The organism is Pseudomonas sp. Irchel s3a18 (assembly GCF_900187535.1).
Classification (GTDB): Bacteria; Pseudomonadota; Gammaproteobacteria; order Pseudomonadales; family Pseudomonadaceae; genus Aquipseudomonas.
The window spans coordinates 57,672-115,342 of record NZ_FYDV01000006.1 but is presented as its reverse complement, the minus strand read 5'-3'; the positions used below and the strand labels follow the sequence as shown (position 1 = coordinate 115,342).

General features: G+C 57.9%; 46 protein-coding genes, 2 tRNA genes and 1 other RNA gene (2 of these 49 cut by a window edge). 22 read left to right on the top strand and 27 right to left on the bottom strand.

The window, feature by feature from the left end:
* The 10 genes from nusA to rlmE form a co-directional block, all read right to left on the bottom strand.
* Nucleotides 1-1,173, bottom strand: the 5' portion of a protein-coding gene (gene nusA, locus CKW29_RS10980) for a transcription termination factor NusA (RefSeq protein ID WP_047537517.1). The gene continues 309 nt to the left of window position 1, outside the view; the window shows 1,173 of its 1,482 coding nt (coding positions 1-1,173); its start codon is at nucleotides 1,171-1,173; its stop codon lies off the left edge, out of view.
* 59 nt (nucleotides 1,174-1,232) lie between these two features.
* Complete coding sequence (gene rimP / locus CKW29_RS10975; protein WP_158248610.1) at nucleotides 1,233-1,691, bottom strand: ribosome maturation factor RimP; 459 nt, start codon at nucleotides 1,689-1,691, stop codon at nucleotides 1,233-1,235.
* Between the two features lie 139 nt (nucleotides 1,692-1,830).
* Nucleotides 1,831-1,907, bottom strand: a tRNA-Met gene (locus CKW29_RS10970).
* A 97-nt stretch (nucleotides 1,908-2,004) separates the two neighbouring features.
* A tRNA-Leu gene (locus CKW29_RS10965) sits at nucleotides 2,005-2,090 on the bottom strand.
* Nucleotides 2,091-2,112: 22 nt separating this feature from the next.
* Nucleotides 2,113-2,496: a preprotein translocase subunit SecG gene (secG, locus tag CKW29_RS10960; protein ID WP_095145057.1), complete on the bottom strand. Its 384-nt coding sequence runs from the start codon at nucleotides 2,494-2,496 to the stop codon at nucleotides 2,113-2,115.
* Nucleotides 2,497-2,500: 4 nt separating this feature from the next.
* A complete protein-coding gene (tpiA, locus tag CKW29_RS10955; protein WP_095148455.1) occupies nucleotides 2,501-3,256 on the bottom strand; it encodes a triose-phosphate isomerase in 756 nt (251 codons plus the stop codon).
* Between the two features lie 66 nt (nucleotides 3,257-3,322).
* Nucleotides 3,323-4,663, bottom strand: coding sequence for a phosphoglucosamine mutase (gene glmM / locus CKW29_RS10950; RefSeq protein ID WP_095145059.1), 1,341 nt, complete (start codon nucleotides 4,661-4,663; stop codon nucleotides 3,323-3,325).
* A gap of 16 nt (nucleotides 4,664-4,679) precedes the next feature.
* Nucleotides 4,680-5,531, bottom strand: a complete 852-nt coding sequence (folP, locus tag CKW29_RS10945) for a dihydropteroate synthase (RefSeq protein ID WP_095145060.1) — start codon at nucleotides 5,529-5,531, stop codon at nucleotides 4,680-4,682.
* Between the two features lie 8 nt (nucleotides 5,532-5,539).
* A complete protein-coding gene (ftsH, locus tag CKW29_RS10940; protein ID WP_095145061.1) occupies nucleotides 5,540-7,450 on the bottom strand; it encodes an ATP-dependent zinc metalloprotease FtsH in 1,911 nt (636 codons plus the stop codon).
* A gap of 202 nt (nucleotides 7,451-7,652) precedes the next feature.
* Nucleotides 7,653-8,282 (bottom strand): 23S rRNA (uridine(2552)-2'-O)-methyltransferase RlmE, encoded by a 630-nt coding sequence (rlmE, locus tag CKW29_RS10935; protein ID WP_095145062.1) that lies wholly within the window; start codon nucleotides 8,280-8,282, stop codon nucleotides 7,653-7,655.
* Between the two features lie 101 nt (nucleotides 8,283-8,383).
* Between rlmE and CKW29_RS10930 the strand changes: the two genes are divergently transcribed.
* Entirely contained in the window at nucleotides 8,384-8,692 is a 309-nt protein-coding gene (locus tag CKW29_RS10930; RefSeq protein ID WP_095145063.1) for a YhbY family RNA-binding protein, read from the top strand.
* A gap of 9 nt (nucleotides 8,693-8,701) precedes the next feature.
* Here the strand turns inward: CKW29_RS10930 and CKW29_RS10925 are convergent, their stop codons facing one another.
* From CKW29_RS10925 to grpE, 8 genes are all read right to left on the bottom strand, one after another.
* The gene (locus tag CKW29_RS10925; protein ID WP_095145132.1) at nucleotides 8,702-9,106 is read right to left on the bottom strand and encodes an MFS transporter; all 405 of its coding nucleotides are present in this window, start codon (nucleotides 9,104-9,106) and stop codon (nucleotides 8,702-8,704) included.
* Between the two features lie 28 nt (nucleotides 9,107-9,134).
* Nucleotides 9,135-9,611 carry a transcription elongation factor GreA gene (gene greA, locus CKW29_RS10920; RefSeq protein WP_095145131.1) on the bottom strand — a complete coding sequence of 159 codons (477 nt, stop codon included), beginning with the start codon at nucleotides 9,609-9,611 and terminating at the stop codon, nucleotides 9,135-9,137.
* A gap of 2 nt (nucleotides 9,612-9,613) precedes the next feature.
* Nucleotides 9,614-12,835: a carbamoyl-phosphate synthase large subunit gene (carB, locus tag CKW29_RS10915; protein ID WP_095148454.1), complete on the bottom strand. Its 3,222-nt coding sequence runs from the start codon at nucleotides 12,833-12,835 to the stop codon at nucleotides 9,614-9,616.
* Between the two features lie 115 nt (nucleotides 12,836-12,950).
* Nucleotides 12,951-14,087, bottom strand: coding sequence for a glutamine-hydrolyzing carbamoyl-phosphate synthase small subunit (gene carA, locus CKW29_RS10910; protein ID WP_095145065.1), 1,137 nt, complete (start codon nucleotides 14,085-14,087; stop codon nucleotides 12,951-12,953).
* A gap of 258 nt (nucleotides 14,088-14,345) precedes the next feature.
* Nucleotides 14,346-15,152 (bottom strand): 4-hydroxy-tetrahydrodipicolinate reductase, encoded by an 807-nt coding sequence (gene dapB, locus CKW29_RS10905; protein ID WP_095081661.1) that lies wholly within the window; start codon nucleotides 15,150-15,152, stop codon nucleotides 14,346-14,348.
* A 10-nt stretch (nucleotides 15,153-15,162) separates the two neighbouring features.
* Nucleotides 15,163-16,287 carry a molecular chaperone DnaJ gene (gene dnaJ, locus CKW29_RS10900; RefSeq protein ID WP_095148453.1) on the bottom strand — a complete coding sequence of 375 codons (1,125 nt, stop codon included), beginning with the start codon at nucleotides 16,285-16,287 and terminating at the stop codon, nucleotides 15,163-15,165.
* Between the two features lie 311 nt (nucleotides 16,288-16,598).
* Nucleotides 16,599-18,515, bottom strand: a complete 1,917-nt coding sequence (gene dnaK / locus CKW29_RS10895; RefSeq protein WP_095145068.1) for a molecular chaperone DnaK — start codon at nucleotides 18,513-18,515, stop codon at nucleotides 16,599-16,601.
* A 102-nt stretch (nucleotides 18,516-18,617) separates the two neighbouring features.
* Nucleotides 18,618-19,184 (bottom strand): nucleotide exchange factor GrpE, encoded by a 567-nt coding sequence (gene grpE / locus CKW29_RS10890; RefSeq protein ID WP_095081668.1) that lies wholly within the window; start codon nucleotides 19,182-19,184, stop codon nucleotides 18,618-18,620.
* A gap of 251 nt (nucleotides 19,185-19,435) precedes the next feature.
* Between grpE and recN the strand changes: the two genes are divergently transcribed.
* Nucleotides 19,436-21,109: a DNA repair protein RecN gene (gene recN, locus CKW29_RS10885; RefSeq protein WP_095145069.1), complete on the top strand. Its 1,674-nt coding sequence runs from the start codon at nucleotides 19,436-19,438 to the stop codon at nucleotides 21,107-21,109.
* Between the two features lie 74 nt (nucleotides 21,110-21,183).
* On the opposite strand, the gene fur is transcribed toward recN, so the two are convergent.
* On the bottom strand, nucleotides 21,184-21,588 hold the full coding sequence (gene fur, locus CKW29_RS10880; RefSeq protein WP_095081672.1) for a ferric iron uptake transcriptional regulator: 405 nt from the start codon (nucleotides 21,586-21,588) through the stop codon (nucleotides 21,184-21,186).
* Nucleotides 21,589-21,685: 97 nt separating this feature from the next.
* Between fur and CKW29_RS10875 the strand changes: the two genes are divergently transcribed.
* The gene (locus CKW29_RS10875; protein WP_095148452.1) at nucleotides 21,686-22,210 is read left to right on the top strand and encodes an outer membrane protein assembly factor BamE; all 525 of its coding nucleotides are present in this window, start codon (nucleotides 21,686-21,688) and stop codon (nucleotides 22,208-22,210) included.
* A 59-nt stretch (nucleotides 22,211-22,269) separates the two neighbouring features.
* Here CKW29_RS10875 and CKW29_RS10870 read toward each other — a convergent pair whose 3' ends face one another.
* The 3 genes from CKW29_RS10870 to CKW29_RS10860 are packed head-to-tail and all read right to left on the bottom strand — an operon-like array spanning nucleotide 22,270 to nucleotide 24,422.
* Complete coding sequence (locus CKW29_RS10870) at nucleotides 22,270-22,584, bottom strand: RnfH family protein (protein WP_095148451.1); 315 nt, start codon at nucleotides 22,582-22,584, stop codon at nucleotides 22,270-22,272.
* Nucleotides 22,577-23,011: a type II toxin-antitoxin system RatA family toxin gene (locus CKW29_RS10865; RefSeq protein ID WP_095148450.1), complete on the bottom strand. Its 435-nt coding sequence runs from the start codon at nucleotides 23,009-23,011 to the stop codon at nucleotides 22,577-22,579. The genes CKW29_RS10870 and CKW29_RS10865 overlap by 8 nt, the downstream gene beginning before the upstream one ends.
* A 7-nt stretch (nucleotides 23,012-23,018) precedes the next feature.
* Nucleotides 23,019-24,422 carry a sodium-dependent transporter gene (locus tag CKW29_RS10860; protein WP_095148449.1) on the bottom strand — a complete coding sequence of 468 codons (1,404 nt, stop codon included), beginning with the start codon at nucleotides 24,420-24,422 and terminating at the stop codon, nucleotides 23,019-23,021.
* 118 nt (nucleotides 24,423-24,540) lie between these two features.
* Here CKW29_RS10860 and smpB point away from each other — a divergent pair, with 118 nt between their 5' ends.
* A complete protein-coding gene (smpB, locus tag CKW29_RS10855; protein WP_095081682.1) occupies nucleotides 24,541-25,023 on the top strand; it encodes an SsrA-binding protein SmpB in 483 nt (160 codons plus the stop codon).
* 72 nt (nucleotides 25,024-25,095) lie between these two features.
* On the opposite strand, the gene CKW29_RS10850 is transcribed toward smpB, so the two are convergent.
* Nucleotides 25,096-25,863: an FCD domain-containing protein gene (locus tag CKW29_RS10850; RefSeq protein WP_095148448.1), complete on the bottom strand. Its 768-nt coding sequence runs from the start codon at nucleotides 25,861-25,863 to the stop codon at nucleotides 25,096-25,098.
* A gap of 261 nt (nucleotides 25,864-26,124) precedes the next feature.
* Here CKW29_RS10850 and CKW29_RS10845 point away from each other — a divergent pair, with 261 nt between their 5' ends.
* From CKW29_RS10845 to CKW29_RS10760, 18 genes are all read left to right on the top strand, one after another.
* Nucleotides 26,125-27,819, top strand: coding sequence for a lactate permease LctP family transporter (locus CKW29_RS10845; protein ID WP_095148447.1), 1,695 nt, complete (start codon nucleotides 26,125-26,127; stop codon nucleotides 27,817-27,819).
* A gap of 146 nt (nucleotides 27,820-27,965) precedes the next feature.
* Nucleotides 27,966-28,790 (top strand): (Fe-S)-binding protein, encoded by an 825-nt coding sequence (locus CKW29_RS10840; protein ID WP_095148446.1) that lies wholly within the window; start codon nucleotides 27,966-27,968, stop codon nucleotides 28,788-28,790.
* Complete coding sequence (locus tag CKW29_RS10835) at nucleotides 28,787-30,244, top strand: LutB/LldF family L-lactate oxidation iron-sulfur protein (protein WP_095148445.1); 1,458 nt, start codon at nucleotides 28,787-28,789, stop codon at nucleotides 30,242-30,244. Before CKW29_RS10840 ends, CKW29_RS10835 begins: the two co-directional genes overlap by 4 nt.
* The gene (locus CKW29_RS10830; RefSeq protein ID WP_095081690.1) at nucleotides 30,241-30,912 is read left to right on the top strand and encodes a lactate utilization protein C; all 672 of its coding nucleotides are present in this window, start codon (nucleotides 30,241-30,243) and stop codon (nucleotides 30,910-30,912) included. The genes CKW29_RS10835 and CKW29_RS10830 overlap by 4 nt, the downstream gene beginning before the upstream one ends.
* Nucleotides 30,909-33,719, top strand: coding sequence for an FAD-binding and (Fe-S)-binding domain-containing protein (locus CKW29_RS10825; protein WP_095148444.1), 2,811 nt, complete (start codon nucleotides 30,909-30,911; stop codon nucleotides 33,717-33,719). The genes CKW29_RS10830 and CKW29_RS10825 overlap by 4 nt, the downstream gene beginning before the upstream one ends.
* 388 nt (nucleotides 33,720-34,107) lie before the next feature.
* Entirely contained in the window at nucleotides 34,108-34,383 is a 276-nt protein-coding gene (locus tag CKW29_RS10820; RefSeq protein ID WP_095148443.1) for a hypothetical protein, read from the top strand.
* A gap of 97 nt (nucleotides 34,384-34,480) precedes the next feature.
* Nucleotides 34,481-34,874: a transfer-messenger RNA gene (ssrA, locus tag CKW29_RS10815) on the top strand.
* A 185-nt stretch (nucleotides 34,875-35,059) separates the two neighbouring features.
* Nucleotides 35,060-36,316 (top strand): integrase domain-containing protein, encoded by a 1,257-nt coding sequence (locus tag CKW29_RS10810; RefSeq protein ID WP_095148442.1) that lies wholly within the window; start codon nucleotides 35,060-35,062, stop codon nucleotides 36,314-36,316.
* A 370-nt stretch (nucleotides 36,317-36,686) separates the two neighbouring features.
* Complete coding sequence (locus tag CKW29_RS10805) at nucleotides 36,687-37,022, top strand: hypothetical protein (protein WP_095148441.1); 336 nt, start codon at nucleotides 36,687-36,689, stop codon at nucleotides 37,020-37,022.
* A 142-nt stretch (nucleotides 37,023-37,164) separates the two neighbouring features.
* Nucleotides 37,165-38,133 carry a DUF932 domain-containing protein gene (locus tag CKW29_RS10800; protein ID WP_095148440.1) on the top strand — a complete coding sequence of 323 codons (969 nt, stop codon included), beginning with the start codon at nucleotides 37,165-37,167 and terminating at the stop codon, nucleotides 38,131-38,133.
* Between the two features lie 133 nt (nucleotides 38,134-38,266).
* On the top strand, nucleotides 38,267-38,764 hold the full coding sequence (locus CKW29_RS10795) for a JAB domain-containing protein (RefSeq protein ID WP_095148439.1): 498 nt from the start codon (nucleotides 38,267-38,269) through the stop codon (nucleotides 38,762-38,764).
* Nucleotides 38,765-38,955: 191 nt separating this feature from the next.
* Nucleotides 38,956-39,864, top strand: a complete 909-nt coding sequence (locus CKW29_RS10790; protein ID WP_143496869.1) for a hypothetical protein — start codon at nucleotides 38,956-38,958, stop codon at nucleotides 39,862-39,864.
* Between the two features lie 994 nt (nucleotides 39,865-40,858).
* Entirely contained in the window at nucleotides 40,859-42,325 is a 1,467-nt protein-coding gene (locus tag CKW29_RS10780) for a DNA sulfur modification protein DndB (protein WP_095148437.1), read from the top strand.
* Between the two features lie 615 nt (nucleotides 42,326-42,940).
* Nucleotides 42,941-43,162 carry a CopG family transcriptional regulator gene (locus CKW29_RS25495; protein WP_371850791.1) on the top strand — a complete coding sequence of 74 codons (222 nt, stop codon included), beginning with the start codon at nucleotides 42,941-42,943 and terminating at the stop codon, nucleotides 43,160-43,162.
* The gene (locus tag CKW29_RS10775) at nucleotides 43,155-44,654 is read left to right on the top strand and encodes a DNA cytosine methyltransferase (RefSeq protein ID WP_095148436.1); all 1,500 of its coding nucleotides are present in this window, start codon (nucleotides 43,155-43,157) and stop codon (nucleotides 44,652-44,654) included. The genes CKW29_RS25495 and CKW29_RS10775 overlap by 8 nt, the downstream gene beginning before the upstream one ends.
* Nucleotides 44,620-46,326: an McrB family protein gene (locus CKW29_RS10770; protein WP_095148435.1), complete on the top strand. Its 1,707-nt coding sequence runs from the start codon at nucleotides 44,620-44,622 to the stop codon at nucleotides 46,324-46,326. The genes CKW29_RS10775 and CKW29_RS10770 overlap by 35 nt, the downstream gene beginning before the upstream one ends.
* An 86-nt stretch (nucleotides 46,327-46,412) precedes the next feature.
* Nucleotides 46,413-47,984 carry a DUF2357 domain-containing protein gene (locus CKW29_RS10765; protein ID WP_218192184.1) on the top strand — a complete coding sequence of 524 codons (1,572 nt, stop codon included), beginning with the start codon at nucleotides 46,413-46,415 and terminating at the stop codon, nucleotides 47,982-47,984.
* 11 nt (nucleotides 47,985-47,995) lie between these two features.
* Nucleotides 47,996-48,466: a very short patch repair endonuclease gene (locus tag CKW29_RS10760; protein WP_095148433.1), complete on the top strand. Its 471-nt coding sequence runs from the start codon at nucleotides 47,996-47,998 to the stop codon at nucleotides 48,464-48,466.
* Nucleotides 48,467-48,719: 253 nt separating this feature from the next.
* Here the strand turns inward: CKW29_RS10760 and drmB are convergent, their stop codons facing one another.
* The 4 genes in view from drmB to CKW29_RS10740 are tightly spaced (each overlapping or abutting the next) and all read right to left on the bottom strand, a layout consistent with a single transcriptional unit that may run on beyond the window.
* Complete coding sequence (drmB, locus tag CKW29_RS10755) at nucleotides 48,720-50,657, bottom strand: DUF1998 domain-containing protein (RefSeq protein ID WP_159950281.1); 1,938 nt, start codon at nucleotides 50,655-50,657, stop codon at nucleotides 48,720-48,722.
* Complete coding sequence (locus CKW29_RS10750; protein ID WP_095148431.1) at nucleotides 50,647-54,363, bottom strand: helicase-related protein; 3,717 nt, start codon at nucleotides 54,361-54,363, stop codon at nucleotides 50,647-50,649. The genes drmB and CKW29_RS10750 overlap by 11 nt, the downstream gene beginning before the upstream one ends.
* A complete protein-coding gene (locus CKW29_RS10745) occupies nucleotides 54,356-56,071 on the bottom strand; it encodes a nuclease-related domain-containing DEAD/DEAH box helicase (protein WP_095148430.1) in 1,716 nt (571 codons plus the stop codon). Before CKW29_RS10745 ends, CKW29_RS10750 begins: the two co-directional genes overlap by 8 nt.
* Nucleotides 56,068-57,671 carry the 3' portion of a hypothetical protein gene (locus CKW29_RS10740; RefSeq protein ID WP_095148429.1) on the bottom strand. The gene runs 4 nt beyond the window's last position, so the window shows 1,604 of its 1,608 coding nt (coding positions 5-1,608); the start codon falls outside the window, past its right edge; the stop codon is at nucleotides 56,068-56,070. The genes CKW29_RS10745 and CKW29_RS10740 overlap by 4 nt, the downstream gene beginning before the upstream one ends.

The window sequence follows — 57,671 nt, the reverse complement described above, 5'->3', positions numbered from 1 at the left end:
CAACGGTACGTAGGCAATCTCTTCCAGGCTGGTGAAGCCTTCATCTACCAGCACCTGCGCCAGTTCTTCGTCGACTTCCAGCTCGTCGATGAAGTTGCGCAGGATGTCGCCGGTTTCTGCTTGCTGCTTAGCCTGGATGTCCGATTCGGTCATCACGTTCAGGGTCCAGCCAGTCAACTGGCTAGCCAGACGCACGTTCTGACCACCGCGACCGATGGCCTGAGCCAGATTGTCTGCGCCAACGGCGATGTCCATTGCATGGGCATCTTCGTCAACGATAATTGCCGCAACCTCGGCCGGTGACATGGCGTTGATTACGAACTGCGCCGGGTTGTCGTCCCACAGGACGATATCCACACGCTCACCGCCCAGCTCACCGGACACCGCCTGGACACGCGAACCGCGCATACCAATGCAAGCGCCCTGCGGGTCGATACGTTTGTCCTTCGAGCGGACCGCGATCTTTGCACGCGAACCCGGATCACGGGAAGCGGCCATGACTTCGATCAGGCCTTCGGCGATTTCCGGCACTTCAATGCGGAACAACTCGATCAGCATTTCCGGCGCGGTACGCGACAGGATCAGCTGCGGGCCGCGGTTTTCAGTGCGGATTTCCTTGAGCAGTGCACGCAGGCGCACGCCGACACGGAAGGTTTCACGAGAAATGATGTCTTCACGAGCCAGCAACGCTTCAGCGTTGTTGCCCAGGTCGACGATCACGTTGTCGCGGGTGACTTTCTTCACGGTGCCGGAGATGATCTCTCCCAGGCGCTCGCGGTAAGCGTCAACAACCTGAGCGCGTTCGGCTTCGCGAACTTTCTGCACGATGACCTGCTTGGCAGTCTGTGCAGCGATGCGACCGAATTCGATGGACTCGATTTTCTCTTCGACAACGTCACCGACCTTGGCGCCAGGATGCGTTTCAGCAACCTTGCTTGGCCAGGTTTCGATGGCCGGATCGTCCAGGTCTGCTTCTTCGACGACCGTCCAGCGACGGAAAGTCTCATAAGCACCGGTGTGGCGATTGATTTCCACACGCAGATCGACTTCGTCCTCGAAACGCTTTTTGGTAGCCGTGGCCAGAGCCAGCTCCAGCGCTTCAAAAATTACGTTTGCCGGTACGCCCTTTTCATTGGATACCGACTCAACAACCAGCAGTACTTCTTTGCTCATCGTACGCCTCGCCTTTCGCAAGCCATTGGATCCGCGGGATCCGCAGTTTCTGGCACGTCTCAGTCAAAACTGGGAATAATGTTGGCCTTGTCGATCATATCGATCGGCAACAGGAACTCATGGTCATCAACCTGCACCACGACGTCCTGCTCTTCTACACCGCGCAGAAGGCCCTGAAAGTTGCGTCGACCTTCAAAAGGCGAGCGCAGCTTGATCTTCACTTGTTCACCGGCAAATTTTGCAAACTGCTCAATAGTGAACAGCGGGCGTTCCATGCCAGGCGAGGAAACTTCAAGGGTGTATTCAACGGCGATCGGATCTTCAACATCCAGCACACCGCTGATCTGACGGCTGACGATGGCACAATCGTCCACCAGCACGCCGCCCTCTTTATCGATATAAACGCGCAACATTGAGTGGCGACCTTGAGCCGAAAACTCAATACCCCAGCATTCATAGCCTAGGGCCACGACCACCGGGGCCAGCAAGGCCTGCAACTGTTCTAGCTTGCTCGACACCTGAACCCCCTCGTGCATGTATGTGCATGCTATGCAAAATAAAAAAATGGGCGAATCGCCCATCCCTGAAACGCCGTCGAATAACGGCGTTATAAAGTGTCCAGCTAACAAAAAGCCCCTGAAAAGGGGCTCCTGAAACTGGTTGCGGGGGCCGGATTTGAACCGACGACCTTCGGGTTATGAGCCCGACGAGCTACCAGACTGCTCCACCCCGCGACAAAGCTGGGGCGGAAGTATACGACCGATCCCTGACAGGGTCAATGTAACCTTCCACCTGCAAGAAAGCCCGCAACAGCGGGCTCTCCTGACTAATTGGTACCGAGAAGGGGACTCGAACCCCTACACCCTATGGGCACAACCACCTCAAGGTTGCGTGTCTACCAATTCCACCACCTCGGCAATACTACGTTTGAAACCCTTCTTACTTTTGCTCTTGAGCTGGAGGCACGTCAGTCGCATTGGTTGCCGACTTTTGCTCTTGAAGCACCGGGACATCATCAGAAGCCGGTTTTTGCACTGGAACTTCCAGAACCGCTGGGTTTGGCAAACCTACTTGAGTCAGCTGGTGAGCTTTCTCTTTAGCATAGTAACCTAACCCTAAGCTGGTTATGAAAAAACCTGCGGCAAGTATAGCAGTAAACTTACTAAGAAAGGTAGAGGAACCTTGGCTTCCGAACACAGTATTTGAAGCACCTGCTCCGAAAGACGCGCCAGCGTCCGCACCCTTACCCTGCTGCAGCAATACGAGAGCCACTACGCCCAATGCACCCAGCAGATGAAAAACGACTACGACTGTTTCCAGCATTTTTTCAGTTTCCCGCGGCGCGACAGATCGCACCGAACTCATCTGCATTCAGGGAAGCCCCACCAATGAGACCCCCATCGATATCCGGCATGCCGAACAGTTCGACCGCATTGGCCGCCTTCACGCTGCCGCCGTATAGAAGCCGCACACCTTGTGCGACTTCAGAATTCTCTGCCGCCAACTGGGCGCGAATGGCTGCGTGCACATCCTGCGCCTGTTGCGGCGTTGCAGTCAGCCCGGTGCCAATGGCCCAGACCGGCTCGTAAGCGATCACTGCCTTGGCAAAGGCACCGACACCCAGCTCCTCAATGATACTGCCCAGCTGACGCGAGACAACCTCAAGAGTTTTTCCGGCTTCACGCTGCTCCAGGGTCTCCCCTATGCACAACACCGGAATCAAGCCACATGCCTGTGCCGCTGCGAACTTGCGGATCAGCATTGCGTCCTGCTCGCCCATGATCTGGCGGCGCTCGGAATGCCCGACAAGTACCAGGGAACAACCTGCATCCACCAACTGACTCGGTGCAACTTCACCGGTCAACGCACCTTGTCCGGATTCCACCGCAGAATTCTGCGCGCCGACCAAAATCGACTTTCCTTCCAGGCCTTCAATCACTTGATTGATATGCAGGAAAGGCGGGAATACCGCGACATCAACACTGCTCGGCAAGGCCAAGTCACGAAGGCCGTTGATCAGCTCAGCGACGCTGGCGCGGGTACCGTGCATCTTCCAGTTACCAGCTACCATAGGGCGACGCATGCTGTACCTCGTCGGTCAAAGTGGGCGCAGATGTTACCCAACCGAATCATTGCTGGCAAGCCGAATTCAGGCAGAAACTTCAGCAACCAGTTTTGCCAGCTCTTCAGCGTATGCACGAACCTGGGTTTCGTCCTCGCCCTCGACCATTACGCGCACCAGCGGCTCAGTGCCGGACTTGCGCAACAAGACCCGACCGCGCCCCGCCATCGCCTTGGTAACCCGCTCGCTGGCCGCTTTGACAGCCGCATGCTCGACAGGATTTGCACCGCCGGCAAAACGCACATTGATCAGGACCTGAGGACACTTGCGCAGCGCCTGTCGAGTCTGGGCGAGCCCTTCCTGACGCGCCTTCATGGCCATCAGCACTTGCAGCGCAGCGATAATCGCATCGCCGGTAGTCGTGTGCTGGAAGCAGACGATATGCCCGGAGTTTTCACCCCCCACCGTCCACTTACGCTCCAGCAGCTCGGCAATGACGTAACGGTCACCGACATTGGCCCGCACGAACGGAATCTTCAGCTCGGCGCACGCCAGCTCCAGACCCAGGTTGCTCATCAACGTACCGACCACACCACCCTGCAGAGAGCCGCGCTCCTGCAGGTCACGAGCAATGATGAACAACAGCTCGTCACCGTCGACAACGGCCCCCGTGTGATCGACCATCAATACGCGATCACCGTCACCATCAAAGGCAATACCCAGGTCAGCCTGCTCGGCCAGGACAGCCGCCTGCAGCTGCCCCATATGGGTCGAGCCGCAGTTATCATTGATGTTCAGGCCATTGGGCTGCGCGGAGAGCACCACCACCTCGGCGCCCAACTCGCGAAAGACGCTTGGAGCAACCTTGTACACCGCACCGTGCGCACAATCGATAACGATCTTCAGGCCGGTAAAACTGGTACCGGTAGGCACACTGCTTTTGCAGAATTCGATGTAGCGACCCGACGCGTCGTTGATTCGCGACACCTTGCCGATCTTGCTCGACTCGACAACCGTCATCGTCGGCGCATCAAGCAATTCTTCGATCATCAATTCGACGTCATCCGGCAGCTTGGTGCCCTGCCCGGAGAAAAACTTGATGCCGTTGTCATCATGAGGGTTATGGGACGCACTGATCACGATGCCGGCCTCGGCATGAAAGGTACGGGTCAGATAGGCAATTGCCGGCGTAGGCATCGGCCCCAGCAGCATCACATCCGCACCCGCGGAGGTAAGCCCAGCTTCGAGCGCCGACTCGAACATATACCCGGAAATGCGCGTGTCCTTGCCAATCAGAACCTTGCAAACGCCCATTTTCCGGAACGCCATGCCAGCAGCCCAGCCGAGCTTAAGCATGAAGTCAGGAGTAATCGGGTAGGTGCCGACCCGACCACGAATACCGTCGGTGCCAAAATATTTCTTAGTCATAAGTGCTCCATCATTCTTATTCGGCTGATTCAACAGCAGTGATCATCCGTACCACATCCATCGTTTCGGCCACGTCATGCACCCGCAGGATGCGCGCACCCTTGGCCACCGCCAACGCCGCGAGAGCCAGACCGCCATGCAGCCGCTCCCCCACCGGGCGATTCAACGCCTGCCCGATCATACTCTTGCGAGACACCCCGACCAGAAGAGGCCGCCCCAGGTCATGCAAGGCTTCCAAATGCTTGAACAGACTCAAATTGTGCTGCAGGTTTTTCGCAAACCCAAAACCGGGATCGAGAATGATCCGCTCAGCCGGGATACCCACCGCAGCACACTGCGCCATGCGCTCCGCGAGAAACTCGCCAACCTCGAGCGTTACATCGGCATAGTGGGGATTGTCCTGCATATCACCCGGCTCGCCGAGCATATGCATCAGGCACACCGGCAACCCCGTTGCCGCAGCGGCATCCAGGGCACCATCGCGACGCAGAGATCGAACATCATTGATCATCCCAGCGCCCAGACGCGCAGTTTCACGCATGACGGCTGGCGTCGAGGTATCGACCGAGATAATCACGTCAAGTTCACGATGAATCCGCTCGACAATCGGCGCGACGCGCTCGAGCTCCTCAAGCGGCGAAACCGCCCGGGCACCGGGTCGAGTCGACTCGCCCCCCACATCAATCAAGGTGGCGCCAGCAGCAACCATCGCCTCAGCATGTTTCAGGGCAGCATCGAGCTGACTGAAACGACCGCCATCGGAGAAGGAATCGGGAGTGACATTAAGAATGCCCATGACATGCGCATGGGCCAAATCAAGAACCCGGCTGCCGCAAGGCAACCGGGTTGAGGACTGAACAAAAGTCATTTCAAACCTTAGACGTCGGCAGCCGGGCCGCCGATAGGGGTTTCCGGACGTTCGTCCTGGACAACAGGAGGCGTACCGGAAGTACCGGTACCACCAGACCAGTCACGCGGCTCGCGCGGAGGACGACCCGCCATGATGTCGTCGATCTGATCGGCATCGATGGTTTCGTACTTCATCAGCGCATCGGCCATCGCGTCGAGCTTGTCGCGATTGTCCGTCAGGATCTGCTTGGCCGTGCCATAGCACTGGTCAATGATGCTACGCACTTCAGAGTCGATCAGCTTGGCCGTCTCGCCCGAGAAGCTGGCGTGCTGACCACCACCGCCGCGACCCAGGAACACCTCGCCTTCTTCTTCGGCATACATCAAGGGGCCGAGTTTTTCGGAAAGCCCCCACTTGGTCACCATGTTCCGGGCGATCTGGCTGGCACGCATGATGTCGTTCGACGCGCCCGTGGTGACACCGTCAAAGCCAAGGGTCATCTCTTCGGCGATACGACCGCCGTAGAGCGAGCAGATCTGGCTGATCAAGGCACGCTTGGACAGGCTGTAGCGATCTTCTTCCGGCAGGAACATGGTCACGCCCAGTGCACGACCGCGCGGGATGATCGACACCTTGTAGACCGGGTCGTGCTCAGGCACTACTCGACCAACAATGGCATGACCGGCTTCGTGATAAGCGGTGTTCTGCTTCTCTTTTTCGGACATGACCATCGATTTGCGCTCGGCGCCCATCATGATCTTGTCCTTGGCCAGCTCGAATTCCTTCATCTCGACGATGCGCTTGCCGGCGCGAGCCGCGAACAGCGAGGCCTCGTTCACCAGGTTGGCCAGGTCAGCACCAGAGAAACCCGGAGTACCGCGCGCGATCACTGCCGGAGCGACGTCGTCGCCCATCGGTACTTTACGCATGTGAACCTTGAGGATCTGCTCACGACCACGGATGTCCGGCAAGCCGACGACAACCTGACGGTCGAATCGACCTGGACGCAGCAGCGCCGGGTCTAGCACATCAGGACGGTTGGTCGCGGCGATGACGATGATGCCGTCATTCATTTCGAAACCGTCCATCTCTACCAGCAACTGGTTGAGGGTCTGCTCACGCTCATCGTGACCACCGCCCATGCCAGCGCCACGGTGGCGACCGACGGCGTCGATTTCATCGATAAAAATGATGCATGGGGCGTGCTTCTTGGCCTGCTCGAACATGTCGCGAACACGGCTGGCGCCGACACCCACGAACATTTCGACGAAGTCGGAGCCGGAGATGGTAAAGAACGGCACCTTGGCCTCACCGGCAATCGCCTTGGCAATCAACGTTTTACCGGTACCCGGAGGGCCAACCATCAGCACACCGCGAGGAATACGACCGCCCAGGCGTTGGAACTTGCCCGGATCACGCAGGAACTCGACCAGTTCGCCGACTTCTTCCTTGGCTTCGTCGCAACCGGCAACGTCAGCCAGGGTGGTTTTCACCTGGTCTTCGGAGAGCAGGCGCGCCTTGCTCTTGCCGAAGCTCATCGGCCCGCCCTTGCCACCTGCACCGCCTTGCATCTGGCGCATGAAGAACATGAAGACGGCAATGATCACCAGGATAGGGAAGCTTGCAACCAGTAGCTGGGTCCAGATGCTTTGCTGCTCAGGCTGCTTGCCCTCGACAACGACGTGGTTGTCCACGAGATCACCGATCAGACCGTTGTCCTGAATAGCCGGACGAATGGTCTTGAAGCTGTCGCCATCCGTGCGCTTGCCGGTAATGACATAGCCGTCCACGGCTACGCGCTCGACCTTGCCATCCTTGACCTGCTGGATGAAGTCGGAATAGTTGAGGGTCTGTGGCTCGTTAGGGCTGGAGAAGTTGTTCATCACCGTCACGAGGACAGCCGCGATGATCAACCACAGGATAAGATTCTTTGCCATATCGTTCAATTAACTACCCTCTGAAGCAAGCTCCGCAACTGGCGCGCGCCTCGCATGATATTCACCGGCCTAACTTACTACATTACCTACAACTCTGGCAGGCGCCGTCTGTAACCCTTTGTGAAACATTGACTACACAATATTCGTTAATGCTTGTGGGGCGAAATACTAAAAACCTATCACCCCGCAAAAAATCCTCGTTTTACTCACTCCGGCCGCGGTAACCCCAAGCCAGCATGTATTGCTCGCGAGAGCTGCCACGGGAAGAGTCCGGCTTGATCATCTGGACCTTGTCGAATTTCTGACGAGCGTCCTTCACGTAAGCATCGAACCCTTCGCCCTGAAAAACCTTGATCACAAAATTACCGCCAGGCTTGAGTATCCGAGCCGCCAAATCAAGAGCCAGCTCGCAAAGAAACATGGCTTTTGGCATGTCCACTTCAGGCGTACCACTCATATTGGGGGCCATATCGGAAATCACAAGGTCCACCTGCGAATTACCCACGGCCTCAAGGATCTGAGCGAGCACCTGGTCCTGGGTGAAGTCACCCTGGATGAAAGTCACGTCCGGAATGCTGTCCATCTCCAGGATGTCCGAGGCAATCAGACGCCCCTGACCACCGATCAACCGACTAGTGACCTGCGACCAGCCACCGGGTGCTGCACCGAGGTCGACAACACTCATGCCCGGACGGATCAGCTTGTATTTCTCCTGGACCTCCAGAAGCTTGTAACTCGCACGCGAGCGGTAACCATCCTTCTGCGCCTGCTTCACATAGGGATCATTGACATGTCTTTTCAGCCAACCAAGGCTTGTCTTGGAACGCGCCATTGGGCACCTCGATGATAAGGGTCGTGATTAATTGGGCGGATCCACGCACCCTCGGGTAAAATGGCCGCCATTTTACAGAATCCAGACGAAAGGGTCAGATTATGCCGCTCACTCAAGAGCAGAAGAAACAGTACAAATCCATTGGCCACCATCTGAAACCAGTTTTGACTGTGGCTGACAACGGTTTGACGGAAGGTGTGTTAGCCGAACTGGAACGCGCATTGGGCGATCACGAGCTGATCAAGATCAAGCTCAGCATCCTCGATCGCGAATCGCGCCTGGCTGCCATTGCAGAACTGTGCAAGGTCGGCAAAGCGGATCTGGTACAGGTCATCGGCAAGATGGCGCTGATTTACCGCAAGAACTTCAGCGTAAACAAGCAGCTGTCGAACGTCCATCGCTTCAAGTGATGAAACGGGTCAAGGGTGTGCTTCGCGCACCCTGCCACCCCAACCTGGCACCGGCTGCATGACCAGCAGCAAACCGGAAAAACCCAGGACCAGGTAGCTGAACAGCAACCAATGCTCCGCCTCTGGCCATTCGATGCGCACCACGAAGTACATCGTGCTCGCGTACAGCGCCATCAACAGCAACTGTCCGCGCATATCGAGCCATAGACTGGCAAGGCCCTTGGTCTGAACCAGCACCAAAACCTGAAAAACCACGCACGCCGCTGAAAACCCGACCAGCAGCGCACTCAGCATGCCTGAAATCTCATGGATCAGCAGCGGCGCCAGGCCAATTTGGCCCAGCACCGGCAGCAGACCGACGTGCAACAACCACAGGCCGCCGACCCATAACACCTGGGTCAGCTGCCAAAGCATGGCGCCCGCGCGATGCAGGCGCCTGCCCTCAGACATGGCGGACTTCGACAATCTCGTACTCGATAACGCCACCAGGCGTTTTCACCGCCACCACGTCACCCTCTTCCTTGGCGATCAAGGCGCGGGCCAGTGGCGATCCGACCGAAATCTTGCCAAGTTTGAAGTCAGCCTCATCCTCACCCACGATGTGGTAAGTGACGCGCTCATCAGTCTCGACGTTGGCGATTTCAACGGTGGTGCCGAAAATCACTTTACCGGTGTGAGGAATGGACGTGACATCGATGATGACCTGATTCTGAATCCGGCCTTCAATGTCACGAATCCGCGCCTCGACCATACCCTGCTGCTCGCGAGCAGCATGGTATTCGGCATTTTCCTTCAAATCACCCAGCTCGCGAGCCGTACCGATGTCCTGGCTCAGCTTTGGACGTACGACCTTAGTCAGGTGAGCGTGCTCTTCTTCCAGGGCGCGAGCGCCCTGAACAGTCATGGGATACTTGGTTATGCTCATGCCTTCAATCCTGCGTGTAGATCCTGCAAGCGGCGCACAGTCTTCTCGGGACCGAACTTCAGCGCTTCACAGATAGCTTCGCCTGCAGCAATGGTGGTGGTGCAGTAAATCTTGTGCTGCAAGGCATTACGACGAATGGAGTAGGAGTCAGCGATCGACTGACGACCTTCGGTGGTGTTGATGATCAGCGTGACTTCGTCATTCTTGATCATGTCGACCACGTGCGGACGACCTTCGGTCACCTTGTTCACACGGCGCACTTTCAGGCCTGCAGCCTCGATCAGCTTGGCAGTACCGGCAGTGGCGACCACTTCGAAGCCCAAGTTGATCAGATCACGGGCTACGCCTGCAACCAGCGGCTTGTCATCGTCACGCACACTGATGAACGCAGTACCGCCGGTCGGCAGCACTTCGCTGGCACCCATCTGGGCCTTGGCGAAGGCTTCGCCGAAGGTGTCGCCCACACCCATCACTTCGCCCGTGGACTTCATCTCTGGGCCGAGGATCGGGTCAACACCAGGGAATTTGGCGAACGGGAACACCGCCTCTTTCACGCTGTAGAAGTTCGGAATGATTTCCTTGGTGAAGCCGATTTCCTTCAGGGTCTTACCGGCCATGACGCGAGCCGCGATCATTGCCAGGGAAACACCGATGCACTTGGAGACGAACGGTACGGTACGGGATGCACGCGGGTTGACTTCGATGACGTAGATGTCCTCGCCCTGCAGCGCCAACTGAACGTTCATCAGGCCGACTACGCCCAACTCCAGCGCCATCTTCTTGACCTGCTCGCGCATCTCGTCCTGGATGTGCAGCGGCAGCGAGTACGGCGGCAGCGAGCATGCGGAGTCACCGGAGTGAACGCCGGCCTGCTCGATGTGCTGCATGATTGCGCCGATCACCACGTCCTTGCCGTCGCAGACCGCATCCACGTCCATTTCGATGGCGCAGTTGAGGAAGTGGTCCAGCAGCACAGGGCTGTCGTTGGAAACCTGAACCGCTTCACGCAGGTAGCGCTTGAGTTCTTCTTCCTCGTAGACGATTTCCATCGCCCGGCCGCCCAACACGTAGGACGGACGCACCACCAGCGGGTAGCCGATCTTGCCAGCGGCACGAATGGCTTCGTCTTCGCTGCGCACGGTGGCGTTTGGCGGCTGACGCAGGTTCAGGCGCTGGACCATTTGCTGGAAACGCTCACGGTCTTCAGCACGGTCGATGGCGTCAGGGCTGGTGCCGATGATCGGCACGCCAGCCGCTTCCAGGGCGCGAGCCAGCTTCAACGGAGTCTGGCCGCCGTACTGGACGATCACGCCTTTCGGCTTCTCGACGCGCACGATTTCCAGCACGTCTTCCAGGGTCACTGGTTCGAAGTACAGGCGATCGGAGGTGTCGTAGTCGGTGGACACGGTTTCCGGGTTGCAGTTGACCATGATGGTCTCGTACCCGTCATCGCGCAGCGCCAGTGCCGCGTGAACGCAGCAGTAGTCGAACTCGATGCCTTGGCCGATACGGTTCGGACCGCCACCCAGGATCATGATCTTGTCGCGACCCGATGGCGCCGCTTCGCACTCTTCTTCGTACGTCGAGTAGAGGTAAGCGGTATCGGTAGCGAACTCGGCAGCGCAGGTGTCAACGCGCTTGTAGACCGGGAAAATTTCCAGCTTGTGGCGATGCGCACGCAAGCTCTTCTCGGTCACGCCCAGCAGCTTGGCCAGACGCTGATCGGAGAAGCCTTTGCGCTTGAGGCGGAACATCAGGTCTTTGTCGATCGCCGACAGACCCAGGGTCTTGACCTTCTCTTCTTCCTTGATCAGATCTTCGATCTGCACCAGGAACCAAGGGTCGATCATGTTCATGCCGAAGATTTCTTCGACCGTCATGCCTGCGCGGAAGGCGTCAGCCACGTACCAGATACGTTCGGCGCCCGGCACGGTCAGTTCGCGCTTGAGCACGCTCATGCTTTCCGGATTGCTCAGGTCGAGCTTCTCGTCCAGACCGCAAACGCCGACTTCCAGACCGCGCAGGGCTTTCTGCAGGGACTCCTGGAAGGTCCGGCCGATGGCCATGACTTCACCGACCGACTTCATTTGAGTGGTCAGGCGGGCGTCAGCCTTGGCGAACTTCTCGAAGGCGAAGCGTGGCAGCTTGGTCACGACGTAGTCGATGGACGGCTCGAAAGACGCCGGGGTCTTGCCACCGGTGATGTCGTTCGACAGCTCATCCAGGGTGTAGCCCACCGCCAGCTTGGCAGCGACCTTGGCGATCGGGAAGCCGGTAGCTTTCGAAGCCAGCGCCGAGGAACGGGATACACGCGGGTTCATCTCGATGACGACCATGCGACCGGTGTTCGGGCAGATACCGAACTGGACGTTGGAGCCGCCGGTTTCCACGCCGATCTCGCGCAGTACCGCCAGGGAGGCGTTACGCAGGATCTGGTATTCCTTGTCGGTCAGGGTCTGTGCCGGCGCCACGGTGATCGAGTCACCGGTGTGCACGCCCATCGGGTCGAAGTTTTCGATCGAGCACACGATGATGCAGTTGTCCTTCTTGTCGCGGACAACCTCCATTTCGTACTCTTTCCAGCCGATCAGGGATTCGTCGATCAGCAGCTCTTTGGTTGGCGACAGGTCCAGGCCGCGGGCACAGATTTCTTCGAATTCTTCACGGTTGTAGGCAATACCACCACCAGTGCCGCCCATGGTGAAGGACGGACGGATGATGCACGGGAAGCCGAGCTTCTCGAGGACCGCATTGGCCTCTTCCATGCTGTGGGCGATACCGGAACGCGGGCACGCCAGGCCGATGGATTTCATCGCCTTGTCGAAACGCGAACGGTCTTCAGCCTTGTCGATGGTGTCGGCATTGGCACCGATCATCTCTACGCCGAACTTCTCCAGAACGCCTTCGCGCTCCAGGTCCAGGGCGCAGTTCAGGGCGGTCTGGCCGCCCATGGTTGGTAGCAGCGCGTCCGGACGCTCTTTCTCGATGATCTTGGCAACGGTCTGCCACTTGATCGGCTCGATGTAGGTGGCGTCGGCCATGGCCGGGTCGGTCATGATGGTGGCCGGGTTGGAGTTCACCAGGATGACGCGGTAACCCTCTTCGCGCAGGGCCTTGCAGGCCTGGGCGCCGGAGTAGTCGAATTCGCAGGCCTGGCCGATAACGATCGGGCCAGCGCCGAGAATCAGGATGCTTTTAATGTCTGTACGTTTTGGCATGGGTTTGTCACTCAAATCCGCAGGTCAGTCGGCAAGCCGTCTTGTTCAATCTCTGACTTGAGGGGGCCGCCGGTGTCGGGACCACCCTCAAGCTTTGCTACATCAAGGCGAGCGATCAGCGTCGCTTGGCCATCTCGTTGATGAAGCGATCGAACAATGGCGCTACGTCGTTCGGGCCAGGGCTGGCTTCCGGGTGACCCTGGAAGCTGAAGGCGCTCTTGTCGGTACGCTCGATACCTTGCAGGGTGCCGTCGAACAGCGATTTGTGAATCGCGCGGACGTTGGCTGGCAGGGTCGCTTCGTCTACGGCAAAACCGTGGTTCTGGCTGGTGATCATCACCACACCGCTGTCCAGGTCCTGGACGGGGTGGTTGGCACCGTGGTGGCCGTGACCCATTTTCAGGGTCTTGGCGCCGGAGGCCAGGGCCAGCAACTGGTGACCCAGGCAGATGCCGAATACCGGAATCTCGGTCTCCAGCACGTCCTTGATCGCCTGGATCGCGTAGTCGCAAGGCTCCGGGTCACCCGGGCCGTTGGACAGGAACACGCCGTCCGGCTTGAGCGCCAGCACATCGGCGGCTGGCGTCTGGGCCGGCACCACGGTCACGCGGCAACCGCGCTCGACCAGCATGCGCAGGATGTTCACTTTGACGCCGTAGTCGTAGGCCACCACGTGGTACGGCAACTCGGAGGCTTCGATGGTCGCGTGGCTGTCGGTTTTCAGATCCCAGACAGTCGAACGCCACTCGTAGGTGTCCTTGGTGCTGACGACTTTCGCCAGGTCCATGCCTTTGAGGCCTGGGAAGCCTTGGGCAGCGGCGATGGCAGCTTCTTCGGAAATGTTGTCACCGGCCATGATGCAGCCGTTCTGCGCGCCTTTCTCACGCAGGATGCGCGTCAGGCGGCGGGTGTCGATACCGGCGATGGCCACAACGTTGTTGGCCTTCAGGTAGTCGGACAAGGACATCGTGTTACGCCAGTTGCTCGCCACCAGTGGCAGGTCACGGATGACCAGGCCAGCAGACCAGACGCGATTGGACTCGGCATCTTCCGGCGTGGTGCCGGTGTTGCCGATGTGCGGGTAAGTCAGGGTAACGATCTGTTGGGCGTAGGAAGGATCGGTAAGGATTTCCTGATAGCCGGTCATGGCGGTGTTAAACACCACCTCTCCAACGGTTTGACCGTCGGCTCCAATGGCTTCGCCGCGAAAAATGCTGCCATCAGCAAGGGCGAGTATGGCTGGCTTAGTCAAGAAGACCTCCCGTAAATAAAGCCTGAAGGGGCGATCGCAGGTTGCAAAAAAGCGGAGTGACGTATGGACACGTCACCCCGCTTCTTCACTGAATTATTCTGCGCGCTTTTAGTGGACACACTAAAGCTGTAGCTTACAGAAAAAGGCTTTTTTGGTCCACCGCTAATGAGCCTTAAAGGCAGGAGAATGCGACAGGACGTCGCGTAGCGGCTGAAACGGGGCCCGAAGCATGAGTTCGAACCCCGTCGGTGGCGCATCTTACCGCAAGTCGAGCACATCCTGCATGTCATAAAGACCCGGCTCGCGACCATCAAGCCACAACGCAGCACGCACCGCCCCCTTGGCAAAGGTCATGCGGCTGGACGCCTTGTGAGTGATCTCCAGTCGCTCACCCTCGCAAGCGAACAGCACCGTATGATCACCGACCACATCCCCACCACGAACCGTGGCGAAGCCTATGGTTTCACGCTCACGAACACCGGTATGACCTTCACGCCCATAGACCGCGACCTTCTGCAGGTCACGATCCAGCGCCTCGGCGATTACCTCGCCCATGCGCAGGGCCGTACCTGACGGCGCGTCGATCTTGTGCCGGTGATGGGCTTCGATGATTTCGATATCGGCATCATCGCCCAGCACCCGAGCCGCCATATCCAGCAACTTGAGCGACAGGTTCACACCGACACTGAAATTGGCCGCGAACACGATGGGAATGTCCTTGCCCGCCTCGGCCAGCAACTGCTTCTGAGCAGCGTCCAGCCCCGTCGTGCCGATGACCATGGCCTTGCCCGCCTTGCGGCAAAACGCCAGGTTTTTCAGCATGACTTCCGGGAGCGTGAAGTCGATCAACACATCGAACTCTTCAGCCACCGCTTCCAGATTGGCCGACAACGGCACACCGATTCGGCCCAGGGATGCCAGCTCGCCGGCGTCCACACCAATCAGCGTACTGCCCGGGCGCACGATTGCCGCCGTCAGGCCGGTGAGCGGCGCGCGCTGCTGCACCGCCTCCACCAGAATCTTGCCCATGCGCCCAGCAGCGCCCATCACAGCTATACGTCGCATACCGGATTCCTTACAGATCGCCGAAGAAACGCTTCACGCCTTCGAACCAACCCGTGGTCTTGGGTGAATGGCTGTTGTCATCCGCCAGGGAGCTGCGGAACTCGTCCAGCAGTTCACGCTGACGACGACTCAGGTTGACCGGTGTCTCGACGGCAACACGGCACATCAGGTCACCCGCACCACCACCACGAACCGGGGCAACGCCTTTGCCGCGCACGCGGAACTGCTTGCCGGTCTGCGTACCCTCAGGAATCTTCAGCTTGACCCGACCATCCAGGGTCGGAATTTCCAGCTCGCCACCCAGGGCCGCATCGACGAAGCTGATCGGCACTTCGCAGAACAGATGCTTGCCGTCGCGCTGGAAGATCGCGTGCTCGCGCACATTGATCACCACGTACAGGTCGCCTGTCGGCCCACCCTGAGTACCAGCCTCGCCTTCGCCCGAGAGACGGATGCGATCACCGGTATCCACGCCAGCCGGCACTTTCACCGACAGGGTCTTGTACTCTTCGACACGGCCTTCGCCGTTGCAAGAGTTGCACGGGTCGGCAATGATCTTGCCCTGCCCATGGCAGCGCGGGCAGGTCTGCTGCACCGAGAAGAAGCCTTGCTGCATACGCACCTGGCCGATACCGCCGCAGGTCGGGCAGGTCACGGGCGAGGAGCCCTTCTTGGCACCCGAACCGTCGCACGGCTTGCAGTTGACCAGTGTCGGCACACGGATATTCACGGTCGTGCCGCGTACAGCTTCTTCCAGGTTCAGCTCCAGGGTGTAGCGCAGGTCGCTGCCGCGCTGGGCACCGCCACGGGAACCGCCGCGACCACCGCCGAAGAAATCACTGAACACGTCACCGAAGATATCGGAGAAGTTCTGCCCGCCGAAGCCGGCACCGCCGCCACCCATGCTCGGGTCGACGCCAGCATGACCGTACTGGTCGTAGGCCGCGCGCTTGCTGGAGTCGGACAGCACCTCATAGGCCTCGTTGGCCTCTTTGAACATGTCTTCCGACGCTTTGTCGTCAGGATTACGGTCCGGGTGGTGCTTCATCGCCAAGCGGCGGTAGGCCTTTTTCAGGTCTGCCTCGCTCGTGCCACGCTCAACACCCAACACTTCGTAATAGTCACGCTTTGCCATAATTCTTTGCACTCTTAAGGACGTCCGGCAAACCCCTCCTGAGCCTTGCCAAACTCGTTGAGCCCCAATACAGGCCCGGACCCAACTCACGTCAATTCAACGATCCTGGTCTTTGATTGCCGCCGGAAATCCGGCTTGCAGATGCGGTATTCATGAGCCGGAAAGCAGGAGCATCCCCGGTCGCACCGCCGAACGCTGTCGCATGCTGTAAAAATTCGTCTACTCCAGACACGCCAACGCGGGAGCAAGCTCCCGCGCGGCGACATCCTACCAGTCACCGCACAAAGGCAGTCAACCGGCCGACCAACAACTTACTTGTGGTCTTTGACTTCTTCGAACTCAGCGTCGACAACGTCGTCAGCCTTTTCAGCCGATTCGCCCTGCTGTGCCGCGCCTTCAGCTGGCTGAGCCTGTTCGGCGTACATCTTCTGCGCCACTGGAGCGGAGACTTTCGACAGCTCTTCAACCTTGGCTTCGATAGCGGCCTTGTCGTCGCCTTTAACAGCGGCTTCCAGGGCAACCACTGCGGCTTCGATTGCAGTCTTCTCTTCAGCAGTCACTTTGTCGCCAGCGTCCGCAACCATTTTGCGCGTCGAGTGAACCAGCGCGTCGCCCTGGTTGCGAGCCGTTGCCAGCTCTTCGAACTTGCGGTCTTCGTCGGCGTTGGTTTCAGCATCACGAATCATCTGCTGAATTTCTTCCTCGGACAGACCGGAGTTAGCCTTGATCACGATCGACTGAGTCTTGCCGGTGGCCTTGTCCTTGGCGCCTACGTGCAGGATGCCGTTGGCGTCGATGTCGAAGGTCACTTCAATTTGTGGCACGCCACGTGGTGCTGGTGGAATCTCGGCCAGGTCGAACTTGCCCAGGGACTTGTTCTGAGCAGCTTGCTTACGCTCGCCTTGCAGCACGTGGATGGTTACAGCGCCCTGGTTGTCGTCGGCAGTCGAGAAGACTTGCGATTTCTTGGTAGGAATCGTGGTGTTTTTCTCGATCAGCGCAGTCATCACGCCACCCATGGTTTCGATACCCAGGGTCAGCGGGCTGACGTCGAGCAGCAGCACGTCTTTCACGTCACCGGCCAGTACCGCACCCTGGATGGCAGCACCCATGGCAACCGCTTCGTCCGGGTTCACGTCTTTACGGGCTTCTTTACCAAAGAAGTCGGTAACAGCCTTCTGAACCAGTGGCATACGGGTTTGACCGCCGACCAGGATCACGTCGTCGATCTTGCCAACGTCGATACCCGAGTCTTTCAGAGCGATGCGGCAAGGCTCGATGGTGCGTTGAACCAGGTCTTCCACCAGCGCTTCCAGCTTGGCGCGGGAGATTTTCACGTTCAAGTGCTTAGGACCGGTCGCGTCTGCAGTGATGTACGGCAGGTTGACGTCGGTCTGCAGGCTCGAAGACAGCTCGATCTTGGCTTTTTCAGCGGCTTCTTTCAGGCGCTGCATGGCCAGCGGGTCACCCTTGAGGTTCATGCCGCTTTCTTTCTTGAATTCGTCAACGAGGTAGTCGATCAGACGAATGTCGAAGTCTTCACCGCCCAGGAACGTGTCACCGTTGGTCGCCAACACTTCAAACTGGTGCTCGCCATCCACTTCGGCGATTTCGATAACCGAAACGTCGAAAGTACCGCCACCCAGGTCATAAACGATCACGGTGTGATCGCCCTTGGCCTTGTCCATGCCGTAAGCCAGCGCAGCGGCGGTTGGTTCGTTGATGATACGTTTTACGTCCAGGCCAGCAATACGGCCGGCGTCCTTGGTCGCCTGACGCTGGCTGTCGTTGAAGTAAGCCGGAACGGTAATGACCGCTTCAGTCACGGCTTCACCGAGGTAGTCTTCGGCGGTTTTCTTCATTTTCTTGAGGATTTCAGCCGAGATCTGTGGCGGCGACATTTTCTGGCCGTTCACTTCAACCCAGGCGTCGGCGTTGTCAGCCTTGACGATCTTGTAAGGGACCATCTGAATGTCTTTCTGTACCACTTCTTCGTCGAAGCGACGACCGATCAGACGCTTCACCGCGTACAGGGTGTTATGCGGATTGGTCACGGCTTGACGCTTGGCCGACTGGCCAACCAGGATTTCGCCATCGTTGGCGTACGCGATGATCGACGGCGTGGTACGCGCGCCTTCGGCGTTCTCGATAACTTTTACGTTGCCGTTTTCAAGAATGGAGACGCAGGAGTTGGTAGTCCCCAGGTCGATACCGATAATTTTGCCCATGTTCACTCTCCCGAAACTTTGGATTTGGTTGCCGCAGCAGTGGTGGCTAACTGCGGTAGCACTTAAACGCTTGACTTATAAATGGGGGCCTTGCGGCGGATTTCAAGCCTGCTCGTCAATCGACGGCGCAACCGGCGCCGGGGCCTTGCTGACCACGACCATGGCCGGGCGCAACAGGCGACCGTTGAGCACGTAACCCTTCTGGAACACCTTCAGCACGCTGTTGGGTTCCATGTCGGCGCTTTCCTGCATAGCCATCGCCTGGTGATGCTCGGCGTTGAACGGCTCACCCTCAGGATCGACCGCTTCCAGGTGATAACGCTTCAGGGTGTCCTGGAACATTTTCAGGGTCAGCTCGATCCCTTCGCGCATCGGACGAATGCTTTCGTCATCCGGGTTGGACAGTTCGAGGCCGCGCTCCAGGCTGTCGATGATCGGCAGCAGGTCGCCAGCGAACTTTTCCAGCGCGAACTTGTGAGCCTTCTCTACATCCTGCTCGGCGCGACGGCGGACGTTCTGCAGATCAGCCGCAACACGCAAAGCCTGATCCTGAGCGCCGGCCAGTTGCTCTTCGAGCACTTGCACACGAGCCACCAGGTCTTCACCCGATGTTTCGGGAGCCTGATTGGCGTCTAGATTTTGCGTATCCAGCGTCTGTTCGTCAGCCATAGATTTCTCCTTTCAAAATCGTGCGCGAACTCGACTCGCGCTTCTGCCCCGGTATATGGGGTCGCAATTTGCAGGTTCAAGGGCCTGCCTTGCACCAGGCAGCATTCCCCGCACAAAAACTGCCGACGGGTCATTACACCGGGTTTTAAAAAAAACCTGGTACCAAGCAAATCGAGCTAAACACGGGCATTGTCAGGCACAAATAAAACACTGTATAAATAACCAGACTTTTTAGCCTGGGAGCGGCCTCTATGCTGGTGCACCTGTCCGTACATAACTACGCCATCGTTGAACACCTCGACCTGGAACTGGATCGCGGGATGAGCGTGATCACCGGGGAAACCGGCGCCGGCAAGTCGATCATGCTCGACGCCCTGGGCCTGACCCTGGGTGATCGCGCCGACAGCGGCGTGGTTCGTCCCGGCGCGGACAAGGCAGACATCCTGGCCACCTTCGACCTGGCCGATATTCCGGAAGCCAGCGCCTGGCTGGCCGAGCGCGACCTCGACACCGACGGCCCGTGCATCCTGCGCCGGGTGATCACCGCTGAAGGTCGCTCGCGCGGCTACATCAACGGCAGCCCCTGCCCCCTTGGCGACCTCAAGGCCCTCGGCGAACTGCTGATCGACATTCACAGCCAGCACGAACACCAGTCGCTGCTGAAAACCGACACCCACCGCCGGCTGCTGGACGAGTACGCGGGGGCGACGGATCTTGCCCGCCAGGTGCAGCTTGCGGCCCAGCGCTGGCGCCAGACCCGCCAGGAACTGGAGCGCCTCTCCAACTCCGGCGACGAGCAACGCGCCCGCCACCAACTGCTCAGTTATCAACTCGAAGAGCTGGAAAACCTCGGCCTGGGCGAGAACGAACTGGAGCAGCTTGAGCAAGAGCATAAAAACCTGACCAACGCCGAAACCCTGCTCGGCATTTGCCGACAGGTGGTCGAACAGTGCAGCGAGAGTGATTCGGGCAACGTACTGAATGCCCTGACGGCCAGCCTCAATCGCCTGACCAGCGTGAACAACTCGGTGGGCGCATTGGGCGAAGCCACCAACCTGCTCACCAGCGCACAAATCCAGGTAGAAGAAGCGGTCGGCGAACTGAACCGCTTCCTCGACAACTTCGATGCCGACCCGGCGCGCCTCCAGCAACTCGAAGAGCGACTGGACACCATCTACACCCTGGCGCGCAAACATCGAATCCAGCCCACCGAAGTCGCCGAGCTTGCACAGCGACTGATGGACGAGATCGAGACCCTCAATGCCAACGACGAGTCCATCGAGCGCCTGAGCGAAGAGCTGGGGGCATACGCCCGGCACTATCATGAAAAGGCCCGGGAACTGAGCGATCTGCGCCACCAGGCCTCGAGTAGCCTGGCCCATGCCGTTGAACAGGAAATCCAGCGCCTGGGCATGCCGGGTGGCCGCTTCACCATCGAGCTACGGCCCAACACCAGCACCGAACTGCTGCCCAACGGCCTGGAACAGGTCGAACTGCTGGTCAGCGCCAACCCCGGGCAACCCCTCAAGGCCCTGGCCAAGGTAGCCTCGGGCGGTGAGCTATCGCGCATCAGCCTGGCCATCCAGGTGATCACGGCGCAAACATCACGCATACCGACCCTGGTGTTCGACGAAGTGGACGTGGGCATTGGCGGCCCTACCGCGGAAATTGTCGGCCAACTCCTGCGCCGCCTCGGGGACCGCGGGCAAGTCCTGACCGTCACCCACCTGCCGCAAGTAGCCTCGCAAGGGCATCAGCACCTGTTTGTCCACAAGGTTCGCGGCGACGAAGCCACGCACACCGCCGTGTCCAGGCTGAGCAAGAATGAGCGAATCGAAGAAGTGGCCCGGATGCTGGGCGGCATCGACCTGACCAAGGAATCCCTGGCCCACGCCAGGAAAATGGTCGTGACCGCCAAGAACTAACTCCGCCAGACAGCACGAAGGCGACCCTTGGGTCGCCTTCGTTCGTTTCGCAGGCCAGAACCTGCGCGACATGCTTACTTTTTAGTGCGTACGTACAACACCAAGTTGTGATCCACCAAATCAAAGCCGTGCTTCTCGACGATCGCCTTCTGAAGCTTTTCGATTTCTTCGTCGAAGAATTCGATCACTTCACCGGACTCCACGTTGACCATATGGTCGTGGTGGCCGCCATCCGCCAACTCGAAGACCGCGTGGCCGCCGTCGAAATTGTGACGGACCACAAGACCAGCGGCTTCGAATTGGGTCAGTACACGGTAAACCGTGGCCAAACCGACATCTTCACCAGCTTCCATCAGTGCCTTGTAGACATCTTCGGCACTCATGTGACGCTGCTCGGTGGAGTCAAGCATTTGCAGAATCTTGACCCGTGGCAGGGTCACTTTGAGGCCTGCTTTGCGTAGTTCGCTATTTTCAACCATGGTCAGCTTTCTCGCGATGCTGCTTCGCAGCTTCTCTTAATGCGGGTATGATCGGCGTTTACGTTGTCCCAGCCAAGATAGTGGAAGTCGCCCACCGATGCAAAACACCAAGCTCTTGCTAACCAGTTTCACCTTCGTGGGACTGCTCGCACTCGCCGGTTGTTCATTCCCCGGGGTTTACAAAATCGACATCCAGCAGGGCAATGTCGTCACGCAGGACATGATAGACCAGTTACGCCCGGGAATGACCCGTCGGCAAGTACGGTTTATCATGGGCAACCCTCTGCTGACCGACACGTTCCATGCCGATCGCTGGGATTACCTGTACAGCTTGCAGCCTGGCGGCGGTGAACGCCAACAGGAACGCGTCAGCGTTATCTTCAACTCGAACGATCAACTGGTCAGCCTGTCGGGCGACTTCATGCCGGGCGTAAGCCGTGACGAGGCCTTGATGGGTAAGGACAGCGGCACTACCGTGGCCGCCCCTGTTGAAAATGTCGAACAGCCCAAGCCTGAGAAACCGGTCAAGCCGGGATCGCTGCTGGATCAGATCCAGAAGGACGTCGACGGTGTAGAAACCGTTCCGGTCCCGACACCAGAACCCCTGGACACCACGCAGTAATTCAGCGCACAAGAAAAAGCCCGGCATGTCCGGGCTTTTTCTTGCCTGTCGCCAGGCGCCTACTTTTCCTGGGCCCGGGCCTGAGCTGCCTTCGCGGCACGCAGTCGACGCACCTCCTTGGGGTCAGCCAGCAACGGCCGGTAAATCTCGAGCCGGTCCCCCGCCCGAACCTGCTGGCTATCCGGATCCGCAACGACCTTGCCAAAGATCCCGACAGGACAGCTCGCCAGATCCAGCCCGGGGAATTGCTCGGCGATCCCCGACTGCAACAGGGTCGCCCGCACCGTTGTACCCGACGCAACCCGGGTGGTGAGCAGCACCTGGCGATCGACAGCGGCATACACCACTTCGACGCTGATCAAAGACTCAGCCATGCAATTGCTTGGCCCGCTGACAGAACGCATCGACCAAGGTGTTGGCCGCCTGATTGAACAACGGCCCCAAGGTGGCCCGAACAATCGGGCCGGCATAGTCGAAGGTCAGGTCCAGACTGATCTTGCACGCCTTGTCGCCCAGCGGCTTGAACACCCAGACGCCATGCAACTGGGTAAACGGCCCTTCTTCGAGATTCATCTCGATCGAATGCCCCGGCACCAGCGTATTGCGTGTCACGAAGTGCTGGCTCAACCCGCCCTTGGCCACCCCCACGCTGGCGCGCATGTGCTCGGCAGAGCTTTCGATGACCTTGGCCTCGGAACACCAGGGCAGGAACTCCGGATAACGCGCCACGTCGTTGACCAGGTCATACAGCGCTTGTGCCGGATACGGCAACAGGGCCGAACGTTGAATATGAGTCGTCATGTCAGCGTCACTTCCACAGCTGGGCGGCAAATACGATAAGAATGCCGATGGGCGCTACATAGCGCATCAAGAACAAGGTCAACGCGAACAAGGCTGGACTGCGGATCGACAGCTCGTCGCGTACCGCACCCCGCCCCATCACCCAACCGGCGAACACCACAAAGCACAAACCACCGAGCGGCAACATGATCCGCGAGGTGAAGAAATCGATGACACCAAAGAAGTCCAGGCCGCCTTGCGCCCCCCACTGGTAGAAGTGGAACCCGCCGCCTTCGCTCACGAAAAACTTGGCCTGTTTCCAGATATTGAAGGAAAACACAGTACCCAGGCCAACAAACCAGCAACTGAAGGCCAGCCAGAAGGTGACCCAGCCCCGACGGACCTTGGTCCGTTCAACCAGATAGGCCACCATCGGCTCCAGCAAGGAAATGGCCGAACTCCAGGCCGCAATGGCCACCAGCACGAAAAACACCACGCCCATGATCTGGCCGAACGCCACGTTGCCAAAGGCAAATGGCAGGCTGACGAACATCAGCCCTGGCCCTTCGCTCGGGTTCAAGCCGCCTGCAAACACAATCGGAAACAATGCCAGCCCCGCCAGCAGCGAGACAAAGGTATCCAGCAAGGCGACACCGACAACGGTGCCGGAAATCGACGAATGCTTGGGCATGTAGGCCCCATAGATCATGATCGACCCGACACCCACGCTCAGGGAAAAGAACGCATGCCCCATGGCGGGCAACAGGCCATCGAGCACCTTCGAGGCATCGAAGTCGAACATGAAATGCACGCCTTCCATGAAGTGCCCGGTGGTCATGCTGTAGCCCAGCAGCACCAGCAGCATCACGAACAGCAGCGGCATCATGATCCGCAAGCTGCGCTCAAGCCCCGCCACCACCCCCTTGGCGATGATCGCGGCCGATAGCAGCATGAACAGCGTGTGCCACAGCGTCAGGCGCCAGGGGTCGGAAATCACTCCGGCAAAGTAGGCGCCGACCTGATCGGCCGTCACCCCCTGGAAATCACCACGCCCCATGCTGATGATGTAGTCGAACGACCAACCACCCACCACACTGTAGAAAGACAGGATCAGCAACGCCGTGATCATCCCGGCGAACGCACCCCAGGACCACTTCGCCGAGTGCCCCGCCTCGAGCGCCAGCACTTTCAAGGCATTGGCCGGACTTTGGCGGGCGCGACGGCCGATCAGGGTTTCGGCCAGCATCACCGGTATGCCGATCAGCGCAATGCACGCCAGAAACACCAGCACGAACGCGCCGCCACCATAGACGCCGACCATGTAAGGGAATTTCCAGATACTACCCAGCCCCACGGCTGAACCGGTCGCAGCGAGTATGAAAACCCAACGGCTAGCCCAACTGCCGTGGACTGAAACCTTGTCTGACGACATTGTTGACACGCCCAACCGATCAAAAAAGAGGGCGCATTGTCCGGGATTCACTCAATGCGCTCAAGCATGCAGGTTCACCGTAGCCGACTCGCGTGCAACTCCCTATAATGCCGCCCCTATGGCTAAACAGAAGAAACACCCAACAGGGACCATCGCGCAGAATAAGAAAGCGCGACACGACTACTTCATCGAACAGCGGTTCGAGGCTGGCATGGTCCTGGCCGGCTGGGAAGTAAAGAGTCTGCGTGCAGGCAAGGCACAACTGGTCGACAGTTATGTGCTGCTCAAGGATGGCGAGGCCTGGCTGCTCGGCAGTCATATCACCCCGCTGACCACCGCCAGCACCCACGTCATTGCCGATCCGACACGTTCGCGCAAACTGCTACTCAACCAGCGCGAGCTGGAGAAGCTGTTTGCCGCCGTGCAGCAGAAGGGTTACGCCTGCGTCTGTACGTCGTTGTATTGGAGCAAGCACTTGATCAAGTGCGAGATCGCTCTGGGCAAGGGCAAGAAGGAGTACGACAAGCGTGATACCGAGCGCGAGCGCGACTCCAACCGCGAGTTGCAACGCGCGGTGCGCAACAAGGGCAAGGAAGACTAGCTCTCCTCCCCGGCGCGACTTTGTGGCGAGGGAGCTTGCTCCCGTCGCCACAATCGCTTCTGTCGACCCAATCTACATCCCCTTGCGCCGTTCGGCCCGGGCCACGCGCTGCACTTCCTGACGCACTTCTTCGAGCACTTCCTGCACATACAGAATGTGCCGGCTGGAGACTTCCCGCGCCTGTTCCGCCCGCCCCTCGATAATCGCCTGATACAGGTCCCGATGCTGGCCGATCAGCATGTCACGGGTTTCCGTGCGCTGCCTGTACATGCCGCCAATGTTCGTCACCACGTTACGCTTGAGCAGATCGAACAGCCCGCGAATGGTATGCAGCAACACCGCGTTATGGCTGGCCTCGGCAATCGCCAGGTGGAACTGCGCATCCGCCGCGCCCTCTTCCGCACGGCTCACCTCTTCATGGCGCGCATAACAGTCCTGCAACCGCTCAAATGCCGCCGTCAACCGCTCGCGATCGACCTCGGTCGCCCGTAGCGCCGCGTAGTAGGCGCATGACGCCTCCAGGGTATGACGAAATTCCAGCAAGTCGCGCTGGGCATCGGGGTTGCTCTCCAGCAGATGCAACAGCGGATCGCTGAAGGTCGAGCCAAGGGATTCAACCACGTAATTACCACCACCCTGGCGGCTGACCAGTAATCCCTTAGCCGTCAGCTTCTGGATGGCCTCGCGCAAAGAAGGGCGTGAAACACCGAATTGCTCGGCCAGGGCGCGCTCTGCCGGAAGCCGCTCACCGGACTTCAGCGTGCCCTCCAGGATCATTCCCTCAAGCTGCTCGACAATATCGTCAGACAAACGGCGCTGACGAATCTGATCAAACCCCATAACTCACTCTCCACGATCCCGACGGTTCGCCGGGCTCTCTATTCTGGCCTATTGACGCCGTGCCAGCACCTACCAGAACGCCCTTGATCGAGCAGATCAGATCAGCCCTGCCGCGCTTATTCGACAAAAGTTTTAGGGCGGCAAATTGACACACCGCCCACAAGGCTTTTAACCTAGCCCACAGCGATTGTAAATTGGTCTTACCAATTACCCAAGAACGCTGATCAGTGCCTGACCAACAACAATTAGGGGCCACCCCATATGCAAACCTGGCAACAGCTCTACAGCCCGCTCGGCAGCCTCGGCTTGTCCGCGCTCGCGGCCGTTATCCCCATCGTGTTTTTCTTCCTGGCTCTGGCCGTGTTCCGCCTCAAAGGACACGTGGCCGGGAGCATCACCCTGGCCTTGTCGATTCTGGTGGCGATCCTTGCCTTCCAGATGCCGGTCGACATGGCCTTCGCCGCGGCGGGCTATGGATTTGCCTACGGACTGTGGCCGATTGCCTGGATCATCGTGGCAGCGGTGTTCCTCTACAAACTGACGGTCAAGAGTGGCCAGTTCGAGGTGATCCGCAGCTCGGTGCTGTCGATTACTGACGACCAGCGCCTGCAAGTGCTGCTGATCGGCTTTTGTTTTGGTGCGTTCCTGGAAGGTGCCGCCGGCTTCGGCGCGCCGGTCGCCATCACCGCCGCCCTGCTGGTGGGCCTTGGGTTCAACCCGCTGTATGCGGCGGGCCTGTGCCTGATCGCCAACACTGCGCCAGTGGCCTTCGGCGCCCTGGGGATCCCGATCATCGTCGCCGGCCAGGTCACGGGCATCGACGCGTTCAAGATCGGCGCCATGACCGGCCGCCAGCTGCCGTTGCTGTCGCTGTTCGTGCCCTTCTGGCTGGTGTTCATGATGGACGGCCTGCGTGGCGTGCGTGAAACATGGCCTGCGGCGCTGGTCGCCGGCCTGAGCTTTGCCATCACTCAGTACTTCACCTCGAACTTCATCGGCCCGGAACTGCCGGACATCACCTCCGCCCTGGCCAGCCTGGTTTCCCTGACCCTGTTCCTCAAAGTCTGGCAGCCAAAACGTACGGCGGGCGCGCAGATCGCCGGTGCGACCTCGAGCGTAGCGGTCACTGCCAGCGTCGGCGGTTTTGGCCAGAAGCGCACCACCGTTGCGTCGCCGTACAGCCTGGGCGAAATCATCAAGGCCTGGTCGCCGTTCCTGATCCTCACCGTACTGGTCACCATCTGGACCCTGAAACCGTTCAAGGCGATGTTTGCCGCAGGCGGTTCGATGTACGGCTGGGTGTTCAACTTCGCCATCCCGCACCTGGATCAAATGGTGATCAAGGTCGCCCCTATCGTGATGGCTCCGACCGCCATTCCGGCCGTGTTCAAGCTGGACCCGATTTCGGCGACCGGCACAGCGATTTTCTTCTCCGCACTGATTTCGATGTGGGTCCTGAAGATCCACCTCAAAACTGGTCTGACCACTTTGAAGGAAACCTTCGTTGAACTGCGCTGGCCGATTCTGTCGATCGGCATGGTGCTGGCGTTCGCCTTCGTCACCAACTACTCGGGCATGTCGTCGACCATGGCCCTGGTATTGGCGGGCACCGGTGCGGCCTTCCCGTTCTTCTCGCCGTTCCTCGGCTGGCTGGGCGTGTTCCTGACAGGCTCGGACACGTCGTCCAACGCCCTGTTCAGTTCGCTGCAAGCCACCACCGCGCACCAGATCGGCGTCAACGACACCCTGCTGGTGGCGGCCAATACCAGCGGTGGCGTAACCGGTAAAATGATCTCGCCGCAATCGATCGCCGTGGCCTGCGCCGCGACCGGCCTGGTAGGCAAGGAGTCGGACCTGTTCCGCTTCACCCTCAAGCACAGCCTATTCTTTGCAACCATTGTCGGCCTGATCACCCTGGCCCAGGCCTACTGGTTCACTGGCATGTTGGTGCACTAAGCGCTACAGGTAACACGGAAAAAACCGACGCCGGGCCTTGAACCCGGCGTCTGCGACTCACAACCCGGTCTGCAAGGTTGCTGAAAGCTTTGCGCTTTACAGTCAGCAGCCTCAGCGGACGGATAACCGGCCGAGAGACACGCCTGATGAGCGAGCTTTTTTACAACGCTGTGCCGAACGCGACCCGTGTCGCCCCGCCACTGCCAGAACCGCGCCAGTACCCCAGCGTAAAACCGCAGCAGGTCTACCTGTTCGGCACCTGTGTGGTCGACCTGTTTTATCCCGAGGCCGGGATGGATGCGATTCACCTGCTCGAACGCGAAGGCATTCGAGTGGAGTACCCGCAAGGGCAAAGCTGCTGCGGACAGCCGGCCTACACCTCGGGTTACACCGAACAGGCCCGGACCGTGGCGCGCTCGCAACTGGCGCTGTTTGCCGGAGATTATCCGGTGGTGGTGCCGTCGGGCTCCTGCGCCGGCATGCTGCGCGAACATTACGCCGACTTGTTCAAGGACGAGCCGGACACCTTGAAGCAGGTCCAGGCCCTGGCGGCACGGACCTATGAGCTGGCCGAATTCCTGCTGTTCGTCTGCAAGGTGCAGCTCAAGGACAGCGGCGAACCGGTCAAGGTCGCCCTGCACACCTCGTGCTCGGCACGCCGCGAGATGAACACCCACCTGCACGGCCGCGCGTTGTTGGCGCAACTGGGCAATGTGGAACGGGTCGACCACAGCCATGAAAGCGAATGCTGTGGCTTTGGTGGGACTTTCAGCGTCCGTATGCCAGACATTTCTGGAGCGATGGTCGCTGACAAGACCCGCGCACTGAAGGAATCCGGTGCACACCAGGTGCTGAGCGCGGACTGTGGCTGTTTGATGAACATCAACGGTGCACTGGAAAAACAGCAGGAAGCGTTGCGCGGCCAACATCTGGCCAGCTTCCTCTGGCGGCGTACGGGAGGTGCTGCATGAGCACTTCCACACTGATTCCGACGGTTGCCGTCGAAGAAGATTTTCGCGCCCGGGCTCACAAGGCCCTGGGCGACCAGCAACTGCGTAACAACTTTCGCAGTGCGATGGATTCACTGATGGCCAAGCGGGCAACGTCCTTCAGCGATGCCCATGAAAGAGAACACCTGCGCGTCCTGGGCAATGCCGTCCGGGCCCGCGCGCTCTCCAAGTTGCCCGACCTGCTCGAGCAACTGGAACAGAACCTGACCCGCAACGGTGTGACAGTGCACTGGGCGGAAACGGTGGACGAGGCCAATGGCATCGTCCTCTCGATCATCCGCGCTCACGAGGCGCGGCAAGTGATCAAGGGCAAATCGATGGTCAGCGAAGAAATGGAGATGAACCATGTCCTCGCTGAACAGGGCATTGAATGCCTGGAATCGGACATGGGCGAGTTCATCGTCCAGCTCGACCACGAGAAGCCTTCACACATCATTATGCCGGCGATCCACAAGAATGCCGGTCAGGTCGCGTCCTTGTTCCACGACAAACTTGGCGTGGAGTACACCAAGGACGTTGACCAACTCATCCAGATCGGTCGCAAAGTCTTGCGGCAGAAATTCTTCGAGGCCGACATCGGCGTCTCCGGCGTCAACTTCGCCGTGGCCGAGACCGGCACCCTGCTGTTGGTGGAAAACGAAGGCAACGGTCGCATGTCGACCACCGTGCCGCCCGTGCATATCGCCGTCACCGGGATCGAGAAAGTCGTCGAAAACCTGCGCGATGTCGTGCCGTTGCTGTCGCTGCTGACCCGCTCGGCCCTCGGCCAGCCGATCACCACCTACGTCAACATGATCTCCGGCCCGCGCAAGGCCCATGAACTCGACGGCCCGCAAGAAGTGCACCTGGTGCTGCTGGACAACGGCCGCAGCCAGGCCTTTGCCGACAGCGAATTGCGCCAGACCCTGAACTGCATCCGCTGCGGCGCCTGCATGAACCATTGCCCGGTCTACACCCGCATCGGTGGCCACGCCTATGGCGAGGTCTATCCCGGCCCGATCGGCAAGATCATCACCCCGCACATGGTCGGCCTGGCGAAAGTCCCGGACCACCCGAGCGCATCGTCCTTGTGCGGCGCCTGCGGTGAAGTCTGTCCGGTCAAGATTCCGATCCCGGCCCTGCTGCGGCGCCTGCGCGAAGAAAACGTCAAGGCTCCCGACAGCCCGCATCAAGTCATGCGTGGCCAGGGCAGCAAGTACTCGCGCAAGGAGCGTTTCATCTGGAACGCCTGGGCCAGACTCAACAGCTCGCCGACCCTGTATCGCCTGTTCGGCTTCTTCGCCACGCGCCTGCGCGCCCTCACGCCCAATAACCTCGGCCCCTGGACGCAAAACCACAGTGCGCCAAAACCCGCCGCCCGCTCACTGCACGACATGGCCCGCGAGCATCTGGGCAAACAGGGAGATCGCCGATGAGCGCCAAGCAGAACATCCTCGCCAAGCTGCGCAACAGCCTGACCGGCACCACACCGGTGGCGGACAACTTCGACGAAGCGCTGGTGACCGAGCCCTACACCTACACCGCCGAACAACGCATCCCGCAGCTGCGCAAGCTGATGGAAGCGGTGCACACCGAAATCCACCTGACGTCTGGCGAAGGCTGGCCCGAGTTGCTCGCGCACTTGTTGCGCGAGCGCCAATTGCCGAGCCTGTTGATCGCCCCAACCACCCCCCATGGGCAACGAATCACGCAACATTGGGCGAACCATCCCGACCTGCCGACGCTAAAAGCCTACGACCGTCCGGTGGACGAGTGGAAAGCCGAGCTGTTCAACGACACCCCGGCCAGCCTGACCACCACCCTCGGTGCCATCGCTGCTACCGGCAGCCTGATCCTCTGGCCGACCCGCGAAGAACCACGTCTGATGAGCCTGGTGCCACCGGTGCATTTCGCCCTGCTCAAGGCCAGTGAAATTCGCGACAATTTCTATCAGGTACAGTGCGAGTTCAACTGGGCCCAAGGCATGCCGACCAACGCCCTGCTGGTGTCCGGCCCATCGAAAACCGCGGACATCGAACAAGTCCTGGCCTATGGCGCCCACGGCCCGAAAGACCTGGTGGTGCTGATCCTGGAGGACCAATGACCCTACCGGCGGCTTTCCTGCGCGATGCGCAGCAACTGATCCCCCGGGAGCGGCGCTTCGATGACCCGCTCTCGACCCTGGCCTTTGGCACCGACGCCAGCTTCTATCGGCTGATCCCGAAGCTGGTGATCCGCGTCGAGTCCGAAGACGAAGTGGTTGCCCTGCTGAAACTGGCCCAGCGCGATCAGGTCCCGGTGACGTTCCGCGCGGCCGGCACCAGCCTCTCCGGGCAAGCCATCAGCGACTCGGTGTTGATCGTTCTCGGCGATAACTGGAACGGTCGGGAAATCCGTGGCCAGGGCACGCAGATCCGTCTGCAACCTGGGGTCATCGGCGCCCAGGCCAACGCCTGGCTGGCACCGTTCGGACGCAAGATCGGCCCGGACCCGGCCTCGATCAACGCCTGCAAAATCGGCGGTATCGTCGCCAACAACGCCAGCGGCATGTGCTGCGGCACCGCGCAAAACACCTACCACACCCTGGCCGGTATTCGCCTGGTGTTGGCCGATGGCAGCCGCCTGGACACTGAAGATGCCGCCAGCGTCGCGGCCTTTCGCGACAGCCACGCCGAACTGCTGGAGCGTCTGGCCACCCTGGGCCGCGAGACCCGGGCCAATGCCACACTCGCCGCGAAGATCCGCCACAAATACCGCCTGAAAAACACCACCGGCCTGTCGCTCAATGCCCTGGTGGATTACGACGAGCCTGTGGATATCTTGAGCCACCTGCTGGTGGGTTCCGAAGGCACCCTGGGCTTTATCAGCGCGGTGACCTACGACACGGTGATCGACCACCCGAACAAAGCCTCGGCGCTGATTGTCTTCCCCGATGTGGAAACCTGCTGCAACGCGGTGACCGTGCTGAAACACCAGCCGGTGTCGGCAGTGGAGCTTCTGGATCGCCGCAGCCTGCGCTCGGTGCAGGACAAACCCGGCATGCCGGCCTTCGTCCAGCAACTGTCGGCCAACGCCTGCGCGCTGTTGATCGAGTCTCGCGCCGCGTCCTCCTCACTGCTGCAGGAGCAACTGGCGCAGATCATGTCTTCACTGGCCACGTTCCCGGTGGAGAAACAGGTCGACTTCACCGAAGACCCCGCGGAAAATGCCAGGCTCTGGGCGATTCGCAAGGACACCTTCCCCGCCGTCGGCGCCGTGCGCAAGACCGGCACCACGGTGATCATCGAAGACGTCACCTTCCCCGTGGAGCAACTGGCGATCGGCGTGAACCGCTTGATCGCGCTATTCGACAAGCACCGCTACGACGAAGCGATCCTGTTCGGCCACGCCCTGGAAGGCAATCTGCACTTCGTCTTCACCCAAGGCTTCAACAGCCCGGAAGAAGTCGTACGTTATCAAGCGTTCATGGACGACGTGGCGCAATTGGTCGCGGTGGAGTTTGGCGGTTCGCTGAAAGCCGAACACGGCACCGGCCGCAACATGGCGCCCTTCGTCGAGCTGGAATGGGGCAGCGATGCCTATCAGCTGATGTGGCAACTCAAGCGTCTGCTCGACCCCAACGGCATCCTCAACCCGGACGTGGTCTTGAGCGAGGACCCGCAGATTCACCTCAAACACCTCAAGCCCTTGCCGGCTGCCGACGAGATTGTGGACAAGTGCATCGAGTGCGGCTTCTGCGAACCAGTCTGCCCGTCCAAGGGACTGACCCTGAGCCCGCGCCAACGTATCGTGATCTGGCGGGACATCCAGGCGAAGAAACGCGCCGGCATTGACACCTCGGAACTGGAAGCGGCCTATCAATACCAGGGCCTCGACACCTGTGCCGCCACAGGCCTGTGCGCCCAGCGCTGCCCCGTGGGCATCAACACCGGCGAACTGGTGAAAAAACTGCGCGGCCGCACCGCTACCCATCAGAAAACCGCGACCTTGCTCGAAGAAAACTTCGCCACGGCACTGCAAGGCGCCCGCCTGACCCTGCATGTGGCCAACGGTGCACGAAAGCTATTGGGCGCACCTCGACTGGCAAAGGTCTCGGCCGCGTTGAGCAAGCTGTCCAACGGCAACATCCCCCAGTGGACCAACGCCATGCCCCAACCGGAGCGGGCCATCCGCTTCAGTCCGGCGCTCGACGATGCGCGTCCGCGCGTGGTGTACCTGGCGGCCTGCGTGTCGCGGGTCATGGGCCCGGCAGCCGCCGACACCGAGCAAATGTCGCTGCACGACAAGACCCGTGGCCTGCTGGAAAAGGCCGGCTATCAGGTGGTATTTCCAGACAACCTGGACAACCTCTGCTGCGGCCAGCCATTCGCCTCCAAAGGCTACGCCGAACAGGCCGAACACAAGCGCCAGGAACTGATTGGCGCCTTGCTGCACGCCAGTCGCGGCGGGCTCGATCCGATCTATTGCGACACCAGCCCCTGCACCTTGCGCCTGGTGCAAGACTTGGGTGAGACACGCCTGGACCTCTACGACCCGGTGCGCTTCATTCGCACCCATTTGATGGATCGACTGGAGTTCACGCCCCAGGAAGCACCGATCGCCGTGCATGTGACGTGCAGCACCCAGCACCTGGGCGAAAGCCAGGCGTTGATCGACCTGGCCCGACGTTGCAGTAAAAACGTGGTGATCCCGGAAGGCATTCACTGCTGCGGATTTGCCGGTGACAAGGGCTTCACCACACCGGAGTTGAACGCTCACTCACTGCGCACCCTCAAGGACGCCGTGCAGTACTGCAGCGAAGGCATCTCCACCAGCCGCACCTGTGAAATCGGCCTCAGCCAGCATGGAGGGATCGACTATCACGGGCTGGTCTACCTGGTGGACCGCGTGACACAGGCGCGCTCGCGGTAAGCGATCCGCAATAAAAGAAAGGGCCGCTCGGCCCAATGCCAGTCAGTTAAGCGAGCGCCGACCTTTGTAGGAGCGAGCGTGCTCGCGATGGACGTTAACGATAGCGCGTGTTTTCTGATTAAACGCGCTGCTCTTGAGTTCATCGCGAGCACGCTCGCTCCTACACACTCGACCTCATCTCCTTAACTGATCGGCATTGGCCGCTCGGCCCTTTCTTCATTGTCCCTGGCGACATTCCCCACAAGCCGCATTCGCGTTGCAAAAAATTACCGATTTCCTGCGTGCGGCTATAGTCATTTAACTAAGTCCCCTGAACGGGCTTATAACCCCCTCGGCAAACCGCCACCTCGAGCGGTCGCACCGAGCCCTCATGCACAAGGAGATACCCATGAAGCACACTGCAATTGCTGGAATGTTCATCACCGCGGCACTGTTGGCGTCGCCGGTTTTTGCCGCGGATAAAGATCTTTGTGAAAGCAATATCAAACTGATTCAGCAGGCACTGGATTCTGATCCCGCAGTGTCAGAGAACGCCGTGGACAACGTAAAAGCATCTTTGGACAAAGCAAAAGCAGCCCAGACCGCCGGTGACCACAAGGAATGCATCGGAATCACTCAAGGTGTGCTGACAAAAATCCAGACCCGCAGCCCTGACAAGGGCTGACGTACGGCCAGGCCAACCTTCGGGTTGGCCTTATCGCCTGCGTTGGCGTACACTACACAGGCTTGCTGCTCACATTGATTCACAGAGCAGTGAGTTCGGGGCCGCTTTGGATTCGACGCCGGTTGCGAAACTTTAGGTGCATGCCGAGTTGGTAACAGAACTCGTAAATCCACTGTTGCAACTTCCTATAGTTGCCAATGACGAAACCTACGGGGAATACGCTCTCGCTGCGTAAGCAGCCTTAGCCCTTCCCTCCTGGTACCTTCGGGTCCAGCAATCATCAGGGGATGTCTGTAAACCCAAAGTGATTGTCATATAGAACAGAATCGCCGTGCAGTACGTTGTGGACGAATCGGCTAAAACTTACACAACTCGCCCAAAGCACCCTGCCCGTCGGGTCGCTGAGGGTTAACTTAATAGACACGGCTACGCATGTAGTACCGACAGCGGAGTACTGGCGGACGGGGGTTCAATTCCCCCCGGCTCCACCAACCTCACATCTAAAGACGTCCACGGACGTCTTTTTTTGTGCCTAAAATCCAGCAAAATCAAGGCTTTATGGTCCATTAGCGTCCATAGACGTCCGACACAATCCACGTTATCGGGTATTCCAGATGGTATTCCAAGCCCTTCAGTGGTAATTTTTGGAATACCAATTGATGTCATGGAACACCTCATGTGCGCCCAAGCCACCCGCCTCTCTGACCGCCAGCTCAAAGCGGTAAAGCCGAAAGACAAGGACTACGTCCTCAGCGATGGAGACGGCTTACAGCTGCGCGTGAGGGTCAATGGCTCTACGCTATGGAACTTCAACTACCGCCAGCCAATTACCAAAAACCGCATCAATATGGGCCTCGGTACCTATCCAGAGCTCTCACTTGCGCAAGCCAGGAAGAAGACGGTCGAAGCCAGAGAGCTTCTCGCCCAGGGCATCGACCCGAAAGAACAACGTAGCGAGTTGGAGCAGACAAAAAGGCAGGCAACCGAGCACACATTCGAGAACGTGGCATCTGCCTGGTTTGAACTGAAAAAGGATTCGGTCACTCAGGCTTATGCCGAGGACATCTGGCGCTCGCTCACACTGCATGTCTTCCCATCACTGGGAACAACACCTATCTCGCAGATCAATGCCCCTATGGTCATCGAGTTGCTGCGTCCTTTGGAAACGAAGGGCAGTCTGGAGACAGTGAAGCGACTGACCCAACGACTCAACGAGATCATGACCTACGGCGTGAACTCAGGAATGATCTTTGCCAATCCGCTCAGCGGCATCCGAGCGGTTTTCAAAAAACCGAAAAAGCAAAACATGGCCGCCCTCCGTCCTGAAGAGCTGCCAGAGCTGATGGTTGCCATCGCCAATGCGAGCATAAAAAGAACAACACGCTGCCTTATCGAATGGCAACTTCACACCATGACCCGACCTGCCGAAGCCGCTACGACTTCTTGGGCGGACATCGATCTCGACAAGAAAACCTGGACGATTCCAGCGGAGCGTATGAAGAAGCGTCGTGCTCACGTCATACCGCTGACCGAACACGCACTTGCCCTGCTAGAGACGATCAAACCCTACAGCGGCCACAGAGATTACGTGTTCCCTGCTGACAGAGACCCACGGACTCACTGCAACAGCCAGACAGCAAACATGGCCCTGAAACGAATGGGCTTTGAAGGTCGATTGGTGAGCCACGGCATGCGCTCCATGGCCAGTACCATCCTGAACGAACAGGGATGGGACGCCGAACTGATCGAGGTCGCACTTGCACACGTCGACAAGGACGAAGTGCGTAGCGCCTACAATCGTGCGGATTACATTGAGAGAAGACGCCCGATGATGATCTGGTGGAGTGAACACATCCAGCAAGCCGCTACCGGCAGCTTGTCGGTCTCAGCCGTTCAGGGAACCAGAGGTCTGAAAGTAGTATCGATGCGCTAAGCGGGTAATTGTACCGACTTGCCCACTGAACTTGCCCCCTATCAGACCAGACACCAACTCCCCGTTAAATTGATGCCGCCGCCAAGCGCCGAAACTCCCTCGGTGAGCGGTATGTCAACGCATTGTGCGGATGCTCCTCATTGTAATGCTCGAAGGCAATCGCCAGGTTTGCGACGCTTCCAGCCTATCAAGTGCATTCGACTCAATAAAATCTCAGTCATACATCACGATCCTGCATCCCTCCGCATTAAGCATCACACCCCCAGACTCGGCAGCTCACATCCAAGCAGATCGCATACGCGATCTGCTTGGATGTGAGCTATGCCCGTGTACTGACCTTATCCCGACCCTCTCGACAGGAACCCTGTACATGACCACTCAATGCCCACGCTGTCACTCCACCGCTGTCATCACCAAAGATGTCGCCAGGAAAATCGGCGCCCTTATCGGCACCGTCGGTGGCGCCGCACAAGGAGTCACCGGTGCTATGGCCGGTGCCGAGGTTGGCGCCGTTATCGGACTCATTGCCGGCCCCGCGGGTGTCGTGGCTGGCGGTATGGCCGGGGCCATTCTCGGCGGATTAGCCGGCGCGGCGACTGGCTGTATTGCGGGCGCCAAACTTGGCGAAGTCATTGATGAGCGGGTTTTGGACAATTACGGTTGTCTCGATTGCGGACTGTCGTTTAGCTGCCATCATTCCATTTGAACCGCTCCTCCCGCTTGACGCAACTGCTGCTCCGCATCTGACCCATCGCTCCTCCCCTCTCCGTCAATACCCCCCGCACGCCGACTGATCCCTGCTGAACACTCAGCGGCTTCGCCGTGCGCATATGAAAAGGAAGTTCCCCATGGCACATCTCATCGAACAAATGGCTTACGTTGGCGCTACGCCCTGGCATTGTCTGGGCAATCAGCTCTCGCCCAAGCAACCTCTGGAAGTCTGGCAACAAGAAGCCGGCATGAACTGGCAGATCCAAGAATCGCCAGTACGCTTCATGGCGGAGGCCGTCGGCCATCTCGGCACCATCCACTCCTTTCCGGAACAGAAGGTGCTCTACCGCTCCGACACCAAAGCTCCGTTGTCGGTGGTCTCCAATCGCTATCAAGTGGTGCAGCCCCGTGAGGTCCTGGAGTTTTACCGTGATCTTACGGAGCGCTCTGGCTATGAGCTGGAAACCGCCGGCGTCCTGAAGGGAGGTCGAAAACTCTGGGCACTGGCGAGGACCGGACAGTCGACTGCCATTAAAGGCAATGACGTGGTAAACGGCTATTTGCTACTGGCAACGTCCTGTGACGGCACACTAGCCACCACTGCAACTCCCACCACCGTTCGCGTGGTCTGCAACAACACACTGACCATATCCCTAAGCGGAGCCACTCGCGCAATCAAGGTTTCGCACAGCACACGCTTTGATCCGCGAACTGTCAAAAAGCAACTGGGTATCGCCATCTCGCAATGGGACGAATTCATGTACCAGATGCGCGCCCTCGCCGATCGCAAGGTTCATACGAAAGAGGCCCTTGGCTTTTTTATGGACGTGCTGTGCGACACCGGAGCCCATGACCCCATTCCCAATGTACTGCCCAACAAGCGAGCTATGGAGAAGGTGCAAAACCTTTACGAAGGTAGAGGCCAAGGAGCTAATTTGGAGTCTGCTCGCGGAACAGCATGGGGCTTGCTGAATGCCGTGACTGAATACGTGGATCATGAAAAGCGCGCCAGGAGCTCTGAATATCGAATGGATTCGGCGTGGTTTGGGCAAGGCGCAGTTATTAAACAGAAGGCACTCGATGCAGCCTTACAACTCGTTGCGTGAACCATCGAACTACAGCACTGCCGAGCGCTCTCGCCTAAAGGGACGTTCGGAATCATTTAATCCCAACACCCACATTCCAGCACTGCGCCACCCACCCGCCAGTGCATCCACGCGTTCGGATAGGAATATCAGCATGAAATATCCCAAGCTCAAAGCCGGTGAAACGCCCGACACCTATGTCATGGAATCACCAGTCACCGAGTCCGACATCCTGCAGATGGCTCAACAACTCGCGATGTATCGTCTGTCAAAAGGACGGGCGTTGACTGAGCGTAGACTCGTCATCAGTCACCTACAAACGCTGCTGCAATTCCATGATTACGAGGTCCTTGCTTTGTTACTGCTCGATACCGAGCACCGGGTTATTGGCTTCAGAGAACTATTCAGGGGCGAATTGGAAGTTGCCTGCGTGTCCTCTCGGGATGTGGTCAAGATCGCCCTAGAGCACAATGCAGCGGCCGTAATTCTGGTGCATAACCATCCTTCCGGTGACCCGGAGCTTGGGCAAGCAGATCGCGCACTGACCGCAACCCTCAAAAATGCCCTTAACCTGATTGGTGCCCGCATATTGGATCATGTCGTCGTGGGCTATAAGGGCTGCGTATCGTTGGCAGAACAGGGACAACAGTAGGAGCGTTTTGCCCTTGCTATGCACTAGGTAAGTCGATCAGGCTGGGGGCGGCCGCTACGTCCCCAGCCTGAACTAATATCGACTCAGCTCAAGGAAATGAGCGAGCACGATGATGCTGGCCTGCAGACTTTTCAAGCAATTTCACTATGAGTACGGCCAACTCAAAAGCTTCAATAAGACAAGAAGCCCGTATGAGCGGGCTTCTTGTGAGCGTGAAAAAACTCTTGCCATATAGGAACAATGTTCCCAACATGGCGACAAGCCGAACGGAGCGAAATCTAACAGTGAGAGTGCAGGACGATATGACCACCAAAAAGCAAGCCAAGCCTACTGAAACACTGCAGAGCTTCGAGGTTTTCTACAATGGCGAGCTGTTTCAAACGGTCGAGTTTTCGAGCCTTCGCAAGTGCAACAACTGGTGCAAAAAAAACCTAGAAACGCCGTTCCTTTATGTGGTCAAAACGCCTAACTGCAACCGTGAGAACTGCATCGAGCTATCCAAGCGCTTCTTCTTAACCAAACACCGCGTGTACCCGGATCTATTTGAGCGCCCTGATTGGGACGTCGTGACCGAGGCAGAACTGCAACAGCTTGCAGAGACTCGTATTGTGCGGGAAACCCGCGAGCGCACAGGGGTACCGCTTTCTGTCCAAGTCGAAGGCGGTAAATTCGACGTCACCATCGTTCACTTTGACAAACCAATGCGTGACCGCGTTGAGATCATCAAGGGAGACCTGAGCCGCGAAGAAGCTTACGAATTCATTCGCAACTACGGCACCGATGCCGTCACCAAAGAAGTGAAACCAGCGGAAGAGGAAGTGAAGTCAATGACCACGATGAATCAAGCCGATCGCCAGCAGCTGATCCTGACAACTTTGCTGAACACCATCAAACCAGAAAAAACCGGCTGGAGAGAAATTATCAAGGCCATTGAAGCGCTGAACATGGTCAAGCCAGACGGCTGGCTGGAAGTGCGCGACGTGCTTCAACACGCCTTGGATCAAGGCCTCATCGCTCGCCCTAAATTCGATCCGCATGCTGATGACGAATATTACTTTGCAATTACCCCGGCTACCGCAGCCTCAAAAGCAATGCAGTAAGTGGGACACCGCTCACGCAATTAGCGCACCACTGCTTCGCATGAAGAAATCCGAGGCGAAGGCGAAACCTTTCGCGGCCAGAGTAACACTGCAGCCGAAGTGCTCAGCGGGCATCCACTGTGATCTGACTAGAGATGAGAACAGGGGCATGGCGCTTGAGCATCGCACCGCTTTTGCGGATGAATCCGTAGGCGCATTACAGCCAGCGGCACAAATGGCTCCCTTCATTGGGGGAGGGGGCGATAATTACCACTCATCCGGATACAGGACTAAAGACGTGTACCCTCGAAAGCCAGACGCCTCGCTCCATGACCCCTCCCCGGCCTACCTGCGTGGTCTTCTGGAAACAGCAGGCATCACCCAAGAAGCAGCTGCGAGCGCACTCGGCATCACTGACCGGGTTATGCGCTACTACTTGAGTAGCCAAGAATCCGCCAGCTACCGACCAGCGCCCTATGCAATCCAATACGCACTTGAGCAGCTGGCGGTATACGCTACGAAGAAGCGAATCGTTAAACGCGCCTGAGCTTCTACGCGGACCACCGACCACTACTTACCCCCGCCAGAACTGGGCCGAGAAACTGGGCCTCAGAACATAAAGCCAGGACCGCTTCCCTCAATGCGGCTCCTACTCAGTATCTTTCAGACAGACAATTCTCGATCCAGGCATTAGTTTTCTCTGCCAGAGCCAGCATCATAATGGATCCTGATCGGCGAAGATTCCGCGTTTTTTTATCTGAATTTCGCGCATTCAAAGCCATATCACAAAGTCACAGCACGGATAATTGACCGTTCGCGCCACTCAGATGCCAATCCGCATTGGCACAAGGCTCAAGATTCAACAATTCGCCCCTAACCTAGCAGAAAGCATAATTCACCATGGGATAATATTTATTGACAATATATACACCCATGGTCAATTATTTTAAGGAACCTGGAGCGCTAAAAATTAAATAATCGCTAGCAGGAACACTCAAATACGTAAGGTGAAGCTATGTACCCAAAGGTTGGCGAACTACCTATTCCACTCGTTGGCTCGAACCCCCTGCAGAACCTCGACAGTCTCGACATACTGGCGGATGCTGGCGACGTCAACGAGACGCCTTTCAACGTTTTCATCGGTCACAACCTGGGGCATCGGGTGTTTACGATGTCCGTACCTTTCCGGAAATTCGCCGACATATCAGCTGTCGCAAACAATCGAGAAGCTGGCCCAGTCGCCCAGAGGGCGTTAGACGAGAATCACGCCAAAAAGCTCTCGGTTTACATGGTGAAGGGGCTCGTATCTGCAGCAAAGATACGACGCATCGCCACCGGGAAGCCTGTTCCGGAAACATTTGACGCGATCCTGCGCAAGCTCGGTGAGCAACCCTACTTCTCGCTCCAGCCTCTCGTTTGCAACATCCGCAATGTGCCGCCTGGCGGCAATGGAGCTGGTGGCATTCGCGGCTTTCGCCTTGAGACCAGCGCTGGCGAGACGGCGGCCTTTAAGGTTTTCCTTTCGGAGCGCCACATCCTCTGGGTCGTTGATGGACAGCATCGCCGTCATGCGGCCGACATGGTGATGACCTTCCTTGAACAGGTTCGACAGACAGGCAAGTATCCCGGCAAAGGGGCAGTCCTCTTCGTGGAGAAAGGCAAGCAGGTTTCGGAAGAGGAAATGCTCGTCTGGAATGAAGCGTATGAGGCTGCCCGCTCCTATGCAACGCTCACTGTCGAGGTGCATTTGGGACTTGATATTGATCAGGAGCGACAGCTGTTCCATGACCTAAACCGTCTGGGCAAGAAAGTTGATGCATCACTGGCTTTCCAGTTCGATGGCTCGAACCCGATCACCCACTTTATCAAGCACAAGCTGGCGGGCGAACTCGGGATCTCGATCACGGAAACCGAGGCGAAAGATTGGTCGGAAGACTCCGGGGCACTTGTTCTCAAGGATATGGTAGCGGTAAATGCTATCGCCTTTCTAAACAAAGGCAATGTTGCCGGAGCTACCCCCGCAGTCATAGAGCCGCGCGAAGAGGTTGCATTGAACCTGTGGAGCCGTATTGTGGAAATTCCGGAGTTCGGCAACCACCGAGCAAAGGAGAAAACTGTTGCCGCACAGCCGGTTATTTTGAAAGCACTGGCCAAGATCACCTACGACCTGAACTTTAGCAACCGCCGTCCGGAAGATGCGGACGTACAATTCGCGCAGCTCCTGGAGAAAATCCCGAGCATCGACTTCTCGCACCAAAACCCGATGTGGAACTTCTACTCGTTAACCGACGGGAAGCGTTTGGACGCAGGCCTGGGCACGCTAGCCGACTATCTCCCAGAAGACACGCAAGGGGTGAATCGAGACATCGGATCGATTCAGAGCGGTGGATTTATGCGCTTCGGGGCGAAACACAACGATATTTTTCCGATTCTCGCAGATATGATCCGTTGGGCTGCAGGGCTTCCAAGCCGCCGGGCATAAAGCTGAAAGGACGGGGGCTGGCGCAGGAGTGTCAGCCCCTTTTTGCTTACAGAAATGTCCAGCCGGAGATCATAGCCCTACAGCGCTTCGTACAAGACTTAAGATCACTCTCCAATCATTTTTCATGCCAGAGACTCCACATCGCAGAAGCTTCCCTCCAGGCAGTGATCACTTGTGGGCGAGCACTATGGGACTTCGACAGTCCCCCATTCATCGCGTTACGTTTTGAGTAGCAAGAGCTCCGGCCTGATCCCACCGACCAAAGCTCCCTCTTTAAACGATACGTTCATGAATTCGATTGACACTCAGCAGCGCACAAAACGCCACTCGTTACGCCCCCCACTTGCCAATAAGACTCCCCCCTAGAGCAGGGAAATGCTATCTTCATTACTGTATGAAAACACAGTGCAAGGCGAAACATTCACGGACAAGACTTACACCTGATCTCGTTCAGTCGTGCTGATAAAAATCTCAGACAGTTCTAGTAAGCCAACCAGCCGATTGATCGCAGTCAGCTCCCGCCCTCTAACGACCAAGCCAGAACACCTCTAATGATGTAAGAATATGCATAATGGTGCACAATCGCACCACACAATCAAACGATGAAAACCGTATATGGCACGTAGCCCCGCTACCACCGGCCGTAAGACCGTTAGGACTTCCGTCATGCTGCCTGAAGATGCCCACCTTCAGGTCCAGGCGCTGGCAGACGCTAACAACGTCTCATCCGCATGGGTCATCCGCATGGCCATCCAACGCTTTCTCAATGAATACCAAGGTCAGCTGGAACTGCCTCTGCGGCCGTCCACACGATCAGGATCTGACTCAAATGACTGAAGACGTCATTCTCCGCAAGCTAGCGCGCCTGAAAACCGGGGCAAAGCCACGTGTTTTGGACCTTTTTTCCGGTTGCGGAGGAATTTCCCTCGGATTCGAGGCCGCTGGCTTCGATATGCGTGCCGCTGTCGAATTTGAACCAAATGCAGCCAAATCTCATGGACTGAATTTCCATGATGGTGCCGAAGTTCATAGTCAGCCAATCGACATCACTCAGACTTCCCCTGCAGAACTTTGCTCCCGCCTTGGCGTTGGCGAGGTGGCAGAGGCTTTTGACGTTGTGGTTGGCGGACCTCCCTGCCAAGCATTTGCGCGGGTAGGTCGCTCTAAACTGCGAGAAATAGAAGCTCATCCCGAAGCATTCATCCATGACCCCAGGGCACAGCTTTACAAGAAGTACCTGGAGTTTGTTGACGCGTTTCAACCCCTTGCCGTTCTAATGGAAAACGTTCCCGACATCCTGAACCATGGCGGGCAGAACATCGCAGAAGAAACGTGTGAAGTGCTGGAAGCTAAAGGCTATGTCTGCGGCTATACGCTTCTGAATGCGGCCTTTTATGGGGTCCCCCAGATGCGTGAACGGATGTTCCTGATTGGTTATCGCCAGGAGCTAAAACAGCAGGTATCGTTTCCCTCACCAAGCCACTGGCTGGTGCTACCACCAGGATATGAGGGGTCACGCTCAGTGGCGCTGAAGTCGCTTCGTGGCCTCCTTGACGAAGCACACTCCTATATCGAGCCACCGGCCGCTTCCCCTGATCTGCCCCCGGCTATAACTGCCGAGGATGCATTGAGTGATCTACCAGCGATCTACGCCAGGGAGCTCCTGGCCGAAGGGAAAATTGCCCGAGGCGCGCGGCGCTTCGATACGCCAGCGGGCTACAACCGCAAGAACCCTTCTACTTACGCAACGCTTATGCGTACGTGGCCCGGTCACGAAGCTGCTAAAGAAGGCCCGAAGGATCACGTTATACGTTACCTGCCACGAGACTATGAGCTGTTTGCTCGCATGAACCCGGGCGACCAGTATCCCGAGGCGTACGCACATGCAGTAGCGATGTTCGAGGAGCATCTAGTTGCCGCGCGAGCGAAGGGCGAAATCCTCACAGAAGGCTCTGCTAAATACAAAGCTCTCTGGGCTTCGATTGTACCGCCGTACGACGCCAGTAAGTTTCCAAATAAGTGGCGCAAAATGTGGCGTAACCAGCCTGCCCGTACGTTGATGGCGCACCTTGGCAAGGACGGCTACAGCCATATCCACTATGACAGCAAACAGTCGCGGACGATCTCTGTACGCGAAGCTGCCCGACTGCAGTCCTTCCCAGATGGATTTTTATTCAGCGGCACAATGAATCCTGCGTTCAAGCAAATTGGCAATGCGGTTCCACCGCTGCTGGCGAAAGCTATCGCTACACAAATGATGACTGCGCTCACACAAAAGGAAAAGGAGACCAAGGATGAACCTAGAAGAGCGGCAGCGACAGTTTCTTGAGGCAGCGCACAAGTATTTTGGGGGCACCAAAACTACTCGCACTAGCAAACTTTTCGGAGTCTCTAACAGCGCGAAAATCGTAGAGGGCGGAGTGCAGATCGGCGTACCGAACCTCAAAGCCGTGCGTGAAAATACAGATGCAGATGCTTTCATCTTCGCTTGCGTGATGAAATTTCCACCAGAGGATGAAGTCTATTTCTCGGTGCTAGTCAAGAAGGATAAAGCGAGCTTCCTAAAGCGCCTCGCTGAAATGATGCGTCTGGGCGCAGCTGCGAAAAAGACCTCCGGCAAAAAATGCGACGAGGAGGTCGAGGAAGTCGAGGAAGTCGAGGAAGAAATCGATGACCCAGGAAAACCAAAAAAACCAGAGAAGCCATTTAAATACAGTGACTCCAACAACGTCGTATCAATCTATCTAGCAGAGGACGGCCGGCTGTGGATGCGTAACTCTGGCTTCTGGAACAGCATGAAATTTGATTTAACTCCGTTTGGACCTGGAGTTGAGCCAGATGAGATCCTTGTAGCGCTGTATCCACCAACAGCGTCAGCACGTCGGAGTCTATTGGCCCGCGAATTCATTGGTTGGCTCGGAGCTCTTGCTGGACAGGAGAAGATTCACGAACTTTCGGTCTGGGCCGATACAGCGACTCTCAAGCCCTCTATGTACCGGATGCCGTCGAGCATCCCTGTAGCGGACATTGAAGACGCAGTCAAATCGCAGGGCGGTCACTATCCGAACGGAGAAGTGCGCCGCTTCCATGCTGCGCTGAACTTTCTGAGTCACAAACACTTCGTCATCCTCTCTGGCCTGTCGGGGACAGGTAAAACGCAGCTCGCGTTGAAGTACGCCCGTGCGGTCCATGGACTGACAGTGGAGACAGAATCCGATCCTCTGATTTTTGAATGCCCAGTACGCCCCGAGTGGACCGATCCAACCGGACTGACGGGCTATTACGACGTGCTGACTAACCGGTACGTCGTTCCGCCTTTCCTTGAGGCTGTACTGGTGGCCACCGCACACCGCGAATCACCTGTGTTTGTTGTGCTCGATGAAATGAACTTAGCTCGGGTCGAATATTACCTTTCCGATGTTCTGTCGTGCATGGAGACCAAGGGAGCGCTACAACTTCACTCCAACGGTATACCTTTGGAAGGTACCACGGGAGCCAGTATTCGCGCCGAGCTGCCATTGCCCCCGAACTTGTTCATCATCGGCACTATTAATGTCGATGAAACGACCAATCCAGTCAGCGATAAGGTGCTCGACCGGGCATCGGTAATCGATATGTCGACGGTGGATGTACCTGGGTTCCTCACATCTCTTGAGGCTCAGCACCCAGATCTCAAAAATGCACGCGTAGCAACCGAAGCGAAGCTGACGGAAATTCACCAACTAATGCAGCCACATGGACTGGGGTTCGGTTACCGGCTCATTGAAGAGTGCGTGCGTTATCACGCCTTCGATGCGGAACACCTCAAAACCCCTTCGGCAGACGTAACCGACCAGCTGTTGGTACAAAAAGTCTTAGTCAAGTTGCGCGGTTCCGAGCGGCAGCGCTCACTACTCACCAGCCTCGAAAAGGCCTGTCAAGGCCTGCCTAGAGCAGAGTCTTATGTCCGAAAATTACTGACTGATCTAGACGATTTCGGTTCCTTCCAGGCGATGCGCTGACTGTGACGGAGCTCTATATCCAGGCCCAAGGTGTCGGGCCAGCTTGGCAGGTCTGGCCGATACCGGATTTAATCCCTCCGGGAGTAGTGCGGGAAGGTACCTTTTATCTTTTTGAACTGAGAGACAGCGACGACGCCCTGAACGCTGATCTACTTATAGACGACGTACCGGCTGAAGCGCTTCGGTCTCGTCAACCGAACGTGGCGCGCTGGCGCTGGGAGCCGGGCTTTCACGCCGGCGTTGTAGAGGCGGTGCTCCGTCTCCCTGGTACAGGCACACGCCGCTTTGAAATAACAACCGACCCTGATCTGCGTAAGCTCACAAGGGACGACTTCGATACAATGGTGCGCGAAGTGCTGGAAGACACCTTCGCGCTGTTCTCACTCAGCGCATTCCGCAAAAGCATAGCTCGCCAGCCCGGTAACAAACCTCCTCCACTCGCACGACTCGAATTCCTGCGCTCGCGCGTGGAAGAGATCGCTGAAGCAATTGCCGCAATTGCCCGCTCGCCGCGCCACTTCCTACGCTCCGAGGAGGTCACCGTGCCAGCACACCGAGCAACGCGCGCGACGGGACCTGAAATCATTAAATCGTTCCGGTCCGGCGCAATCCATACCGAAACGGTTCGACCTTCACGACTGCCTGCCGCACTGAAAGGTCGCTTGCCTGCTCAAATCACGCTACGGCAGAGCCGAAACAGTGTGGACATACAGGAGCATAGGCAGATCAAAGCATGCCTCAAGTCATGGTCAGCATGGCTTGCAAGTGTTGCCGAAGTCCTCGCAAAAACCGATACATCTTACGATTCGGATGTCAGAACGACCGCGAGTAACTGGGCACTCCGCACACGAAAAATTGCCCGCCGTCTCAACGACCTCTCTGGCTCGGGCTTCATGACTGACGTTGGTGAGGGGCCAGCGCTACTGCGCATGACTTCACTGTTTCGTAACGATCCAGTCTACCAACGCTTTTACCGGCTCTGGCAGGATATGAACCTAGGGCTTGCTGCGCTCTTTGGCGACTTCTTGCAGATGCCATTGGCGAGGACATATGAGCTATACGAGCTCTGGTGCTTCCTGCGACTTCTGCGCGCAGCTGTTGAGGTGTATGGGCCTACCGGCGTGGACCTGAGCAGTCTATTTATTTCCACCGCCGAGGGGAGCGTGACAATTGCAGCCGGCGCTGTAATCGTCCCGATCGGGGCAGGCAAGGTACTGTGTTTTCAGCGGAAATATTCCGAATACTGGATAGAGTCCGATGGGGAAGGAAGTTTCAGCCGTTCGATGATTCCAGATATCGTTCTCGCCGGCACGGGGCTCGGCAGCAGCCCGGAGCGGCGCGTCATTGTCCTGGATGCTAAGTACCGCATAAACAGCGGATTAAACGAGGCGCTAAACTCGATCCATACCTATCGCGATGCGTTGGTTCAAGAAACCTCAAGCGGGCAGGTCGAAGGTGTCGTGACGGCGGCTTACCTGCTCACGCCACATGTGCCAACTCTGAACACCGACTTCCGTACCACGCCTGTACCAGGTCGTCTTTTTCATCCGCAGTATCGCAAAAAGTTTCGCTTCGGCGCGGTTAAGTTAAGACCCGGCATGAGCCAGAGTGAGCTGAAGGACTGCCTAAAATCCATAGTCGAGGATGCTGCCTCGTAGAGGAGGAATGAATGGCTGACGTACTTACTGCCAAACAGCGCCAACTCAACATGAGCCGCATCCGTAGCCGTGATACCAAACCAGAAATGCTGATTCGGTGTGGACTGCACGCGAGAGGGCTGAGGTATCGACTATATGACAGAACCCTGCCCGGACGTCCCGATCTTGTTTTTCCGCGATATCGCACAGCAGCATTCATCCATGGCTGCTTCTGGCATTTCCACAGGTGCGCACTTTCAAAACTGCCAGAAACACGAAAGGACTTCTGGCGCCAAAAGCTTGAACTTAATGAAGCCAGAGACCAAAAAGCAATAAGCGACCTTTTGGCCGCAGGCTGGCGCGTCCTTGTGATTTGGGAATGCGCACTGCGAGGGCAGCAGCGCATGTCTCAGATCGATCTACTTGATCGTGCGTCTAGATTCATTCGTGACACAGAGCCTGCGATGCTGATCATTTCATCACTAAACGAACCATCTACTTAAAACTAAGTATTACAACCACTACTAAAATCTATAGTCAGACTGTAGCCGTTTTCCTGACTGTTCGACCGCGCCGGTTTGGGTAAATATCTTGGATAAGCAGTCAGAGTCCTTCCTTACCAGCTAAACAAAAAAAGGGGCATTTCGACGGCGAGGCGGTGAGTAAAAGATGAGCAATCGTCGGGCCAAGTTCAAAAACCGTAGCCCCCACCTCGAGCAGACATCATGCCTGCCATATCTACCCCTCAGACAATAACTAGTCGTATGGAGCTCCCTGAATCAAATCGGACAAGAACCCATACTTCGGAACCTGCGGGGTCCCGATGACCATGGCACGATCCAATCCACTATTGACCGTCTCGCAGGCAGTCTCTGGCAGCAACACGCAGGCATGACAGGCGGCCTTGTTCACCCGTCGCGAACCCGTACCACCCAGATCCTCCGAGCACACAGGATCGGCGGAACACCAAGACGCACGCGAGAGCGCCCGGTGCACCACGGGCCCGAACAGCTCAGGCCGGCCAATGCGGACCAGTCCGCCCAGACTCCCTTCCGAATCCCCGGCGGCCGTATAGATGAGAAATGCAGCCATCGGGGCCTTCGGATCGCTCGACACGAAGATTCGTTCTTTAAGCGAGGCTGACGAGTAACCGCACTCGAACACCATCTGGTTAATCATGATGTGCGCCAGAGTATGAACCAGTAGGTAGCGGGCGGCCCATTGCGGCGTCCAGCCGTTGCTCTGGAGAGGCGGCAGGAGATTCATTTCGTTGCCCATGCGGTCGACAAACGCTTGGTCGAGTCGCTCCTCTAGCCAAGTCGCGTTATCAATGAGCCATTGTTCTACGGCGAACTCGTTCAGCTCAATATAAATTCCTTCGCCGTAGTTCTTGACTGCGGGTAGCCACTGAATTGCAGATTCTGGCGGATGCAAGAAAAGTTGGTTCATGGCGGATGTCGGCATGCCCGCGAGTGGGTCTCGCGCCCGTATCAAGCGCTCGAACCCGCAAAACACTCGGGTCTCGCGCAATCGCTCAACCAAGTTCACCCGTCCAAACCACTGTTTCAGCTCATCCGGAACCAAGCTCTTGATGACTCGGAGTTCCTCATCCACGCCAAGTTCGACTTCATGGCGCAGTACGTTGTACTCGGCCCGCCTGAATGTCAAAGTTTGGGATTCAGACGAAACAGGCTGGGGAGCATCGCTGGATAGAGAAGTCCCTCGGCTGAGGGATTCGATAGCTTGCATGATCGACTCCTCATCAGGAAGGCTTTGGTAATGTGGTTTCAGTATTTCTTTAAGCTTCATTAGGGCAGTCGAGCGATCTCCCATCTGGAGGAGGAGTTTGGCCGAGGACAGATCCATGTCATCCCGCCGCAGAACCTTCTGTATGTCTGCGACAGTTCGTTCGCTGGTCATATCAGGCAGGTAGATTGAGGACAGGGTCTTGCCGAAATAGATGTTCGACTGGTTGATCAGCACGGCCACCGGAAGTGCGCCACAAGGCTGAACTGACTGGCCTAGCCACGGGCGTTCACCGCCGCAGTTGATGTCTGCGGAACGAAGTCCAGACTTCACAACTTGATCCCGTTGCGGGTTAAGCTCCATTCCCATAGATCCCGCCAGTGTTCTTGACTTTCCGCAACGCTTGCAGGAGACCCTTACGGACCGCAGATCCGGGCCGCCCGTATCGCTCAGAACCAAATCACTGTCACTTGGGCATTCGCACCCACACCAAGCCTTCCACGGAAAATCCGCGATATGTCCTTCGCTGCAAACGCTGATGAAGCGTACCGGACGCCAGCGAGCCTGTTTTTCACCCTTTTCTAAAGGGGCCAACTTCTGCGTGTCGAGACTGACCCGGCGCATTTTCCCGCTCAAAATGTCGACATACCAGGTGGGAAAGCGGTGTGTCTGAACCTCCAGTCTGGAGAGGCCCGGGTTCTGGTCGTCGAAGCAGTACTCCGGTGGCTGACGGAATTGAGGAACATGGAGTAGCGCGGAAAGTCGGGGCTCGTCGATCACATGCTTGCGCACGGCGGACTCATCTGCCTTCCAGCCGTGCCGCTCATCCCTCTGCATATGCCAGAAATCCAAGCCACAGACGATGTTGGGAGTGCCGTTCTTGTCGGTGTAGATGCTTCCCGAGCCAAAGGGAGCGATCAGTTGCCCCAGCCGAATCTCACTGGCCATGTTCTGTATGCTCCTCCGCGAAATAGAAATAGTTGCTGCTGATTGCCGCTCGGGCAGTGCCATCGACGTTGCGCATGCTGCTGAGAACCCGTGTCCCCTTCAGCTTCTGTTCGCGGGTCGCAAACACGCCGGACCAAAGCATCAAATACTCACCGTCTTTTTTTTGCGGGTACGACCACCATTCCTGTGGGCTGGCCTGCCATTTTCTGCGGAGGTCGCTGTATACCTTGCACATGGCTTTTTGCACGCGAGCCGATTCCGCCGGCTGCTTTTCCATGATGGTTTCGCAGCGCTCGAGTAGCAGGTCAAACGCGTCATCCAGATAGCCGACGTAGTCGCCATAGGACTCGCCGGGGGATTTAGCGTCATGGCACTGCCTAGCCCAGACCAAGAGGACGCCGGTCAGGGCACGCTCCACTGCCTCGACCGAGAACGGAGTGGCCGAGGTGGGCTCGACACGTTCATACAGGCGGCGGTGATAGCTGTGGAACTGCTCGAAATGCGAACGGTCACGACTCTTGCTCGGATTGAACATGCTCAGAATCAGTCCTGGTCGGTTATCCCACCTCCGGCCTACTCGGCCCGTGACCTGGATGTATTGCGCGGTTGACTTGGGCTGGCCGACAACAGCCATTAACGCCAGTCGGTCGATGTCGACCCCTACCTCAATGATGTTGGATGCGAGGCAGGCATCGATGGATTTTTTGTCACTCCAATCCAGCGCCAGCCGGTCCATAAGCTCTACCAGTTGGGCCTGACTCTGGCGGCTGGTCAGTTCTTCCACTTTATTGAGGTAGCGTTGCGTGCTGCCTTTAAGTCCATAGCGAACCGAGTAGTCTTTCATGCGCGCGGCAATGTCAGACTGGAACAAGGTCTGAGCACCACCTAGTTCGCGAAGGCTATTGTAAAACGCCAGAAGCGTCCACCAAGCGTCCTTTCGTTCCTCGAACATCCCAGCCCTGAACATCGCTGCCGAAAACGTGCGGACCTGCGCAGTCAGGAAGGACCGGTAACCACTGGCATGAATGCCAAGGTAGAGGCGTCCCTCTGAAAGCTGGTCATTGTCACCCTTGGCGTAACGACCAAAAAACGAGTCCCCCATCGCCAGCCCCGGATTGGGAAATAGCTGCAGACTCTCGCGAGCATAGACAGTGCGTACCTGTTCCGTTGCGCCGCGAATGGTGGCCGTCGAGGCAATGATTTTGGGCCGGATCAGGTGCCGGCCTTCCTCTGCAGTGCAAAACCGTTCGATCACGCCTTCATACAGGCCGTAGATCGTACCTAGTGGTCCGGAAATTAGATGAAACTCATCTTGGATGATCAGCCCAGGTGGCTGTCTGACGAGGGAAACATTTCCTTTGCCATCACGACGAAAACCAAACAGTGCGCCTGTTTCCGGCTTCCAAGCCATCATCGCAAACTTATCTGCCGTACCGATAAACATGGACGGCGGCTCGTTATAGATCGCCTCGTCAATCACCTCGACAGGAAGCCTGTCACGCTCGCCACCATATTCACAGTTGACGTCGGAACACTTCAGGTACGGGCGTTTTTTTTCGAAAAAAGCCACTCCAGCTAGGTTGCTGCCGTTGCCTCTGCTTTTGACGGGGCGGCCGGCGGCATCCTGCTCCAGCCGGCCGATTGTGCTTCGGCACCAAGGACATTCGGTAAGCACCAACGGATTGCCTGCCACATCGTTGCGGTTGTATTTCTGGATGGCAGTGCAAGCGTCTGCCCAAGTATTCGGCGAGCCACTAGCTCCAACCCACAACCCAAGCGTAATTCTGGCTTCCCCAATCAGAGGGCGGGCGAACTCCGCATTGCGGCGTAAGCGGATCTGCTCCATCGCGCAGATTAGGCTGGCGGCGCGCTGAAACTGCTGCGTGGTCAACATGCGCAGGGTATAACGCATGAATACGTTGGTGCCGTCGCGACGAAGTTTGTCGTCGGGGCGCGCAATCAGGCGCTGGTGAAACATGTAAAAGGCTGCGACCGCGAGATAGGCTTCGGTCTTGCCCCCTCCTGTGGGGAACCAGATCAGGTCAACGATTTCTCGGTCGTCACTACGCCCGTCTATAAGACCGACAATACTCATCAACAGAAAGGCAGCTTGGAAGGCGCGCCAATTGCCGATGTGAGGTTTCTCTGAACTGTCGACCCAGACTTTCCACGGAGTGCGGGGCTGACCTTCCAGTACGTCAGCTGCTACCACGTGGCCGTCGAAACGGACCAAGGGGCGGCGTGAAATCTGTTTGGAGGCTATCTGTTGCAGCATCATCGCCTGATTCGCCAAGCGGAACGCCTCTAGTGCCGTTTCATCTTCCTGCAAAACGGCGATACCTTTGCCTATGCGCACGAGGCACTGCCGACAGCCCTCAAGATGCCGTGTGGCTACCTCACGCAAATGGGGCTCCAATCCTACGCATTCCGCCTCACGCGCCTCGATCCAGGCCGCATACTCTCCGGCGAGACGGTCGAGCGCCTCCCAGCCTGCGCCGCCCCCGGCAAAGGACGATAGGCCTGCCAACTCACGCATTGACAGGGTAACCGGCTTGCCGTCCCGGTCCCTGATGTCGGGCGTCATACTCGGCAGTTCCACAGCAGGCATCACATCGGCGAAAACCGCTTCCGGTGTCGCACCTTCAACACGATCCCATCCCGCAGCACAGCCATGCCCGATTGCCCAAGTAGCCTCGTCACGGTAAAGCAGGGAGAGCGTCTGCTCGTCATCGTCTAGCTGCCGAAACGGTCTTATGCCCTCAGGGTAACGGCTGAAGGCCGCGCCGCCTTGCACGCGTACCTCGAAGCAAGCCTGGAAGAGTATGCCCCGCCCCCGTTCCACCCGGCTATTCATGACGCTAGCGTCCAGTTGGTTGCGCAGCACGCATGTAATGATCCACTTGCCATGCATGCGCCGCGGAAATACCTGAATCTGCAAGGCCAGCCCCCCCGACAGAACAAGGTTCCTCGATACTGGTTTACCAGGCTCCAAGCTGGACAGCGGAAACCGTTCGCACGTGTCTACAGTGGTCGCCGGAACGCGCCGCCAAGCCTCGGCCCGGTGTTCACTAGCTTCCTTGGGGGTGATCTTGATACAAGGCTCATAACGTCCGTTGACCTGGAACGGCGCCGCCTCCGGGAGCTGCCAGAAGAACTTTTTCATTGGGGGCAGCGACACCACAAATTCGCCGTCCCCCTCCTCAAGGCAGAAGCTGATGCCCATTACCGACGGCTGGAACATGTCGGCGCTGCCGACCTCGAAATCATCGTCATCCGCCTCCTCCCCACCACCGTCTAAGACACCGGCGTAAGCATTTTCGAACACCGTAGACGAGGGTGGCTCATCCGGATCGGAGACCACTGCCTGTACAGTTTCAGCCGAAGCGTCGTTGTCCGGTTCGCGGCCGGATGGTTCGGCACCAACTGGTTCGTCAATCACTGCCCCGCGCACATCGTTGCGTGGGTGCAACAAACCTGCTCCATACCGCTGCATGGGTGTTTCGCCACGATGGTGGACAAGCTCCTGAGGAATGTTGCTTCCATCGCATAGGTAGTACAGGGTCCCGTCGGTATCCTCGGTCAGCCGAAAGCAGCCCTGCGCATCCAAGGTCACCGTTGTGCCAGGGCGAACCGCTTCCAATGGACGCGCAGGGCCTACCAGCTCACCGCGCAGGAATTCAATTTCGGCAGACCGTTCTTTATTCATATTCCTTCCCTGCGTTTTTGACCCATTCGGCCAGCTGTGAGGAGCCCGACGCGTGACAAAAAAGATGGAGCCTCTCCTGCGCCCGGGTAATGCCCGTGTAGAAACGGCTGCGGTCGAACCCGCTGTCTGAAGGAGTCACATCAGTGATGATGATGACTTTGTTCTCAAGGCCTTTGTAGGCGGGAACAGTGGAGCAACGGATCCCCTTGACACCCTTTGACCCCGAAGTGACAAAGGGACGCCGGCACGTCTCATAAAGCAGAGGCAGCACCGATTGGTGTTCAGCCCCAAAGGAGAGCACTGTGATGTCCTCTGCACTAAATCCGCTGGCCAAGGCCGAATCAATGCACGTGATGATTTGACGGACCTGATCTGCCGCATCTTGGTACAGCCCTAGGTTCCATGCATGTAGGCCTCCGCCCTGACGCAGGTACCCGGAGTACGTACTGCGGTCAGCCTTCGAGAGCTTCATCGCGATCTGACCAATGGCCTTGTAGTTCCGACAATTTTCCGTGAGAACCCAGCGGGCGGCATAGCACCGCATCGCTGCAAGGGTTGTCTCGAGCGCCGCAGCGCCAGTCAGCACTTGGTTGCGGAAGTCGCCCAGCATCAAATAGCGGCCGCCGTCCAGGCCTCCGTCTAGCAGCAGACGGATGCAATCCAGCAGGTCCGGACGCCCAATTATGTCCTGCGCCTCGTCGATGATTAAGTAGTCAAACCGTGCATCATGGGCACACGACGGATCCGTGAGGCGGTCCTGAATAGCCAGAGGCAGGTCGGACCAGAAATCATCGTCGGGATTATCTGGCACACTGATCCCAGTCAGGGACATCAGCACGCTCAGGGCGGAGCCGCCGACCAGGAGCGGATGGTGGTCGCACTCAAGCTGACTGGCAGCCCATTGGCCGATCAGCCTGTTGAAGCACAGATAGCCCACTCGGAGCCCTTGGGCGGCCTTACGCCGGGCAACCTCGATACCAATCAGCGACTTGCCGGTGCCGGCCCCACCTTCCACAAGCACCCGGGGGTTGTACTCCGTCAAATGAAGCACAGGACGCTGCTGTTCTCGCAGGAGTTGCTTGAGCTCCTCCTCGCGGTAGCAGATTTCGGCATTCTTTTCGGGCCGACGAGTGCGGATGGGAAAACAGAAATTGACGAAGTCCGTCACTTGCGGCACTGACAGCGGCGCCTTTAGCGGGGTGATCGTCGGATCTGCATCGATGATCCGAAGGACCATGGTTTTCAGCCCATCACACAGTGCCTCGCCCGTGGCACAGGCCTCGAACCGGCCACGGTCCATCACCTCGTAAGGCTGAATCGACAGGTTGGGCGCTACGGCAAAGTCTGCCCGGGGGAATATGCAACAGTGCACCACCGGGACTTGTGAGAAGGATGCTAACCGGTCTAACAGCCGGCGACGTAGGGCGAAGCGCGCATCCTGCGCTTGGCGGAACGGTGATTTGGTGATGCTTTCCGGGTACCAGCGATCACCGTCGAAGCCGATCTCGCGGTGCGACTTGACCTCTATGCAGAGAATGCCGACGTCAGGTATCAAGATCACAAAGTCAAGCTCGGTACGTCTGTTGTGGTTGCTCGGGGCCAAGTCCAGCGAGTGGATAACGGTCCAGCCGTACTGCGCACTTTCAAGTTTGCGGTATAGATCCACCTCACCGGGCGGGGCTGACTCATCGATAAATCCGGGAATCATGCGCACAGATGATCGCCTCCATGGTTCACTCGATACTGTTCAGAAACCAGCAACTTCAGCGGTTTTTCCAACTGCTCTGCTGGCGCAGCGAAGTCCGGCGAGATGCTTAGCACAGGCTTAAATGCCACGCTGCCAGTTAGTCCAGTTTCTGGCTTGAGCAGGTGACGATAGACTTCATCTAGTGAGATCATGTTACGGATGGCTGGCAATTCCTTGCGTAGCTCTGCGACAAGTTGTTCGTTGACAATGGCATTCTCCACAGCCCCGTGCTGTATCGCGTTTACCCGCGTCGACTCGACCTCCGCCCAAGCCCGGCGCCAGCCTGGAACCGTCCTGCCATCCGCCACCATCGGGGGAATAAGCTCCGGATCAAGTACCTTTGTCAGCAGTGCCTCGAAATGTTTCTTACGCAGGGGGGCGCGAATCACCGTGCCATTCATTGCCGTCCATTTCTGAACCGCACGAGACAGGTCCTGTAGTCCGATGCCGGCTTGCTGCATTCTCTGAGCGCACACACCAGGGTGTCGCCTCCAAGCGTCAGCCAGCGCCTTTTTCCACAAGACAGCCAGCGGCGCCTTGGCGGCATCGACGCTGACCTCGCCGAGGTCAGCATCAGCGTCGTGGACGAGCAGGTAATCGCCGGCATCAACGTCGCCGATATGTCGGTAGCCAATGGCCTCCGCATCGGTGCAATGGGGACTGAATACCAGCAAGCGGGAACCAGGACGCAGAAGCACACTGTACTCGGCGGGAAACTCCACCAGCACACAACCATGCAGGGATTTGCCGACGGACGTTTTCTGGTCAAGGAACACAAGATCATCCCCAGGTTCCGTCTCCGCCGACACAGGCACCGCCCCCAGATTTCCGATAACTGTGGTTCGGAGCGAGCGAAGTGTGGCCAGATAATTGTGGGTAGGCAGCACCGGATCGTCGGCAAATCCTTCCTCATCCGCCAGTCCCGTCCAGATAAGGCGGACCAGCCGGCGATATGTCGGTGAAGTGATCAGCGCCTCCGGCGCATTACCGAAACCGCGCGTGCGTAACGGTCCGAATCGGATCAGTACATCGGTCGGAGGGCTCTTGCGATACTCTGCAAGCGTGCTTACGAATACTCCGTCATCAAGCTCGGTCAAACCTTCCAGCAGGTCGCGAAAAAGATCGCGTTCCTTGTGGTGGCACCAGATTTTTATGCGGTCTTCCTCGTACTCGCCGGCAAGGTCGATGAACAGCCGGACGAACTCTGTGTTGAGCACGGAGCCCTCCTCCGCGTAGCGGGTGATCAGGTCTTTCAACAGCTCGACGGTATGCGCGGCCTGCCCTCCCCACTGCCGGCGGGTCCGCCCGTCATCGGAAAGACCGCAGCGCATGAACAGGCCGATATCGGGCATCAAGGGGGACGTCAGCCACTTCTGCATCTCGAACCGAAGCATCAGTGCCGATTCGTTATGGTAAGCATCTCCTTCCGGCTGGTAGAGCGCAGAATACAGCGCCCGCATATGGTGGCGGATCGCAGAAAAAAGCGGAGATTCACCGATGTAGAGTTCTTGGACCGGCGGATTGCTCTCTAGGAACTGCAAACGAGCGGTTGTCGGGACAG

Coding starts and splice junctions, on each gene's coding strand:
- secG (WP_095145057.1), bottom strand. CDS start 2,496: ATGCTGGAAACAGTCGTAGTCGTTTTTCATCTGCTGGGTGCATTGGGC.
- tpiA (WP_095148455.1), bottom strand. CDS start 3,256: ATGCGTCGCCCTATGGTAGCTGGTAACTGGAAGATGCACGGTACCCGC.
- glmM (WP_095145059.1), bottom strand. CDS start 4,663: ATGACTAAGAAATATTTTGGCACCGACGGTATTCGTGGTCGGGTCGGC.
- folP (WP_095145060.1), bottom strand. CDS start 5,531: ATGACTTTTGTTCAGTCCTCAACCCGGTTGCCTTGCGGCAGCCGGGTT.
- ftsH (WP_095145061.1), bottom strand. CDS start 7,450: ATGGCAAAGAATCTTATCCTGTGGTTGATCATCGCGGCTGTCCTCGTG.
- rlmE (WP_095145062.1), bottom strand. CDS start 8,282: ATGGCGCGTTCCAAGACAAGCCTTGGTTGGCTGAAAAGACATGTCAAT.
- CKW29_RS10930 (WP_095145063.1), top strand. CDS start 8,384: ATGCCGCTCACTCAAGAGCAGAAGAAACAGTACAAATCCATTGGCCAC.
- CKW29_RS10925 (WP_095145132.1), bottom strand. CDS start 9,106: ATGCTTTGGCAGCTGACCCAGGTGTTATGGGTCGGCGGCCTGTGGTTG.
- carB (WP_095148454.1), bottom strand. CDS start 12,835: ATGCCAAAACGTACAGACATTAAAAGCATCCTGATTCTCGGCGCTGGC.
- dapB (WP_095081661.1), bottom strand. CDS start 15,152: ATGCGACGTATAGCTGTGATGGGCGCTGCTGGGCGCATGGGCAAGATT.
- dnaJ (WP_095148453.1), bottom strand. CDS start 16,287: ATGGCAAAGCGTGACTATTACGAAGTGTTGGGTGTTGAGCGTGGCACG.
- dnaK (WP_095145068.1), bottom strand. CDS start 18,515: ATGGGCAAAATTATCGGTATCGACCTGGGGACTACCAACTCCTGCGTC.
- grpE (WP_095081668.1), bottom strand. CDS start 19,184: ATGGCTGACGAACAGACGCTGGATACGCAAAATCTAGACGCCAATCAG.
- recN (WP_095145069.1), top strand. CDS start 19,436: ATGCTGGTGCACCTGTCCGTACATAACTACGCCATCGTTGAACACCTC.
- fur (WP_095081672.1), bottom strand. CDS start 21,588: ATGGTTGAAAATAGCGAACTACGCAAAGCAGGCCTCAAAGTGACCCTG.
- CKW29_RS10875 (WP_095148452.1), top strand. CDS start 21,686: ATGCAAAACACCAAGCTCTTGCTAACCAGTTTCACCTTCGTGGGACTG.
- CKW29_RS10870 (WP_095148451.1), bottom strand. CDS start 22,584: ATGGCTGAGTCTTTGATCAGCGTCGAAGTGGTGTATGCCGCTGTCGAT.
- CKW29_RS10865 (WP_095148450.1), bottom strand. CDS start 23,011: ATGACGACTCATATTCAACGTTCGGCCCTGTTGCCGTATCCGGCACAA.
- CKW29_RS10860 (WP_095148449.1), bottom strand. CDS start 24,422: ATGTCGTCAGACAAGGTTTCAGTCCACGGCAGTTGGGCTAGCCGTTGG.
- smpB (WP_095081682.1), top strand. CDS start 24,541: ATGGCTAAACAGAAGAAACACCCAACAGGGACCATCGCGCAGAATAAG.
- CKW29_RS10850 (WP_095148448.1), bottom strand. CDS start 25,863: ATGGGGTTTGATCAGATTCGTCAGCGCCGTTTGTCTGACGATATTGTC.
- CKW29_RS10845 (WP_095148447.1), top strand. CDS start 26,125: ATGCAAACCTGGCAACAGCTCTACAGCCCGCTCGGCAGCCTCGGCTTG.
- CKW29_RS10840 (WP_095148446.1), top strand. CDS start 27,966: ATGAGCGAGCTTTTTTACAACGCTGTGCCGAACGCGACCCGTGTCGCC.
- CKW29_RS10835 (WP_095148445.1), top strand. CDS start 28,787: ATGAGCACTTCCACACTGATTCCGACGGTTGCCGTCGAAGAAGATTTT.
- CKW29_RS10830 (WP_095081690.1), top strand. CDS start 30,241: ATGAGCGCCAAGCAGAACATCCTCGCCAAGCTGCGCAACAGCCTGACC.
- CKW29_RS10825 (WP_095148444.1), top strand. CDS start 30,909: ATGACCCTACCGGCGGCTTTCCTGCGCGATGCGCAGCAACTGATCCCC.
- CKW29_RS10820 (WP_095148443.1), top strand. CDS start 34,108: ATGAAGCACACTGCAATTGCTGGAATGTTCATCACCGCGGCACTGTTG.
- CKW29_RS10810 (WP_095148442.1), top strand. CDS start 35,060: ATGTGCGCCCAAGCCACCCGCCTCTCTGACCGCCAGCTCAAAGCGGTA.
- CKW29_RS10805 (WP_095148441.1), top strand. CDS start 36,687: ATGACCACTCAATGCCCACGCTGTCACTCCACCGCTGTCATCACCAAA.
- CKW29_RS10800 (WP_095148440.1), top strand. CDS start 37,165: ATGGCACATCTCATCGAACAAATGGCTTACGTTGGCGCTACGCCCTGG.
- CKW29_RS10795 (WP_095148439.1), top strand. CDS start 38,267: ATGAAATATCCCAAGCTCAAAGCCGGTGAAACGCCCGACACCTATGTC.
- CKW29_RS10790 (WP_143496869.1), top strand. CDS start 38,956: ATGAGCGGGCTTCTTGTGAGCGTGAAAAAACTCTTGCCATATAGGAAC.
- CKW29_RS10780 (WP_095148437.1), top strand. CDS start 40,859: ATGTACCCAAAGGTTGGCGAACTACCTATTCCACTCGTTGGCTCGAAC.
- CKW29_RS25495 (WP_371850791.1), top strand. CDS start 42,941: ATGGCACGTAGCCCCGCTACCACCGGCCGTAAGACCGTTAGGACTTCC.
- CKW29_RS10775 (WP_095148436.1), top strand. CDS start 43,155: ATGACTGAAGACGTCATTCTCCGCAAGCTAGCGCGCCTGAAAACCGGG.
- CKW29_RS10770 (WP_095148435.1), top strand. CDS start 44,620: ATGAACCTAGAAGAGCGGCAGCGACAGTTTCTTGAGGCAGCGCACAAG.
- CKW29_RS10760 (WP_095148433.1), top strand. CDS start 47,996: ATGGCTGACGTACTTACTGCCAAACAGCGCCAACTCAACATGAGCCGC.
- drmB (WP_159950281.1), bottom strand. CDS start 50,657: ATGGCCAGTGAGATTCGGCTGGGGCAACTGATCGCTCCCTTTGGCTCG.
- CKW29_RS10750 (WP_095148431.1), bottom strand. CDS start 54,363: ATGAATAAAGAACGGTCTGCCGAAATTGAATTCCTGCGCGGTGAGCTG.
- CKW29_RS10745 (WP_095148430.1), bottom strand. CDS start 56,071: ATGATTCCCGGATTTATCGATGAGTCAGCCCCGCCCGGTGAGGTGGAT.